The sequence below is a fragment of the Chitinophaga ginsengisoli genome (genome assembly GCF_003014595.1).
In the GTDB taxonomy this organism is placed as follows: Bacteria; Bacteroidota; Bacteroidia; order Chitinophagales; family Chitinophagaceae; genus Chitinophaga; species Chitinophaga ginsengisoli.
This window is the reverse complement of the sequence record NZ_PYGK01000003.1, coordinates 461,372-519,042: the sequence shown is the minus strand read 5'-3', so window position 1 is coordinate 519,042 and position 57,671 is coordinate 461,372. Positions and strand designations below refer to the sequence as shown.

Genomic DNA, 57,671 nt, shown 5'->3' with positions numbered 1-57,671 from the left:
AGGTCTCAATAAAACCTAATAAGATATGTGTAGCAGTCATGAGTTAACAGGTAAAGAATATCAACCTATTGCCACATCTTCCTCCTATATGGAGCGCATAAAAGGAATGCGTTTTTTTGATCCTCATGTACATATGACATCCCGTACAACGGATGACTATCAGGCAATGGCGGATGCAGGAGTGGTAGCGATCATAGAACCGGCCTTCTGGCTGGGACAGCCGCGTACCGGGGTGGATACTTTCCGTGATTATTTTAACAGCCTGATAGGCTGGGAAAGGTTCCGGTCCTCGCAATTTGGCATTAAACATTATTGTACGATTGGCCTCAATTCCAAGGAAGCCAATAATGAAAGGCTGGCAGAAGCCGTAATGGAGATACTGCCATCATTTGTATATAAAGAGGGCGTGGTAGGCGTTGGGGAGATCGGTTTTGACGATCAGACTGCCGCTGAGGAAAAATACTACCGCGCACAGCTTGAACTCGCTAAAGAAGCAGGGCTCCCTGTTCAGATACATACCCCACACCGGGACAAGAAAAAAGGTACTCAACGTAGTATGGACATCGCACTGGAGCACGGTCTGGCCCCCCATATGGTCATTGTCGATCACAACAATGAGGAAACGGTGAAGGAAGTACTGGACCGTGGTTTCTGGGCAGCGTTCACTATTTATCCCTTTACTAAAATGGGTAATGAACGTATGGTAGAAATCGTCAAACAGTATGGTAGTGAACGCATAATGGTAAATTCTGCGGCAGATTGGGGCATCAGTGACCCCCTGGCTGTACCGAAAACCGCGGCGCTCATGCACGAAAGTGGTATTGACTTGAATGATATTCATTTGGTAACTTTCCGCAATGCTATAACTGCTTTCGCTCAAAGTGGTCAGATGGACGAAGCGGATTTTGACACAGTCAAAGATGTGGATCAAAGTCTGAAATTTAATGGAAGCACCGTACTGCGCGGTGGCCAACAGCCAAGAATAGATAAACAATCTAATATTATTAGATAAATCGTTACAAGTCTGTACTACGGATGTCTCTTGCTATGTAGGTGAATGCAGTAACATTGCTGTGTTTCATACATAAGCGGACCATTCGTGTTGCCTACTTGGAGAAAACCCGAGCCCGGTGAATTATATTGTAAGCAAGTTGTTAGGATATTTACGTTTAATGCGGCCCGCCAACATAGTAACTGCTGTGGCAGATATATTGGCGGGGGTCGCTATTTCCGGCTTCCTGGGTTCTGAAGTGTCAAGTTACCTGGACCATCTGCTGCCTGTGATTTGTATGTGCCTGGCAACGATGGGGCTTTATGGCGGCGGAGTGGTATTTAATGATGTGATGGATGCTGAACTCGATAAGAAGGAGCGTCCGGAACGTCCGATACCTAGTGGAGTGATATCTCTCACAGAAGCCATAGTGCTGGGAAGTTATCTTTTACTGGTAGGAGTACTGGCGGCTTTTACTGTGGGGCGTATTACCGGTTATTTTGCATTGGGTATTGCCGTTTCTGCACTGGTGTATGATAAATGGGGGAAACATTTATCATGGGGACCTGTTAATATGGGGTTATGCCGTGGATTAAACCTGCTGATGGGCATCAGTATGGTTGAATCTGCCTTGAACCAGTATTGGTGGATCGGCCTGATCCCGGTGGTGTATATCGCTGCGGTGACAGCCATCAGCAGGGGGGAAGTGCATGGAGGGAATAAACGCATACTGAATATTTCTGCCTTTTGTTATGCGCTGGTATATGGTACCATATTGGTACTGGCCGCGATAAACGGGCATATGTTAATAGCCGCACCATTTGTCATTCTGTTTGCTTTCATGATCAATCTGCCTCTGGTCAGGGCCATGAAAGAGCCCTCCGGTTCTAACATCGGAAAGGCCGTAAAAGGAGGCATTATTGCGCTGGTAGCGATGAATGCCGCCTGGGTAGCTGCTTTTTCCACCCTGCCTCATGCATTACTGGTATTGATCTTATTGCCATTGTCCTTACTATTGGCCAGAGCGTTTGCCGTTACCTGATTTCCTGCCCGTTATTGGTAATTCGTCATAGCAATTAAATTTTGTACTTTAACAGTCTGTTTGACGATTCATTAAACCAAAGAAACATTAGAGCGATTATCCATGCAGAGTATTCAACAGACTTTTAGAGTAGATTATTCATATAAGGTCTTTTTTACGCGGTCCCTTTTTAATCCATCTAATCCGGAATTCCGGAATTATCTGGCATCCCAGGTTACACAGGGACTGACCAAGAAGCTACTTTTCATTCTTGATGATGGCGTAGCGAAAGCCCATCCGGCGCTTACAACAGCAATAACAGCTTATTTACAACAAATAGAAGGTTTTAAAATTGCAGGAGATGTGATCCTTGTACCCGGTGGCGAAGCCTGCAAAAATGACCAGGAACTTTTTTATAGTCTGATAGATCAGATAGATGGGCAAGGCATAGATCGACATTCTTTTGTAGTAGCTATCGGCGGTGGTGCGGTACTTGATCTGGTGGGAATGGTGGCTGCTGTATCACACAGAGGCGTTCGTCATATTCGTATACCGACCACCGTATTGTCGCAGAATGATTCAGGTGTAGGCGTTAAGAATGGAGTTAACTACCGGGGGAAAAAGAACTTCCTTGGTACGTTTGCGCCGCCGGCCGCAGTGTTTAATGATGCCGAATTCCTGACTACCCTGGAGGAAAGAGATTGGCGCTCAGGTATATCAGAAGCAGTGAAAGTAGCGTTAATAAAAGATGCTGCTTTTTTTGAGTGGCTGGAGGCCAATGCGCAGGCACTGGTGAAGAATGATTTACCCGTTATGCAGGAGCTGGTGTACAGATGCGCTGCTTTGCATATGGCACATATCGGAGGAAGCGGTGATCCCTTTGAAAGCGGTTCTTCCCGTCCGCTGGACTTCGGACACTGGAGTGCTCATAAGCTGGAACAGCTGACAGACTTTACCTTGCGTCATGGAGAAGCTGTTTCGATAGGGATAGCTGTTGACAGCGTATATTCCTCTTTGTTAGGATGGATCGATGCGGCTGCGGCAGAGCGGATTGTCCGTTTGCTGATAAACCTGCAACTGCCTGTTTATCATTCCCTGCTGGACACGCAGAACGGTGTTTCGTCGGCTGTTATCAAAGGCTTACAGGAGTTCCGGGAACACCTTGGCGGACGTCTCACTATCTGTCTGTTGAAAGCAATAGGACAGGGTGCAGAGGTACATGTAATAGATGAAGTGTTACTGAATAAAGCTATAGCGCATTTAAAAGTGAACTATGAGAGTATCTGACCATTCTCATTTAACCTATTGCACGAATATCCATCCCGGAGAGAACTGGAATGCTCATTTCCAGCAACTCAAACAATTTATCCCGGCTGTAAAGCAGGAAGTATCTCCTGATAAACCATTTGGCATAGGATTACGCTTATCCAATACGGCCAGTCTGGAACTGAGCAAAGAGGAGGCATTGCTTGAATTTAAGCAGTGGCTGCAGGAGCACAATTGTTATGTATTTACCATGAATGGATTCCCCTATGGCGGTTTCCATCATACAATAGTAAAAGACCAGGTGCATACCCCAGACTGGACAACAGCTGAAAGGGTTGCTTATACCATCCGCCTGTTCCGCCTGTTGGCAGCCCTGTTACCTGAAGGCATGGAGGGCGGTATTTCTACATCACCGCTTACCTATAAATTGTGGCATGTACGTTGTGATACAGAAAGAGAGGCCGTTATGGAAAACGCTACCCTCAAAGTATTACTTGTAGTAGAACAGTTGGTACGAACCCGGCGCGGTGGTGGGCCCCTGATGCACCTTGATATTGAGCCCGAGCCCGATGGATTAATGGAAAATTCGCAGGAATATCTTCACTGGTATCTGAATTACCTGTTGCCATATGGTGTGCCTTTTCTGCAGGATAAATTTGGCATGAATGAAGAAGAAGCAACAGCCAGTATAAAAGCACATGTACAGCTATGTTATGATGTATGTCATTTCGCATTGGTATACGAATCGGCAGAAAGTGTATTGAAGAAATTGCATGAACATGGACTAAAAGTAGGTAAGATACAGATCAGTGCCGCAGTAAAAGCCCTGCTGCCAGCAGAGATGGCAGCAAGAAAGCCGTTGATCGATGCCTTCCGGGAGTTTAATGAAACGACCTATCTGCACCAGGTGGTAGCACGCAAGGCAGACGGGTATATACATTATCCGGATCTTCCGCAGGCATTGGAAGATGCCGCCAACCCGGCGGTAGAAGAATGGCGCTCTCATTTCCATGTGCCTGTATTTATCGATAGTTACGGAGTATTATCATCTACTCGTTCCGATATAGAGAAAGTATTAGCATTACAACGGAAACAACCATTTACACAACACATGGAAGTCGAGACTTATACCTGGGATGTATTGCCGGCTGATCTAAAGTTACCTATGGACAGGTCCATTTCAAGGGAGCTGCACTGGGTGTTGCAACAGCTGGACCAATAATTCTTAAATCTAGTTTTGACCCACATATCCTAACGGCGCCGCACTCATGAAAAAGACAGTAGTAATTGATGTAGTAGGTCTCTCTTCCTCTCTGATAGGTGCTCACACACCTTTCCTGCAGGCATACGTCAGCCGGCAGCATTTGTCAACCATTAAGCCCATGGTGCCAGCTGTGACTACGGCTGTGCAGAGTACCTATGTCACGGGGCAATGGCCTTCAGAAACGGGCATTGTCGGTAATGGCTGGTACGACAGACAAGACAGTGAAATAAAATTCTGGAAGCAGTCCAATAAACTGGTAGAAGCTCCAAAAATATGGGACAGGGCTAAACGCCTGGATCCTTCTTTTACCTGCTCAAAAATGTTCTGGTGGTACAATATGTATTCTACCGCCGATTATTCGGTGACTCCCCGTCCGCAATACCTTGCTGACGGCCGAAAGGCACCGGATTGCTATTCTCATCCAGCCTCCCTGCGTGACCATCTGCAGAAAGAACTGGGTACGTTCCCGTTATTTCAGTTCTGGGGGCCCGGTGCCAATATCAAATCCACACAATGGATTGCAGATGCATCTATGCTGACAGATGACTTATATGATCCGACACTAACGCTGATCTATCTGCCTCACCTGGACTACTGCCTGCAGAAATTCGGGCAGGACTTCAGCCGCATCAGCAAAGAGCTGGGAGAAGTTGACGCAGTATGTAAACAGCTGGTTGAGTTCTACGAGAAGAAAGGTTGCGAAGTGATCATTTTATCTGAATATGGTATTACCAATGTCAATCACCCTATCCACCTGAACCGCCGCTTCCGCGAGGAAGGCCTGTTGCAGATCAGGGAAGAAAGGGGACTGGAGCTGTTGGACCCCGGTGCATCAAAGGCATTTGTGGTAGCAGACCACCAGATTGCACATGTGTATGTAAATGATCCTGCTGTTTATAAGAAAGTCCGCAGTATTGTAGAAAACACTCCCGGAGTAGAACTGGTGCTTGACAGGGAAGGTAAACGCCAGCATCATCTGCACCACTCACGGAGTGGCGAGCTGGTACTTGTAGCAGATGCCAATAGCTGGTTCACTTACTATTACTGGCTGGATGATGCGAAAGCACCCGATTTTGCCCGCACGGTTGAGATCCACAAGAAACCCGGATATGACCCTGTAGAGATGTTCATGAATCCTGCAGATCCCCTGGTCAAACTGAAGGCAGGCTTTAAACTGCTGAAGAAAAAACTGGGCTTCCGTTATCTCATGAATGTGATACCATTGGATGCGACGCTGATAAAAGGCTCTCACGGGCGTATTTCTGAGGATAAGGTCAATCACCCTGTACTTATATCAGGCCGGGTGCCTGAAGGGCAGGAACTGGTTCCTACGGACGTTTATGGTGTGATCTGGAACGCATTGACAAGATGATCTTAAAGAAAAAGGGATCAGGAATTGAAAGACCGGGAAGGTATTTCAATTCCTGATCCCTTTTTCTTTCGTATATATCGAAAAACACTACCCCATGAAACAACTCTTTCTGTTTGCATGTATGCTGCTGTTTGCATGCATATCTTCTGCGCAGGACAATTCCTTTCTTTACCAATACAACAAACAACGGATCAATAGCACCAAAACAGCCATGCTTGTACTGGGCGGCTGGGGAGTAGCAAACGTTACAGCAGGACTGATCGGTAACGGTACTGCCGGGGGTGAAGCAAAGTATTTTCATCAGATGAATGCTGTCTGGGGAGTTGTCAACCTGGGCATTGCCACGGCGAGCTATTTTGGCAACAGAAGGCTGGATCCGGGAAAATACAACTGGCAGGGAAGTGTGCAGGAACAACATAAAATAGAAAAGATCTTTCTGATCAATGGGGCGCTGGACCTGGCTTATATAGCCAGTGGATTGTTTCTGCGGGAGCATGGTAAGTCAAAGCTTACCGGAACGGCCCATGACCGCTGGAAAGGATATGGCAACTCTTTCATCCTGCAGGGCGCTTTTCTGCTGCTCTTTGACGGCGTGAACTTTACGGTGCATCATGCGCACGGTAAGGGGTTATTTCAGCGGTTTAATGATCTGCAATTAAGTGTTGCACCCGGTGGAGTTGGACTGGTGTACAGTTGGTAATATTCGGCCATATTTGCTGTTTTTGCCTTTTTATAGTGAACTTATTCAAATCATAGATTTAGTAGGCTAGATAGGTTATACACGGGTCTAAGCCGCTGCTGTCAGAATTATTACCTAAAGTTATCTCCAATAACTTTTAGTAATAGTGACACGCTACCCTGAATTTTGTTGAACCCGCATCAGTGCTGTAGCTTTGAACTGTCCTTCCACTAAAACATCGATGTATAGCTGTATAGGATACCTGTAATTCACACATACCAACCATCAAATAAATAAGTAGCGGAGGCTTAGCACCAGGCCTATTTGCTGAAGGAAGTATTTTATGATCACATTATTGCAACAGACCGATTATCTGGTCGTTTTAGTTATCGGCGTTATTGTCGGTTATCTGTCCGGTTTACTGGGCAAAGGAGGGAGTGCAGTCAGTACGCCCGCGCTACAGATCTTTGCAGGGGTAAATCCATTTTATGCATTGGCTTCACCATTACCGGCAGCTATTACCAGTACTATTTCCGCAACCACGGTATATAGCAGGCAGAAGTTGTTCAACAGGCAGGTCATCATTACCGGCGCATTGTTTGGTATACCAGCTACGCTGGCCGGTGCATGGATGAGTAAGTTTCTGCCGGGAAAGACACTAATGATCCTGACTGCTTTGTTCATTGTGTCAATAGGGGGCTCTTTACTGTTTTCTTTTTTGCGTAAGAAAGATCATGTTGGAGAGGACCATCCGGTAGACGCCGCGGAAGGGCATCATATGCTGATTGTGATGGCTTCTCTGGGTATCGGACTATTGTCAGGATTGCTGGCAAATGCCGGCGGTGTATTGTTCAGTTCCTTCTTCATTAAAAAACTGCATATGCCTATTAAGCAGGCGTTGGCCTGCTCTATTGTATTATCGGCGTTATTATCGGTGCCGGGAGCGCTGGCGCATTGGTGGCTGGGGCATATTGACTGGAATATTGCATTGTTGTTGTCGCTGACGGCGATTCCATCTTCTTATCTGGGGGCCAAAACGGCTGTAAAAATGAAGTCTCCTATCCTGGAGAAGCTGTTTGCCTGTACATTGATCATATTCGGGTTATATGATATCATTTACACACTTTGGAAATAATTAACAGGGGGACATGGGAGATATGCTAGAAGTAGAGAAAACACAAATGGCTCGCATTGCGAGCCATTCTTATTAATATGCTAAGCGCTGCCAGGCGCTATACGCTGAAACTTCCTCTTGCATCAATAGCACCAATGCATTACTCTGTTATACTCTTTCTTTCCGGATCTGAGCCCTTTCTTCCGGAGGTAATGTACTTACCACAAGATCATACGCATTTTGAAGAAGCGACTGTAATTCAGGCACGGGCAAAGTATCCAAAGATCTTATCTGTACCCAGTGGTAACGTGCCAGGTATGGAGCCGGCACAATGCCTGGTTGTGAAATAAGACGATGAAAATCTTCCAGACGGCATTTCAAGGATACGCGATGTGGCTCGTTTTTGGAGATCATGCAGAATAATTTTTCTCCTACGGAGAACCGCAGATCTTCATCCCATTTTTCTTCCTGTGTTACGGCAGGAAATGCGAGACAGTAATTAAGGGTCATGTCAAACATAATACTGGCAGCTTAAAATGTTAAAAAATCGTTGAGTGGAAAGTATAAAAGCTCAATCAGAAAAAATGAAACAACAAGTAATGGTAAAAGGTTTGTTGATTGTCTTCATTTTCCAGTTTTTGTCAGACATGAGGGTCTGTTCCGGATATGTTATTTTCTTTGTGTTATAGCTGATGGACAACTAACCTAAAACCTTAGGGGATCCTGACTCTATTCCCACTATAAATTTAAGCATCTTTTCCCAAAGCCAGATGTATATTTTTCGTTAACAACTGATACAGACAAGTCTATAAACAGGTAGTCCATAGGCAATGATCACCACATCTGTTATAGTTTAAAAAAATACTATAAGTTAGTGACTATCACCTATGGACTACTATGGCTTATGGATGAGTTACTTAAATCGTCTTGCCATTTTTTCTTCCAGCACGCTTAGCGGAACACAACCATCTTTTAACAATTCATCATGAAAGTTTTTGATGCTGAATCCAGTGGATTGAGTGTATTTATTCCGCAGTTCCCGGATCTTCAGTTCCCCGATCTTATAAGACAACGCCTGACCGGGTATGGCCATATACCGTTCTATTTCAGACACCGCTTCGTGTTCACTCACAGGCTCGTTGTCCATCATATATTTGATAGCCTGCTCCCTGGTCCATCCTTTGGCATGCATACCTACATCCACCACCAGGCGGATGGCACGATGGATCTCGTCTGACAGGTGACCGAAATAGCTGTAGGGATTGGTATACAGTCCCAGGTCTCTACCGAGGCTTTCACAGTATAATGCGTACCCTTCACCGTAGGAACCGATCCAGTTGAAACGGCGGAACTTGGGAAGAGAATCATTTTCCTGCTGGATGGAGGTCTGGAAATGATGCCCTGGAATAGCCTCATGCAGGAACAGGCATTCCATTCCTGTATAGTTGAAAGTAGTAGCATCCAGGATAGGCACATAAAAGACACCGGGGCGGGAACCGTCGGGACTGCCCGGCATATATTCGGCACTAGCGGACGCAGCACGGAAAGCTTCTGTCTGACGGATTTCAAACTTTGTTTTGGGTAGATGTCCGTATAACTCTTTTACAGCAGGCATGATCTTTTGCTCGATGGCCCTGAAAGAATCCAGTACCTGTGAGGGGGTCGTAAATATCCTGAACTGTTTGTCTGTACGAATGAAGTTAAAGAATGCCGGCAGGTCGCCTGTAAAACCGGTGCTGTTCTTGACAGAATCCATCTCTCTTCTGATGCGTGCCACTTCCTTTTCGCCGGTAGCGTATATCTGATCAGGTGTCAGGTCGGTGGTTGTCCAGAATCTGATCAGGTATGTATACCATTCCTTTCCGTTTGGCAGGCCGTCAATGCCTGTGCTGGTCCGGGTTTTAGGTAGGTACTCATTGACAATGAAGTCATGGAGTTTCGCATAGGAGGGAAGCACATACTGTTCGATGGCTGCTTTATAGGCAGTACGGAGTTCATTCCTGCCCGTGCTGTCAATATCGGCGGGGAGGAGTCGTAAAGGAGTATAGAATACATTGTTGCTGTCTTTCTTTGCCAGGTCGGCAAGTTGAGGGATGACTTTCAATGCAAGTGCTTTCGGTAATACATATCCGGTAGACATACCTCGCCGCATGTTTGCAATAGCTGTATCGCTCCATTCCGCAAAGCTTTTCATTCTCTGAATGAACTTTTCATAATCTGCTTTGTTCTTAAACGGCTGGGCGCTTGTACCCGAACCAAATTGGGGGAGCGTAAGGGTGAGGCCCCAGAATTGCTGAATAGGCATCAGGTGATCGGGAAAGCGGAGGCCTGCCTTACCTATAGATACTTCCCTTTGTAGCATGGAATAGCTAATCAGGTCATTATCATTAAGTACTGTAGTGTCAATTCCCTGTAATGCTGCCTGATAGCGGGTATAAAAGCTATCAAGTTTTAACCGGAAACGATCGCTGATATCGATCTGCAGCAGTCCGTCGTACTGATGTTCTCCATTCATGGTAGCATCCAGCGGAAAGAATTCCATCTTCTCATCATAATAATGTTGAACAAGGTGATGCAAGGAATCCGGAGCGTTATTTCCAGCCGGTTTACCTGGTCCTGAGCAGGAGGCTGAAAAGATCGTCACTGCCAGCAAAAGGGCGTAGTTAGTCTTTAGCATATGTTGCGATTAGATGAAGGTGATATATTTCTATACGTTAATAGCTTCCGGAAAGTATAAACATAAAAAAAAAACACTCCGAAGAATCGGAATGTTTTATATAGAACAGTGAACAATGAAAACTCTTTCATTAGTTGATAAAGCCATTATTATAAATTTATAGTAAAGGCAAGTAATTGATTCCGTGCTACTTTATCCCACAAACCTGCACAAACGGAGCTTACTTTTATCAACCCGCCTGTCCGGACAAGCCAGCAGGCGAATGCAAAATTAGTTTAATTAACAAACCGAACTTGTTAACCTATTTTAAATTTTTGATTTTTATGCTACGGAATGACACTGTATTGCCGTGGTCCTGCAATAAAATGTGTCCTTCGGGCCACAATCCAAAGTTATTCCAATTTTTATACTTGCTGATCGCTACCAGGTCTTTAAATTCTTTGGAACCTCTGTCGTACTCAACCATTTTGAAACCATTCAACCAATGTTCCACATGATTGTTGGGATACACAATTATACGCCCTTTATTCCATTCTCCAATCTTCTTTATTGCGGCTTTATTCAGATCAGTATTTTTCCGGGGAATCAGGTCATACAGGGAAGACAGGGTTCTGTTGCCATCGCGGCCCAGTTTCGCATCCGGATGACGCTCGTCGTCCAGCACCTGGTATTCCAATCCTATAGCTGATTTACCTTTCGTGTCGTAACTTTCTTTTACATTATATTTTACGCCACTGTTGGCGCCTTCAGTTAGCTTGAAGTCAAACTCCAGTTCAAAAGCACCGTATTCTTTCGTGGTTACGATATCGCCGCCGGAGCCCATTTCATCACCGTTTGACTGGTGGATGGACAATTCGCCGTTTTCCATCGTCCAGCCGGCAGTCGGAAACTTGTCCTGGTTCACTCTGCGCCAGCCATTGCTGGTTTTACCGTCCCAGAGTAACTGATATCCATTCTTCTTTTCCTGTTCGGAAACGTTATTCGGAATATCATTTACTACATATATTTTATCATATGGAGAATATTGCGAAGGAGCCGGATTTTCCATGATGCGGATATTGCGCCAGTGGATCTGTTTTCCCTTATCATCTTCTTTATAGATCTGGTGTACCTGCAACGCGATGAATCCTTTGAGGGTCATATCGTCGATCAGGTGAGCGGTAGGAACGCCATTTACCCAGGTACGGATCTCGGAACCACGGCATTCTATACGGTATTTGTTCCAGTCCTGTTTTTTGAATGCAGATTTGGCAGCAGGATTCAGTTCCAGCGGATAGAGCCATCCACGGCGGGCTTCATCATAGATACCACCACTCCAGGCACGGTCGCTGGGATCGACTTCCATCTGATACCCATGCACACGACCGTTGTTGTACTCTGGTGTACTTTCACTGCGGAACTGTATGCCATAATTCATAGGAGCATCCAGCTTCAGTTCAAGTTCAAGTATAAAATCGCCGTATTCTTTTTCTGTAGCGAGGAAGGAATTCGGGCTGCCGGCTACAGAAGTTCCATTGATCATCCCGTCTTTCGCATCATAAAGTGCTGTCCCATTTACTTCTTTCCAGCCATTCAGTGTCTTGCCATCAAACAGGTTTTTCCATTCTGCTTTCTTTTGCTGTGCGACAGAGAAGCTGCTTATAAGTATGGCGCTGCATACCAATAACGTGTTTTTCATAACCATAACCAAAAGTACTCTTAAAAGTAAATAATGATAAGAATTTATTCAACCGATTGCACAAATTTTTTGATAAGCGGTATTATTTCAGGTTGATTTTATGCAATCGTTTGCAATTTATGACTAATCTACTTAACTTGTACTACCCCATTCTCTGAAAAATACATTAGAAAAACCTGATCGAACTTATAAGTAATTGCTTTTCAGAGGTGTGTATTCTGTTTATTAATTAAAATTCTACGTATGAAGAACACGTTATCGAAGACGCGAGCGCTCCTATTGTGTCTACTATTGTATGGGACATTTGTCAGCGCCCAATCCATCCCTATCAAAGGGAAAGTTACCGGGCCGGACGGCAATCCTATTATCGGTGCTTCAGTATCCATCAAAGGACAAAAGAATGGAACAGTGACCGATATTACCGGATCCTACAAACTACAGGCACCAAAAGATGCTGTACTGACTTTCTCCTTTATTGGCTTCCTCCCTCAGGAAGTGCCTGTGAACGGCCGGTCAGACATTGCAATCAAACTGGCGGAAGACCAGAAGAAACTCGACGAAGTTGTCGTAGTCGGTTATGGTCAGCAAAAGAAAAAGGATGTGACAGGAGCCATATCCTCTATTAACAGTAAAACCATCATGGAAGTTCCAGTAACCAACGCACAACAGGCGCTCCAGGGCAGAACACCGGGGATTGATGTATTAAATAATAGTAACAAACCGGGCGACGAGCCACAGGTAAGGGTAAGGGGAACACGTTCTTTATCTGCAGGTAATGACCCGCTCTATGTTGTAGACGGAATTCCCTTTGCCGGTAATCTCAATGACATCAACCCTCAGGACATCTCTTCCATGGACGTGCTGAAGGATGCTTCTGCTACCGCTATCTACGGTTCACGTGGTGCGAATGGTGTTGTACTGGTAAGTACCCGCAAGGGAAAGATCGGTAAACCACAGGTGAACTACAGTGGCATGTACGGTGTCGTTAACTCGCTTGGCAGAACTGATATGATGAACAGTCAGCAGTACCTTGCTATGAAAAGAGAAGCAAACCGTGCTGCAGGGCTTTATGACGATAATAATCCTGATGCTTCAGATGCGAAGATATTTACTGCTGTGGAGCTGGCGAATATTAAAAGAGGGGTGAACACCGACTGGCAATCCCTCTTAATAGACCAGGGCTGGCAAACCCGCCATTCACTGGGTGTAAGCGGTGGTAATGAAACCACCAAATACGCAGTGACCGGCGGTTATTTCAAAGATCAGGGCGTACTTAAATTACAAAGTTATGAACGCTATAATCTACATGTGGCTGTTGACCAGATGATAGGCAAACGCATACAGGTGGGCGTCTCTTCATTGGCTACTTACAGTATGCGTAAAGGCAGCACTTATAATGGTATGAGTGCTTCGCTCAAAATGCTGCCTATCGCTGATCCATATGACGCTTCAGGTAAACTGATCACCTATCCGACAGCAGATAACCAACAGCCTAATGCTTTGCTGGATTATCAGGATGGTAATCGCGTAGAGAGACTGAGTCATATCCGTTTCTTCAACAGCTTATATGGCGAGGTAACGATCCTCGATGGATTGAAATACCGCCTCAATGTCGGTACAGATGTTTTCCAGAATAACTATGGCCTCTTTCAGGGGAAAAAGAATACAGACCTGCTCATAGGTGGTGGTGACGCTACTGCAACTAAACAGGGGCAGCTGGTGTGGGCATATACAGTAGAGAACCTGCTGACCTACAACAAGACTATTAAAAAGCACAACCTCAACCTGACTGCATTATACAGTGTGCAGCGTCAGCGTGAAGACTCGTCTTCTGCTTCTGTAAGAGGTATTCCGGTGGAATGGCAGGAGTATTATAACCTCGGACAGGCAGCCAACGTAACAGCCATCGGCAGCCAGCTTGGTACCTGGACGATCCTGTCTTATATGGGCCGTTTAAACTATGGTTATGATGACCGTTATCTGTTAACGTTGACCTTACGTGCAGACGGTTCTTCCCGTTTTGCGCCGGGACATAAATGGGGCTATTTCCCTTCAGTAGCGGTAGGATGGAACATGACCAGTGAAGACTTCATGAAGAACGTATCCTGGATTGAAAACCTGAAACTGCGCGCCAGCTATGGCCGTATCGGTAATACCGGTATTCCTCCGTATGCTACGCAGGGGCTGTTGGGACGTATGCCTTATTCCTTCGGTAATAAAGGTGTGACGGGCTTTTCTCCGATCCTGCTGCGTAATCCCAACCTTACCTGGGAAACCACCGCCTCCTTTAACTATGGTGTTGACTTCAGTTTCTTCAAGGGAAGACTGACCGGTAGTATCGATCAATACAAGCAGAAAACCACCGACCTGCTGTTACAAAGATTCCTGCCTTACAGCAATGGTGTAAACTATGTACTGGAGAATACAGGTGTTACACAAAATACAGGTTGGGAATTAGGCTTGTCTGCCGTCATTCTTAGTTCAAAAGGCGGCTTCAACTGGTCAATGGATGTGAACTGGTTCAGGAACCGTGAGAAGATCCTTGCACTGGGCGAAGGCAAAACACAGGATGTGGGTAACGGCTGGTTTGTAGGCCAACCTACTTATGTGTATTATGACTACAAAAAAGTAGGCATCTGGCAGGATGAAGCGGCTGCACAGGTTTATAAGCAGCACCAGGGCGAAATACAGCTGGCAGATCTCAACGGGGATAAAAAACTGGATGACAAGGATCGTACTATTCTTGGTGCACCACAGCCTAAATGGTCAGGTGGTATGACGCAGCGTTTCTCCTACAAAGGTTTCGACCTATCTGTTGTTGCGTTTGCCCGTATGGGTAGCATGGTGAAGAGTGACTTCTATTCTTCGTTCAATACGCTCTTCGGTCGTTACAATAACCTGGATGTAGATTACTGGACGCCAAAAAATCATACCAACGCTTTCCCTCGTCCAAATGCTAACCAGGAGCGTCCTAACAACTACAATACACTGAGTTACTTCGATGGTGATTTTATCAAGATCAGGAATATCACACTTGGATACTCCATGCCTTCCCGTGTGATGAAACGCTGGCAGATGGAGTCGCTAAGATTCTCTGTTGATGTAAAACAACCGCTGATCCTCGCGCCTTACAGGCAGAAGTACAAAGGTATCGATCCTGAAGACGTGAACATTATCGGGGTGGATGCACCTGCTACCTGGATGTTACAGTTTGGTGTCAATGCTACTTTTTAATGCAACAAAAAAAATCTTTATGAGAAATATATGCTGGTACCTGTTTATATGCGCATGCATGGTAACAGGGTGTAATAAAATGCTGGATGAAGATGTGGTGTCTTCTGTAACTGATGATTTTTACAATAACGCAGCCGGTTTCCAGACTGCAGTAGCAGGGAGCTACACTGGTCTGCGTAGCTTTTACAGCACGGAGCGGGGTATGACAACGAGTGTATTCGGCACAGATACTTATACGAATGGTTCTGATGGCGATTTCAAATTTACGAATCAGTATACATCGCAGCTGGATCCCCGTTATGCTCATCTGCGTGAAATTTGGAATGCTTTTTACCAGGCTATCAATACCTGTAATGTTGTTATTGGAAGGGCAGACCAGATACCTGATCTGGATAGTACTGTAAAGCGCTTAGGCGTGGCACAGGCTCGTTTCTGCCGGGCGAACTATTATTTCATTCTCGTGCAGATGTTTGGCGCTGTTCCGCTGAGATTAACAGAGAACAAGGAAATCGTTACTGAAGCGCATCGCGATCCCGTTCCTGATATCTATAATGCCATCCTGGCCGATCTGCTATATGCAGCGCAAACATTACCTGTTACACAAGCAGAATGGGGAAGGGCTACCAAACCGGCAGCAGAGCATCTGATGGCAAGGGTATATCTGACGAGGGCCACTTCTGCCGCCAAAGGCGCTACTGATTACGATAGTGCTGCCACATATGCCACACGTGTGATCTCTGGTTACGGTCTGCAGCTGTTACCGGATGTAGGTCAGGTGTGGGCGCAGGGTAAAGAGAATAACGCAGAGACTGTTTTTGCCGTGCAGTTCACTACAGATGCCTTGTATAATGCGACGGACAATAACGCCTGCCGTTTCTTCCTCATGCAGTATGATGTACTCGGTGGCATGAAACGTGATCTGGCGAATGGTACGCCGTGGAAGCGTTTCCGCCCTACAAAATTCCTGTTGGATACTTTGTTTGCTGATCGTGTGCACGATACCCGCTATGAGAAATTCTTCACTACCGTATGGTTTGCCAATGCTGGTAGTGCCAAACTGAAAGTAGGAGATACCGCTGTCTATATGCCGGGCTATAATGTGACGGACGAGCAGATCGCCAGCAAGAATTACCAGTTGGTGCCTCCGCGTAACTATACAGAACGTTTGTATCCTTCACTGAACAAATTTGCAGATGCTTTGCGTCCTGACAACCAGGCTTCCGGTGTACGTCCTTTTATTGCGTACCGTCTGGCGGAAGATTACCTGATAGCTGCGGAAGCATTGATGTATAAAGGTGATAAAACAGGTGCAGTAGGTTATCTGAACACGCTGCGTATGCGTGCAGCGCGTGTAGGCGCTACAGAAGCTGAAACCAGTGCACACCGTGATGCGATGAAGATCTCAGAAGCACAGCTGAATATAGATTTCATCCTGGATGAACGTGGCCGCGAACTGGTAGGAGAACAGCAACAGTGGTTTGACCTGGTACGTACCAACAAATTGCTGGAGCGTGTACGCCTCCATAATCCGCAGGGAGGTCCTAATATTGAACAAAAACATATGCTGCGCCCTATTCCGCAGGATCAAATAGATAGAACCAGCAATACGTTTCCGCAAAACCCTGACTATTGATCTGGCAGGAAGAAGGCTCTTTCATCGTGTACAGTTGCCTGAATGGCTTGTTTAAGTAGTCAGGAAGCGAGCGTATACGAATCATATTTCCCTCATGAAAACCCCTGTGGCTCCGGTAGTATAGACTTAATACTACCGGAGCCTTTTTTTCATTAACTTTAGAGACACCCAAAAAATCCCCTACTCATGTCACAACAAAAGATCCTTTTTCTTATAGGCGATTATGCAGAAGATTATGAAACAATGGTGCCCTTTCAGATGATGCAAATGGTCGGACATACCATTCACGCCGTTTGTCCGGATAAATCAGCAGGAGATAAGATCATCACGGCTATCCACGATTTTGAGGGAGATCAGACCTATAGTGAGAAGCGGGGCCATTATTTTGTACTGAACGCCTCTTTTGCAGATGTGCAGGTATCATCTTATGATGCACTAATGATTGCCGGAGGAAGGGCGCCAGAATACCTGCGCCTGAATGCAAAAGTGATCGATATTGTAAAACAGTTTGTGGCTGCCGGTAAGCCTATTGCGGCTATTTGTCATGGTATACAGATCCTGACGGCAGCGGATGTGGTGAGAGGCCGTACATTGACGGCCTATCCTGCTGTTGCACCTGAGGTGACACTGGCAGGCGGAACTTATGCGTCTGTAAACATCGATGAGGCAGTAACAGATGGCAACCTGGTGACCGCCCCGGCATGGCCTGCTCATCCGCAGTGGGTGGCGGCTTTCCTGAAGGTATTAGGCACGACGATCGAATTATAGCATTCTTATTATTGACCTGTTTGTCAGCTGTTATTAAGTTATTACATATTTATTATATTCGAATGCCTCTTTTTTTACTATTTTTGGTAGTATAATACCTACCTATGAAAAAGAGTCCTATTCTCCTGTCCCTGCTGTTCCCGGCAATTATGGGGTATTCCCAGACATTAACCGCCGGTAAAACAGAAGGAGATTCCCTTCTCCTGGTAAAGATCGAAAAAGCCGGCAAGTATGGATTTACCGATACCTCGGGCAAGGTGGTTATTGCACCGGTATACGATGCTATAGCGCCCTTCCACAACGGATTGGCAGCTGTGAAAAAGAATAAGAAATACGGTTTTCTGCTGGTTGACGGTAAAACATCTTCCCTGAAATATGACTCTGCCTGGATGAAAGAGGGGCGTTACCCTATGGTAAAGCTTAATGGCAAGACAGGTATGCTGGATAACAAGGGTAAGGAGCTGGTGTCTCCCAAATACGATGATGTGGCCGGCCTGAGAGATGGCTATGTGTCCGTATTCCTGGATGGTAAATATGGCGTAGTCAATTCCAAAGGGAAAATGATCTTACAACCTGAATATGAACATCTTGGTTTCGTAACCAATGGCAGTATGCTGGTATATATTGGCGGGAAATGTGGCCGTGCAGACCTTGAAAAAGGGAAGGTTGTAATGACCCCCTACGAGAAAGTAGGTCCTTTCCGGGATGGTATGGCCTGGGTGAGGCAGGAGAAGAAATTCGGTTTTATCAATATAAAAGGCGAACTGGTTATTCCACTGGTATACGACTGGGTAGGCAATTTCAACGAAGGCATGGTGGCTGTAGCGACCGACAGGAAATACGGTTTCATCAACAAGGCGAACCAGGTAGTGATCGCCCAGAAATATGATAAGGCATATACTTACTCCAAAGGCAGAGGGCTGATCCGGCTAAACGGCCGTATCGGTTATGTGGATAAGGATGGGAATGAATCCTGGCCTGAAGCAGCGGCCGCGTTGCCCCAGGAACCTGCAGAAGGAACGCTGAATAAATAAATCGTAATCGGTTATCGCGAAGGTATTACATAACGTATTCAACAAAACGCAATAGGCTCCTTTAGGAGCCTTATTGTTTGTAGCCCGGGGGGCAATCCCCGGGGGACGAATGGGCCGGGTGTAACCCCGGGAACGGAACCGGCGCCCCGGGGGGATCGATAACATCCAGTTTCTCCCACCCCCGGATATGTTTTATGATACATGTTCAATTAGACATGTTTTTTATTACCTTTGCAGCCAAATTGAAAAGCCCCAACGGGCCTTATTATCATTCAAAATAAAGTAATACATAAAACATTATGTCCGGTCAGCTTAAAGAAGTTCGCAACCGTATAAAGTCAACACAGTCTAACCTGCAGATCACCAAAGCCATGAAAATGGTAAGTGCTGCCAAGCTGCGTCGTGCACAGGATGCTATCTTGCTGATGCGCCCTTATGCGCTGAAACTGCAGGAAATGTTGAAAAACATCGTTTCCAACAGTGAAGGTAGTATCGATCTGGCACTGGCTGCACAGCGCCAGGTAGAAAAGGTGCTGCTGATAGTGATCACTTCTGACAGGGGATTATGTGGCGCTTATAACTCTAACCTGATCAAGCTGACCAAACAGGTGATCCGCGAGAAATACGAGGAGCAGTTTGCCAAAGGCCATGTAGAAATACTGCCTATCGGTAAAAAAGGGTACGAGCACTTTGTAAAGAATGGTTATAAACTGAACGATGCTTTCTGGCACCTGTTCGCCCACCTGGATTTCGAACACGTAAAACAGGCGGCTGCTTTTGCAATGGAAGGTTTTGTTGCTGGTAACTACGATGCCGTAGAGATTATCTATAGTGAGTTTAAGAACGCCGCTACTCAACGCTATGTATCTGAGCAGTTCCTGCCAGTAGCTCGTGTGGAGAATACAGACCAGAGCGCCGGCCGTGCAGATTTCATTTTCGAACCGGAGAAGAAAGCCCTGATTGCTGAGCTGATGCCTAAGATCCTGAACACCCAGCTGTACAAGGCAATGCTGGATGCCAATGCTTCTGAGCATGGCGCCCGTATGACTGCGATGGATAAAGCGACTGAAAATGCGAACGAACTGCTGCGTAGCTATAAGATCTCTTACAACCGTGCACGTCAGGCGGCTATCACAACGGAACTGACTGAGATTGTGAGTGGTGCAGCAGCTTTGGAAGGCTGATCATAGCAACTTATACACATCGAATTAACATCAGAATATTTTGATTTCTTCATAAGGGTCAAAGGCCGTACTTTCGGCCTTTGACTTTTTTCTTTTACAGGTGTGGTCATGGCCTTGTCTTTCCGCATCTGAATCCTGAAAAACCGGGTAATGGAACTTTCACAAATCATACCGCACATAGAGTCCCTGATATTTGCAGCAGACCGGCCTTTACCGCTGCTGGAGGTACTCGATCTGTTAAACAATGCGCTGGCCTTCCTGGAAGACCGTGCCTCGCTGGAACAGGTAGAGACCGCACTGGATGCTATCAAGGAGAAATACAGCTCTGAATTCTATCCTTTCGAGGTAAGGGAAAGCGGTGGCGGGTACCAGTTCCTGACTAAAAAAGAATATTACCAGACGGTTGCTCAGCTGAATGGGGAGAAATTCCTGAAACGTCTCTCTACAGCGGCGCTGGAAACGCTGGCAATCGTTGCTTACAAACAGCCGATCTCCAAAGGTGAAATAGAACATATCCGTGGAGTAAGTACTGATTACTCCATCCAGAAACTCCTTGAAAAAGAATTAATCGTGATTTCCGGCCGTAGTGAAACGCTGCCTGGTAAACCGCTTTTATATGCTACTTCTAAGGCCTTCATGGATTATTTTGGTCTGAACTCTCCTAAAGATCTGCCGAAACTGAAGGAAGTATTTGAAGATGAAAGCATCCAGCCGACACTTATAGGACTGGAGGGTAATACCGAATCCTCAGAGGAAGAGGACCTGAATATGGAGGTGTCCGAAACAGGAGAACTTGTTGAACGTGATCTCTCCCACCCTAACGGCGCCGACGACGGACTCAATGGTCATCATGTAGATGTGCAGGAGGAAATTCCGGTAGCAGATGAGGACCTCCCGGTGAAAGATCCGGAAGATACGGAGGAAAATGATCTCTCAGCCAGCGGGATCATACCAGTAGTCGTGGAAGATATCCCTGTACTGGATGAAGCGCATCCGGAGACTGCGGAAGATGAGGGGGATGCTGATGACACGGATGAAGATAACACGGCTGTTGCTGACGACGATAACGTAGTTGCGACAGACGATGATATAGCCGCTTTCCTTGATGCGGCTGCAGACCTGGGGCCCAAAGATGATGATGAGGAAGATGAAGAAGATGAGGATGAAGACTTCGAAGACGATGAAGATAGTGATGAAGATGAAGATGGTGATGAAGAGGACGACGACGATGATGATGACCTTGAGGAAGATGAAGACGATGAAGATAGTGATGAAGATGAGGAAGACGAGGATGATGATTTTGATGATGATGACGAGGAGGGAGATGATGACGAGGACCTTGAGCTAGAGGATGATGAAGAGGGCGGCAAAGAAGAGGATGTAGATGATGAAGGTTTCTATAAGGATGGAGACTTCGGTGATGATGATGACGATGAAGAGGATGATGACGACGACAAAAAATAAATCCTGAATATAAAAAAGGCGGTCATTGCGTAATAGCAATGATCGCCTTTTTTATTACATAGAAAGTCATTCTGCTTTTAATGTCTTCACCGGGTTGGTTAAAGCTGCCTTTGCTGCCTGTGAGCTTACCGTCAGCAAAGCAATGAAAACGGCCAGAATGCCGACCGCAATGAATGTTAACCAGCTTATTTGTATATGGAAAGCAAACTCGCTTAGCCATTTATCCATAGCATACCAGGCCAGGGGAGATGCGATCACAAAAGCAATCAGTACCAGCTGGATGAAATCCTTCGAAAGCAGTACAACCACATTCCTGACAGAAGCGCCCAGTACTTTTCGTATACCTATTTCCCTTTTTCTTTGTTCTGCGGAGAATATCGCCAAACCGAATAGTCCCAGGCAGGCAATAAAGATGGCAATAATCGTAAAGTAGGATATGATCAAAAAAGCACGTTGCTCCTTCTCATAATTACGTTGAAAGTCCTGGTCAAGAAATGAATATTCAAAGGGAACAGTTGGGAACAACTTCTTCCAGACCTGGCCGATCTTCTGTAGTAAGTCAGAATAGTTATCCGTAGCGGCGTTGATAATAACATAAGTATATTGGTTGCCAAAAGTGTTGGTGGTAAAGGCATATGGCTGGATAGGATTGTGAAGACTTGCAAAATTGAAATCTTTTACAACGCCTACGATCGTTCTGTTATCGCGGAATTGACCGAAGTCATAGTATATTTTCCTGCCAACAGCATTGGCAGCTGTATATCCCAAAGCCTTCACGGCAGTTTCATTGAGGATGATGCTGGCGGAATCGGCAGGGAAGTCTTTAGAGAAGGTTCTGCCGTTCAACACCTGAAAACCCAATGTTTCTATATAGTCCTTTTCTACTGTAGCCAGATATATGTCTACAATATCGCTTTTTGATCCACCTTTCGGAAAGAACAACATGTCGCTCATGTTTGTAGTGCCAGGGTAGGCAGAACCGCTGGATATGGCCTTTATTTGCGGGTAACCTGTCAATTCATTCTTTAACGAGGTATAGTAGTTCTCACTGTTCAGAAATGCCCGCCCGAGCGGCAGAATTAATTGCTGTTCCTGACGGAAACCAAGCGATTGATTTTTGAGATAATGAAGCTGTTGCCTGATGACGATGGCTGCAAAAATAAGACAGATCGAAATGGTGAACTGAAATACTACTAATCCTCTGCGGATGGCTACTGCAGAGAAATTGTTCAGGATCTTACCCTTCAGTACTGATATAGGATTAAACGCAGATAAATAGAAAGCAGGATATGCTCCTGCAAGTAATCCCGCAGCAATGGTAAGCGCAATGATCCATAACAACAGGTAAGGATTATCGAATAAACTGATCTCTTTTTGTGCAAGTATATTGAAGTACGGCAACAGCGCAAGAACAAGTGCGAAGGCAAGTATCAGCGCCATCAGGCTCATAAGGAAGGACTCCCCGATAAATTGCCTCACCAGCGCACCCTTTCCGGCGCCTAATACTTTTCTCAGGCCAACTTCCCTTGCTCTTTTCTCAGCAGATGCAGTAGAGAGGTTCATGAAATTGACGCAGGCAATGACAAGTATAAATGCAGCAATGGAGCCCAGTATGTATAAGTAAATAATATTACCATTCGTCCCAATCTCATTAGGAGCGGAGGAGTGAAGATAGATGTCAGGAACCGGCTGTATGTACAGGCGTTGGGAGAATCCGGCTGCTTTCATATCAGCTGCAGTTCTCTCGTTAAAGAACGACTGTAGTTTTGCTTCAAAACGTTTTGCGTCTGTTCCTTTTTTCAATTTTACATAGGTATAGAAAATATTATTGCCAAGCCAACTGGTTTGCTGTTTCGTCCAGTTCCACATATCATTATTACGCATGGAAAGGAAATACCGGGCAGGTATATGTGACCGGGTAGTCTTGCCATTAAAAACGCCTGTTACGGTGTAATTGAACGGTCCGAATGCGGTATTGATAGTGAGTTGTTTCCCTACAGGATTTACAGGTCCGAAGAATTTGCGGGCTATGTCGTCACAAATAACCAGGCTATTAGGAGTATTCAGTGCTGTCAGTGCATTGCCATAAATAAAGTTGTAGCTAAATATCTGAAAGAAAGTGGAATCAACATAATAACCATTTGATTCAAATAGCTGCTTCTGTTCTGTTCCTTCCTTATACTGAAACAACATCCTGGAAATATCGGAAAACGTCAACAGTCTGGCTACCTGCTCCACTTCCGGCAGTGCGTCTTTTACACTAAATGCGAGTGGTGCAGACGAGGCCACCCAATTTTCTCCTTTATTGTTAACAGCGGCAATACGATAACTCCTGTCACCATATTCCTGATGCTTATCATAACGATGTTCATCAAGAATATATAACATGATCAGCAGGCAGGTGGCCAGCCCGATAGAGAAACCGGCAATATTGATAAAAGAGAATATCTTATTGCGTGTGATATGCCGTAATGCAATCCTGAGAAAGTTTTTGAGCATGGGACAAATATTTGAAGCCTGACTACAGCGGCGCTAAGAAAATGCCAGGCTATAATACAGAATTGATCAGTGGGATAGATATGTTAATATGTTCTAACCTGTCCGGTTTTAATACATCATTGTCCGGGTTTGGGACATCAGTACGGAGTAAACAAACAAGAGGCTGCTCAATACTTTGAGTGGCCCCAAAAGTGTCTAACTTTTTTGGGGCACTTCAGTTTGAGCAGCCTCTTTTTAGTCGTGTACCCGATGGAATCAGTTAGTCATTCAAGCTATTCTGAAGACGTCCATTTATTTGATACATCCTACACTATTATCAATAACAGTTATTTATAATTTGCCCACCACCGCTGCAAAGATCTCACTCAGCTTCTTATCTGCAGTACCCGCCACGGCGATGATCTCCTCAATAGACACCGGGTGCAGGTTGTCAGGATCGCATTCATCTGTGATAACTGAAACTGTTGCACAAGGTATTTGCAGCTGGTTGGCCACGATCACTTCAGGCACAGTACTCATTCCGACAATGTCAGCACCAATGGTACGCAGATAACGGTATTCTGCCCTGGTCTCAAGATTGGGCCCTGTAACGGCAGCGTATACCCCATTCGTATGCATCTTATATCCCAGGGAGGCAGCAGCAGTTAGTAAAGCCTCGCCCAGTACCGGATCATAAGGACGGCTCATATCAGGGAAACGTGGGCCGAAATCGGGTGAATTGAGACCACGGAGAGGATTATCAGTCTGAAGGTTGATATGATCGTCCAGAAGTACCATATCGCCTTTGGAATAAGCTTTATTGATACCACCGGCCGCATTGCTGAGCAGCAGGTATTGAATGCCGAGGGCTTTCATAACACGCACGGGGAAAGTGATCTGCTGCATAGTATATCCCTCGTAGTAGTGGAACCTGCCCTGCATGGCAATAACCGGCGTATCTCCGATATGGCCATAGATCAGTTGTCCCTTGTGCGATTCTACGGTAGATTCCGGGAAATGAGGGATCTGGTGGTAGGGGATGCTTTGCTGGATCTTAATATGGTTGACCAGTTGACCAAGTCCTGTTCCCAGTACGATGCCTACACGGGCAGGCTGGAGGTCTTTCAGAAAGGCGGCTGCGTCTTTTATTTGCTGTTGAAGCATGGTTTTATCAGTTACGAATTATCAATTTACGATTAGACAGCAGCGAAGGTAGCAGGTAATTCTTGATTGAGGATTGATATTCGTCAAATAGCAGAGGTGACATAACTCCTGTCGGAGGATCGAAGTCGTTTACAAATATCCGCAGTAAATAAAAACTGCGGTGAAACACCCCCTGAAGAGTGCTTCACCGCAGTCTGTAAGTTATTTTTCTAGTCGAGATTCGTAATTGAAATATTCTTCCATCTTACCTTGATGCCTCCGCCGGCATGGATCTGAAGTGCAATCTGTCCATTGGCATCGCCAATTTTATCGTCTGTGAGCTGTATCATTTCATGGCCATTCAGGAAGGTGGTGACATTGTTGCCTTTGACGATCACCTTCATGGTGTTCCATTCTCCTTCTTTCAGGTACTGCTCTTTATCGGCTGTTGGCTGGATCAGCCATCCGCGGCCATAAGATTCGTATATGCCACCGGTATGTTTGCCTTTGGGCGCTACTTCCGCCTGCCAGCCGGTGATCTTTGTTCCTTCAATGGAAGAGTGGAAGAACACACCACTATTACCATCGGCTTCCTGTTTGAATTGCAGGGTCAGTTCAAAGTTCTTGAACGACTGGTTGGTGCCCAGGTAGCCATATTCCTTATCGGGGCCACTTTCACAAACCAGGGTGCCGTTTTCCACGTACCATTTTTCGGTGCCGTAGATCTTCCAGCCTTCAAGGTCCTTGCCGTTGAAGAGGGACTGTTTCTGTGCGAAGATGAGTGGACTGCCCGTGAACAGGATAGCAGCCAGCAAGAGGAGTTTTTTCATTTTTCAGAACGGTTTAATAAGCTATAAGAATACGTGGAACTTAAATGTAAGAAACTAAAAATAAAAAAGGCGCCCTGTTTTCAGGACGCCTTTTAAAATAGGTTTTATACAGTTGCCGGTTTAGCGTGCTACGTTTACAGCACGTTTCTCACGGATCACGGTTACTTTGATCTGACCTGGGTACTGCATTTCAGTCTGGATCTTGTTAGCGATCTCGAAAGACAGACGGTCAGCGTCATTATCAGTTACTTTATCACTTTCAACGATCACGCGCAGTTCGCGGCCGGCCTGGATAGCGTAAGCCTTTTCCACACCGTCATGGGCGAGGGCCAGGTTTTCCAGGTCTTTGATACGTTGCAGGTAGCTCTGCATGATCTCACGACGGGCACCAGGACGGGCGCCGCTGATGGCGTCACAAGCCTGTACGATAGGGGAGATCACGTATTGCATTTCCATTTCATCGTGGTGGGCGCCGATAGCGTTCACTACCGCAGCATGCTCACCATATTTCTCAGCCAGTTTCGCACCCAGCAGGGCGTGGCTCAGTTCAGTTTCTTCATCAGGTACTTTACCGATATCATGCAGCAAGCCGGCACGTTTTGCCAGTTTAGGGTTCAGGCCCAGTTCAGCTGCCATGATTGCACAAAGGTTAGCAGTTTCTTTGGAGTGCATCAGCAGGTTCTGACCGTAGGAGGAGCGGAAACGCATTTTACCTACGAGGCGAACCAGTTCTTTATGTAAGCCATGGATACCCAGTTCGATCACGGTTCTTTCTCCGATCTCCATCACCTGCTCTTCCAGCTGTTTCTTGGTCTTTTCTACTACCTCTTCGATACGTGCAGGGTGGATACGTCCGTCCTGTACCAGGCGTTGCAGGGACAAACGGGCGATCTCACGGCGTAATGGATCGAAGGAAGACAGTACGATAGCCTCAGGGGTATCATCTACGATCAGGTCCACACCGGTAGCGGCTTCAATCGCACGGATGTTACGGCCCTCACGACCAATGATCTGACCCTTGATCTCGTCACTTTCCAGGTTGAACACGGTGATGGTGTTCTCGATGGTCTGCTCGGCAGCAGTACGCTGGATGGACTGTATGATAATCTTTTTAGCTTCTTTGTTTGCCTTCAGTTTGGCATCTTCGATAATCTCCTGAATGTGAGCCAGCGCCTGTGAGCGGGCTTCTTCTTTCAGGCTTTCAATGAGTTGGTGGCGTGCTTCTTCAGCAGTCAGGGCCGCTACTTTTTCCAGGCGGCGGATGTGCTCTTCCTGATGTTTCTCCAGTTCAGTACGTTTGATCGCAACCAGTTCCATCTGGCGGGTGAGGTTTTCCTTGATCGCCTCATTCTCCTGCATCTGTTTCTGTAAGCTCTCTGTCTTCTGGTTCAGCGTCTGCTCTTTCTGTTTGATGCGGTTCTCTGAATCTGCTATCTTCTGGTTACGTTGTAAAACTTCTTTTTCGTGCTCACTTTTCAGCTGGAGGAATTTCTCTTTTGCTTCGAGCAACCTGTCCTTCTTGAGGTTTTCTGAGGTAAGCTGTGCTTCTGAAACTATTTTCTGTGCCTGTAATTCTGCCTCCTGTATTTTATGTTGTGTGTTCTTGGCAAAAATCACCTTACCTAACAAAATACCTATGATCAATGCCACCACTGCAGCTATTGTCGACATTAAAGTAACTTCCATACAAAAATTTTAATACTTGATTTATGTTGCATTCCTGGCCATATCCCATTCCGTGGAAAGGTAGAGGGTTTAGAACTTGATTCGCGAAAATACAAAAAAGAACGTGCGAAATGACGGGATAATGAGCTGATATGCAGATGTGTGGGAGCTTACAGGAAATTCCTGTACTTAATAAGTGGATAAAGCGTTGATTATGTTAGTAGTATGTTGTAATATAATTGCAATACGTTACTAGCTGCTAATCTACTTTTTCAAAATATTCTAGTGCCTCACAGATCTGTGTCAATCAATCTCTTGCTCCTTTCTGGTTTCGTTATTTCAGCGAGCTGTCCAGCAGCGCTTCGAGGTGCTGTAACTTCTCTTCCAGGAATGGCGCAAGACCCGCCTGTATCTTTCCCCCGCTTGTCACCGGATGGGTGGCGTACATGATAAGGACCATGGCAATATAATCCTGCAGGTCTTTACCAGCGTACGCTGTTTTGAATTCAATGATCTTTTCGTTCACTTCCTTCATGGTACGGCGTACTTCCTCTTCCTCCTCCGGTCTTATCTTAATACGGTAAGACCTGTCGGCCACCACAATATTAATGGGAATCAGCTGTTCCATGTCGGTAGATTTGGTTTTAACTAGCTGTTTAACAGTGCGATACAGCGATCGATCTCTTTTATATAATCGTTGATCTTTGTTCGCATTTCCTTTCTGAATTCTTCATCGTCTTCCCGGCTGGACGGTGTACCCTGGGTGGCCACGGCCATTTTGGCCAGGTGGAGCTTATTTTCCAGTGCCTCGATCGTTTCATCCCGGGCTGCCAGTGTTTCTTCCTGTGCCTGCAATTGCTCTTTCAGCAATACATTTTCAGCCTGCACCTGCTGCAGTTTTTTCAACAACAAATGGAGCTTATCGTCTATCCTTTGTATGTACTGCTCTAAAGCCATAAAATTCAATTCATTATTAAGAATTAAGAAGCGGATCCTTCCTCTTCTTAATTCCTAATCCCTGGATTATTTTCTGATTTCTGCCTGTAACTGTCCTTCAAATGCTTTTACCAGTTTATCCATTACCGCATCTATCTCTTTGTCGGTAAGGGTCTTCTGGGCATCCTGGAAGGTGAAGCTAACGGCATATGACTTTTTATTAGCGCCCAGTTTCTCACTCTCAAAAACGTCAAACAGGTTCAGTTCCTGTAGCAGGGAAGATTTAACCGTTTTGGCGGCAGCTTCCACAGCAGCAAATTTCACCTGCTTGTCCAGTACGAGCGCGAGGTCGCGGCGAACAGCCGGGAACTTTGGTATTTCCTTATAAAAGTTATCGCTTTTTTGCAGTAATCCCAATACAATCTTCCAATTGAAGTCGGCAAACCACACCGGTTGCTTAATATCAAACTGTTTCAGTTTCTGTGCGTTAACAGCGCCGAGTACTACAACAGGCTTATTCTTCACACTGATCTGCCAGCCATTCTGCAGTGCGTCGCCTTCAGCTTCCGCCCACTGCAGGCCATTGATACCCAACTGCCTGAAGAGGTTCTGTACATAGCCCTTCAGGAAGTAGAAATCCACCGGCTCGGCTTTATGCATCCAGCTTTCCGTTCTTTTCTGACCGGTCAGGTAGAGGCTCAGGTGCGCAGTTTCTTCGTATTTACCCTGTTCAATAAGCGCATATGTGTTACCGAATTCGAAGAACAGCAGGTTGTCATTGCGGCGGTTCAGGTTGTGTGCCACGCTTTCCAGGCCGGTTTCCAGCATAGAAGGGCGCATTACATCCAGGTCGGCGCTGAGACTGTTGATCATCTTTACGGTACGCTGCAGCACTTCAGCTGTAAAATACTTACTATTTGTGATAGAGTTGGTAAAAATCTCATTAAACCCGTTGGATGCCAGGTAATTAGCTGCCTTTTCACGCACTTTCTCCCTGTCCGGTTTCGGATTGGCGGCAGGAGTGATCAGTACCTGCGAAGGAATCTCGATATTATCCAGGCCGTCAATACGCATCACTTCCTCCACGATGTCTGCCGGGATGCTGATGTCAGGTTTGCTGTAAGGCACGCTCACACGCAATCTTTCTCCATCTTTTTTAAGTATACCGAAGCCGAGACTGCTTAGGATGTTTACGATTTTATCTTCAGGATAAGCTTTTCCGCTCAGTTTACGGATATAGCTCCAGCTGGTTTCCACTTCTGTTTGTGCCTTCGGATGAGGATATACATCCACTATTTCCGATGCCGCCTGCCCGCCTGCCAGTTCACAGATCAGTGCAGCAGCGCGTTGTAATACGAAGGCGGTCGCTGAAATATCAGTTCCCTTTTCGAACCGGGCTGCCGCATCAGTACGGAGGCCGTGACGGAAGGAGGTAGGACGGATGCTGGCCGGGCTGAAACATGCGCTTTCGAGGAAGATATTCGTCGTAGCATCCTTCACACCGGAACGTAGACCTCCGAAAACACCCGCAATACACATTGGCTCACTCTTGCCATTACAGATCATCAGGTCTGCGGCGTCCAGTTTACGCTCTTTTTCATCCAGGGTTACAAAAACCGTGTTCTGCGGCAGGTTCTTTACGATTACCTGACGGCCGTCAATGGCGTCTGCATCAAAAGCATGGAGCGGCTGACCGGTTTCATGCAGGATGAAGTTGGTGATATCTACTATATTATTAATAGGTCTTACACCGATGGCCAGCAGTTTATTCTTCAGCCAGTCGGGGGAAGGCGCGATTTTCACACCAGTGATGGAAATACCGCTATACCGTGGACAAGCGTCCGTATTTTCTATAGTAACACCGATCTCGTATGGAGTCGCTGCTTTGGGCAGGGTGGATAGTTCAGGTATTAATGCCTTATATGTCAGTGTGTTTTCACTATTGTTCAGGTAAGCGCACACATCTCTGGCCACACCCAGGTGGCTCATAGCGTCCATCCTGTTGGGCGTCAGGCCTATCTCATAGATCCAGTCCTGAACGGGTTTAAACACCTCTCTGGCGGGGGTACCAGGTTGCAGGGACGGATCGAGCACCATAATACCGGCATGGCTTTCGCCAATACCGATCTCATCTTCCGCACAGATCATTCCATGGCTCTCTTCTCCACGGATCTTCGCTTTTTTCATGGTCAGCGGTTCTCCGCTGGCAGGGTAGATAGTGGCTCCGATGGGTGCTATTACTACTTTTTGTCCGACAGCTACATTGGGAGCGCCGCAAACAATGTGCAGCGGTTCCCCGCCACCTGTATTTACTGTTGTTAATCTCAGTTTATCGGCATTTGGATGAGGTGCTACGGTCAATACCTCTCCGATCACCAGTCCCTCGAGACTGCCCTTTACGGACTCGAATTGTTCCAGGCTTTCCACCTCAAGGCCTATACGCGTCAGAATAACAGATAGTTCCTCCGGTGTGGGTTTAACCGGCAAATAGTCACACAGCCAATTGTACGAAATAGTCATTTGTAAATTATATAAGTCCGTAAAGTTAGTGTAAATCACGAATAGTCCCTATATAGAGGACGGAATAGCGCCCGGTTCTGTGTACCTGCCGGTAAAATCCCGGGTGTACGTGGCCTTCCTTTGGCAGAGAGTACGCATCGAACAAGCATCGAACAAGCATCGAACAAGCGTCGAACAAGGGGGATGGCCCTGTCCCATTTCTGGCCCGCGCCCAACAATCGCACCAGATTATACCGGTTACATAAATACGAAATAGCTCACGGGAAACAATGTGCAAATCCGCAAACCCTATGTGTGAAACTTTTTTACACATTGTTTGTGAATATCCAGACCTTTGTGTGGGGATATTGTGTTGATTTGGTGGATAAAGGATCGATAGTCAGTGTATAACTGTCATTTTGCGGGTGCATAACATGTGCATGTCAGCTTATAAATTATATACCCAGGCAAACTTTAGAAACTCGAAAAATGCGGTTACCTTAGTCGGTACGGCCCAAAAAAGTTTACAATTTAATAAAACGGGAGTTGCTCAGCGGGTACAACAAAATTGTAAAGAGAACTAAGGAAGCCACGACACAATAACTTTTTGATTAACAGATTAATCACGAACAAATAGAGATGGATCTCAATCTAAAGAAAGACCGCAACGTGCGTCGTAAGTCGTCCGTTGACGTATCTACCATGATGTACGGCAAGATTCCTCCGCAGGCAAAGGAGATGGAAGAGGCTGTATTGGGAGCCATTATGCTGGAGAAAGGAGCATTTGACACGGTGGTAGAGATATTGAAAGGTGAATGTTTTTACGTAGAAGCACATCAGAAGATATTTACGGCTATGACCCGGCTGGCAGGTAAATCCATGCCGGTGGACATTCTGACCGTTGTGGAGGAACTCCGTTCAATGGGCGAACTGGAAATAGTGGGCGGCCCATATTATATTACCCGGTTGACCAACACCGTGGTTTCTTCTGCCAATATTGAAGCGCATGCCCGTATCATCCTGCAGAAATTCATTCAGCGGGAACTGATCCGCATATCCGGAGAGATCCTGAGTGAATCTTATGAGGACACGGCCGACGTATTCGACCTGCTGGACTCCGCGGAAAGTAAACTTTTCGAGGTGACCAACAACCACCTTCGTAAGAACTACGACAGTATCGACAGGGTATTGGTGAACACCATGAAGCGTATTGAAGACCTGCGTAACCGTGGGGATGATATTACCGGGGTACCTTCCGGATTCCCTTCACTGGACAAAGTAACCTATGGCTGGCAGTCGACGGATCTTATCATCATCGCGGCACGTCCTGCGGTGGGTAAGACGGCTTTCGCACTGAACCTGGCCAGAAACGCCGCCCTTCACCCAAGATTCCCGAAAGGAGCAGCGGTGTTCTCTTTAGAAATGTCCTCCGGACAGATCGTACAACGTATCCTGTCAGCGGAGTCGGAAATAAAACTGGAAAAGATCACCAGGGGTAAACTGGAAGAGTATGAAATGAAGAAGCTGATGACCCATGGTATTGAACGCCTGGCAAAAGCACCTATCTTCATCGACGATACCCCGGCACTGAACATCTTTGAGTTGCGCGCCAAGGCCAGAAGGCTGGTACACAACCACGGGGTAGGGGTGATCATCATCGACTACCTGCAGCTGATGAGTGGTAGTGCCGATGGAAAGGGCACTAACCGTGAGCAGGAGATCAGTAAGATCTCCAGGGACCTGAAAGGGCTGGCAAAAGAGTTGCACGTGCCGATCCTGGCCCTCTCCCAGTTGAGCCGTGACGTGGAAAAGCGTAAAGATGGTAACAAGATGCCACAGTTGAGTGACCTCCGTGAATCCGGAGCGATCGAGCAGGATGCTGACATGGTAATGTTCCTGTACCGTCCTGAATACTATGAGATCAACACCAACGAGATGGGCGAATCCAACAAAGGGGAGACCCACGTGCGTATAGCTAAACACCGTAACGGTCAGCTGGATACCATCAAGTTGCGTGCGGTACTCGAATTCCAGCGTTTTGAAGATGATGGAAGTCTGGAAAACCCCGGTGGTGGCAGCAGTAATTCATTCGCAGGAATGCGCGGTGGTAATGACGGCGGTGGCAACGATGAAGCGAAGCTGTATATCCAGAAGGGTTCCAAGATGAACGACATGAATTTCGATGAAGGATTTGAAGATGCTCCTTTTTAAGTAAACAGATTAGTAATAATACTAAAGGCGCTCCTTCACTACGGAGCGCCTTTTTTAATTTCCCCCTATTAAGATTATGTGGACTAAATATCGTCTGTACTACAAAGACAATTTCCGGTTAGCATACCCTGTTGTTATTTCCCAGTTAGGGCACGTTCTGGTGGCCTTTTCCGACACGATCATCATTGGTCATACCGGTGATGTACCCCTGGCTGCAGTAGCGCTGGGAAGCAGTTTGTTTTCCATATTCATGGTCGTAGGCATCGGGATGTCCTATGGCCTCACCCCGCTGATTGCCCAGGAACATGGTCGTAAGAACATTGCGCAATGCGGCTTCCTGCTGCGCCATAGTCTTGTCATTAATATTGTGCTTGGATTGTTGTTGTCAACAGCCATCATCGCCGGCAGTAATTACCTGCACCTGCTGGGACAGGAAGAGGATGTACGTGTACTGGCCAAACCTTTTCTGCAGCTGCTGGGCATTTCCTACTTTCCGCTGATGATCTTCCTGACGTTTAAACAGTTTGCGGAGGGACTGGGATTCACCCGACAGGCCATGAACATCAGTATCATTGGGAATGTATTGAATATAGCGATCGGTATCACATTGGTATATGGACTGTTTGGTGCGCCAAAGCTGGGTGTGATCGGTGTGGGTATTGGTACACTGACAGACAGGTTCCTGATGGCGGTCGCTATGACCTGGTATGTGCTGTCTTCTCCACGTTTCAAGGCTTACCTGGTAAACTTCCGGCAACGTTATTTGTCTATGGCTGCCATCAAACAGATACTGGGTATCGGTACGCCTGTAGCCCTGCAATATATCTTTGAAGTGAGTGCATTCAGTAGTGCTATCGTGATGGCAGGCTGGATAGGAGCCAGAGAACAGGCGGCGCATCAGATAGCCATCAATCTCGCGTCTATTACTTACATGATGGCCAGTGGTATCTCTGCTGCTGCAGGTATCAAAAGCGGGAATCACTTTGGTGCAGGACAGTGGCGGGAGCTGCGTTCTTCCGCCATAGCCAGTTATCATATGGTACTGGTGATGATGGGAATGGCAGCCCTGATCTTTATGTTGGGTTGCAGGCTGCTGCCATTGATGTATATCAATGATCCTGCCGTTATTGATATTGCCGCTAATCTGCTCATCATTGCTGCGTTCTTCCAGTTGTTTGATGGTACACAGGTGGTAGGGCTGGGCATTCTTCGTGGATTAGGAGATGTACGGATACCAACTGTGATCACATTGCTGGCGTATTGGGTGTTAGGATTGCCTGTAGGTTACTTCCTGGGGATCTATCTTGGGTACGGTGTACAGGGCATCTGGTGGGGATTGTTGATTGGATTGCTGGTGGCGTCGGTATTGTTGTTTTTCAGGTTTCAACATAAGACGAGGGCGGTGGTAGCGGATGTGTAAATAGAATCACTTTTTTCGGTAGATTTGTAATGATGGATAATCTCGAATCATATAGAAAAAAGCTTGTAATTAGTGAAATGCTTTTAGCTTTCGTGCTCTTTAGCGAAAAGGGAATTGAAGCTGTGGAGAAGATGTATCCGAACCAGATAGAATTTGTTCTGGAAAACAAGCATAAAAGTATTACGGAGGTTAAACAACAGTTATTGCATTTGCCACATGTTTAACATCGGAATTTCAGCTTCAAAGGATATATTCTTGCTCCGCAGATAACGTGTTAGATAATACAGACAATTTCCTTTGCCGTTAAGGTAGAATTCGCCAATCCATGTATATCCATATTTTTTCCATAATTCGCGACCGTCCCTGGTTAATAATAATTCCTGTAAAGAACTTTCACTCCGCTCAAATTCCTTTATCCATTCTTGAAACTCCATTTGTTCGTCCGGAAGCATTTTATATCCAACCCTTCCCCAAAAATAATATCCTAGCCATGCTGTGTCTTCATATTGGCTAGGAGCAAACGCTGTAGTTTTAAGTTTTATAAACCGTCTTTTAATAGCGGCTTTTACCTGTTTAAAAATAATCGGGTGCCTATGTTTTCACCTTTTTTATACACAAGCATAAAATGATTGTCGATCAGGCCGTACTCAAAGTCAATTGAACGTACCACTTCGTATAAATCAGTAAATACCTTTATGTGCACAATGTCTTTGGTGCCTGTAATAATTTCAATTCTGCACTCAGTAATTTCTCTGGATGGAATGCCACCACAAAGATTAATTAGATCATTAATGGTCAGGTTGTGTTCACTCATGAGACCATAACTATCACTGACTTTACAAACTGGGGTTACTATATTATCATCTACATAATTCAGTTTATCAGCCACAATGGATATTTAGCAATCAATATAGCTTTTTTTATGCTATCCGATTGCCATCTGAATAAGTATTAAGATGAAATTTTTTAACGACTCAAATTTTGTTATTCTTTAAGTTTCATCAAGAGAAAAAAGTAGTCAACATAATAAGATAGTAAATGTATCTATACAACGTTTTCTCATTATTTGCTAGTCTTAAAGTACCCTCCTAACTTAGAAAAAAATACACTATGAGGAATGAACATTTGGTCATTATTCTGAATGTCCGGAAAGGACTTTCTAACATAGCAGAGTTAATCAGGGGAATCATAGATGATATTGAAAAGAATTTCAACAGTTATACATCAGAAATGGCCAAAGACATAGTGACCGGTATTTTTCCGATTTTCAAAGGAGCTGAGAAAAGCACTACATTAATTATAGATGCAGACTTAAAGAACGAAGCCAGCACACAGTTAGAAATGTTTAACAATGAGATAAATGATCTGCGTGAGATCACTAACGATCTTTCACGTTATAAGGTAGGCAGCGTTGAAGATTATAACACATTATTCAACGATTAATCCCAAATGTAGTATCTATTTTTTTATATATTCTCTTCGAAGTGATTTGTCTCATTAAAGCCGGTATCTCCATCTATCTAGCATATGAGTTGCATATGACTAGCATATTCCTCCGTTCTTCCTCCGTTTTTAAACGGAGGAATATGCTAGTCATATGCAATTCATATGCTCCCCATATCCACCAAGTAACCGATATTTGCAAAAATTTCAACAGGCAATATGTTTTACGCGAAAGACATCACCTCCGGCACCAGTCATTACACAATGGACGAACCTACCTCCAAATATTGCATTCAGGTGCTGCGCCATGAGGCCGGTGATGAAGTGCTGCTGGCCGACGGTCGTGGTGGCAGGTATACCGCCGTTATCACGGACGACAACCGTAAAAAGTGTGTGGTGCAGGTGAAAAACTATGAGTTGATGCCGCCTGTAAAAGCGCCTGTCCGCATTGCCATTTCCTTTACTAAAAATACCTCCCGTATAGAATGGTTCCTGGAGAAAGCCACTGAAATCGGTATACAGGCCATCATCCCCCTGGTAAGCCAGCGTACCGAAAAGGAAAAGTTCCGTGCGGACCGTTTTGAGAGCATCCTCGTCTCCGCCATGCTGCAATCACAGCAATTTTACCTCCCCGAGCTCACTGCTCCCGCTACCTTTGAGACACTGGTGCAGCAGCCACCTGCGGACCAGCTGTTTATCGCGCATTGCCTGCCGGAACAGAAGCAACACCTGTGGCAAGCCATGCAGCCGGGTAAGGACAGCCTGTTGCTGATCGGGCCAGAAGGCGACTTCACGCCGGAAGAGATCAAACTGGCCCTGGAAAAAGGATTCCAGCCCGTTTCATTGGGAGACACCCGCCTGCGTACTGAAACTGCCGGAATAGTAGGTTGTACTATGATGAATGCCGTCAACGCCACTGCCTTATAATCCCACAACACATAAAGAAAAAATATCAGGCCAGTATTTCCTGATAGGTAATCCCATATTGGAAAAGTGAAGATTTAATTGTAGATTACACACTTATAAGGGCTTTATACTTTTCACGTGAAGAACGCGCACATTCATCCGGATTCCACTTACACGGATAATTACCTGTGGGATATGATCAGGGCTGATTCCGTTGACGCTTTTAATGAAGTGTACAACCGGTATTGGGACCTGTTATTCCATGTCACCATGAAGCGCCTCCACGTCAAAGAGATCGCAGAAGAGATCGTACAGGATACCTTCATTATTCTATGGGAGAAAAGACATGACATAGAGATCTCCGCCCTGAAACCTTACCTCTTCGCCATCACCCGTTACGCTGTATTTCATTACCTGGCCAGCAGGCAGACCATTGCCGCCAGAATGAAGACTTTATCCGATATGGCGGAAGCCTCCGGCAACAAAGAAACCGACGTGGAATCCCTGGTAAATGACAGGCTCCTCTTACAACTAATAGAAACCGTTGCCAGTGAATTGCCGGAAAAGAGCCGGCAGGTGTTCTATTATAATAAACTACTCGACTACTCTATCGGCCAGGCGGCTGAAACCTTCAATATATCTCAAAAAACAGCCGAAGGGCACCTCACCAAAGCCTTGAAAATATTACGCCTGAAACTAAGCGCACTACATACACTTCTCTTCTGAAAAAAAATCTTTCTTAAAAGCAAGGGTAAATTGTCAGTTATACACTCTTAATTAGTATAACTAGGAAATAATGCCTGATGATTACATCCACGAACTTGCCCGCAAATGGCTGGCAGGCACCGCTACAGAGGAAGAGATCAACATCCTGATGCAATGGTACGGAAAGGAAGAAATGGATATAGTCAGGGATGAAGACAGGCCCCGGAGGCGGCATTTGTCCACAGTATGGTGGATGGCTGCAGCGGTTATCATAGCCGTGGGCATCTGGGCTTTATATCCGAAGCAGGTAGAAAAGAAACTTATCGTATATGTACCAAAGCAACAACAGAACAGGATTGTACTGCCCGACAGCAGCATTGTATGGTTGAATGCCGACAGCAAACTTCAATACACTGACGGGCCGCAGCGCAGGGAAGTAACACTCAGCGGCGAAGCATTTTTTGATGTGAAAAAGGCCGATAAGCCATTTGTCGTAAAAGCGGGAGGCAGCACTACAACTGTACTGGGCACCAGTTTCAATATTAAAGCCTACAACGGCGAGCCAACTGCTATCACCGTCGCCTCCGGAAAGATACGGGTGGAAGACGAACGAAAACATATTACAATACTGACAGCCAATAAACAGATCACGCTGAAGGAAGTAACAGACAGCACAGCCGAAAGAACAGTCAACGCAACCGTTTACCACGCCTGGATAAAAGGCGGGTTTGAAGTGAACAATGAAACATTTGAATCCATTGCAAACATGTTAAGCAGGAAGTACGACGTAGCTTTCCATTTTGAGAATGACGCACTGAAGAAGTGTACATTCATTGCCAGCTTTGATGAACACACGTCTATGGAGAGAATACTGGAGCTATTATGTAAGATCAACAATTCCACATTCCGCATTAGTCAGGACAAAAAAGAAGTATATATCAGCGGAGAAGGGTGCCAATAATATTTCACAAAAATCAAGCAATCCCGTTATGAAAAAAACAACAGCATTTCCCGGTAATACCACATAAAAAATCCTTTCCTATCAGGAAAGGAAAACATAGCGCCGTCTGCATAAGAGTCTGCAAACCATACATGCAACGCAGCGCTACGGCTTTGTATTCTATTACATCATACAAAATGCAATTAAAGATATGAAATACTACGGTATTTTGACAGGGAGGCCTATGGGCATTACCCACCATTATTTACCAGACCTTTTGTTTAAGCTAATGCGAACAGTGATCATGATCATGATAGTGCTGTGTACAACAACGTTGTTGCTCATTGCCCGTAATACCAGCGGACAGGACCTGAACACCGTGATGTTGCAACTGAATATCAGGGAAGGAAAACTTGATAAAGTATTAAAACGTATCGAAACGCAGGCGCCTTTCCTCTTTGTAGTAGACGGTGCGCTGGCCGGCAATACGCCCGTACCCGCACTGGAAAACAAGGAACGCTCATTAAAAGAGGTACTGGACGCCTTGCTGCTGCCCCACGACCTGTTCTATGTGCAGGAGGGGAAATATATCATTATCAAAAGAATGCCCATGTCTGCCGCCATGCAGGCGGTAGCAAAAGGACTGCCGGTACCCGAGGGTATGGACAAGGTGATCACCGGGATGGTGACCGACGAAAAAGGTCAGCCACTGCCCGGGGTGAGCATTGTGGTGAAATCGTCAAGGGCCGGTACCATCACTAATGAGAAAGGCGTGTTCTCTCTCGAAGCCAGGAATGAGGCCGATACACTGCTGATCAGTTATATCGGTTACCGCACACAGGAAATAGTTGTCAAAGGCCGTAGTCAGCTGAATATCCAAATGGCCCTGAGCGATAACTCCCTGGCGGATGTTGTGGTGATCGGCTATGGTAGCCTGCGCAAAGGAGACCTGACCAGCGCTGTCGCTACAGTAAAATCAGAAAACTTCGTAAAGGGAAATGTACTGGATGCCGGTCAGCTGTTACAAGGTAAAGTAGCCGGACTTTCCATTGGTACACCCAGTGGCGATCCTACCAGCGGCTCACAGATCCTGTTGCGTGGTAATACTACCCTGCTGGGCGCTAATGCGGATCCCTTAGTCCTGATAGACGGTATCCCCGGCGATCTGAAGACCGTAGCGCCTGAGGACATAGAATCTGTGGATGTATTAAAGGATGGTTCTGCTGCCGCGATTTATGGTACCCGTGGTACGAATGGTGTGATCATCATTACTACCCGGAGGGCCAGTGGAACGTATAGCAATTCAGTGGAATATAGCGGGTATGTCAGCACACAAAGTATTGCCCGCAAACCGGAAATGCTGACAGCTGCAGACTACCGGCAACAGATCAAGGACGGCACCAGGGATGCTTCCTGGGACCAGGGCGCTAATACCGACTGGCTCAAGGAAATATCACAGACGCCATTCACGCATGTACATAACCTTACCATGAGAGGTGGTAATGCCAAAACCAATTATCTCGCGAATGCGAACTACCGCTCGCTGGAAGGTGTCATGAAGAAATCGGATAACAGGACCTTCACCGGCCGTATCGATATCAACCACAGTATGCTGGATGATAAACTGCGTATCAACCTGGGTATGCTGAGCGCCAACAACAGGTACACCACTACCGGCGATGGCTTTAGTTTTAATGGTTATACCTACAGGCAGGCACTCATCCGTAATCCTACCTCTCCGTTGCGTGATTCAACGGGAAACTGGTATGAACAGACTGGCTTGTTTAACTACGAAAACCCGGTGTCAAGGCTCATGGAAAGCGATGGCCGGAATACTTCACAGAATACACGTCTGAATGGTACATTGACGCTGTTGCCTGTACAAGGACTGAAACTGTCCGCCTTATTCTCTTACACCCACTACAACGAAGACAGAGGCTACTCAGAAACTAAAAAGCATATCTCCAATCTGAGGGACAGCAGGAACGGTTATGCATCGGTAGGTTCTTCACAAAGCATGGATAGGTTGATGGAACTGACAGCACAGTACACTGCCAATGTCAGAAGACATAAATTCACAGCCCTGGCAGGTTACAGCTACCAGGAGCGGGAGTATAACAGTCACTGGATGCAGAACTGGGACTTCCCGACAGATCGTTTTACTTATAACAACATCGGTATAGGACAGGCGCTGAAAGAAGGACTGGCACCGGAATACAGTGATAAACTGGAAACAAACCTCATTGGTTTCTTTGGCAGGGCTACCTATAGTTATGATGACCGTTACCTGTTGATGGCCAGCTTACGTCATGAAGCTGCCAGCCAGCTGTATGGCACCAAACAACCCTGGGGTACCTTCCCTGCCATCTCTGCCGGATGGCGTATCAGCAATGAGGCGTTTATGAAAAGACAAACATTGTTCGATGATCTGAAATTACGTGTAGGTTATGGCGTTACAGGTACGCAGCCTACGGATCTCTTCCTCGGTGTAGCTATCCTGAACTACAGCAGCTATGTATATGTAAATGGCGTATGGATACAGACACTGGGCCCTTCACAGAACCCCAATGCTGACCTGCGCTGGGAGGAAAAACATGAGGCGAATGCAGGGTTGGATTTCTCTATGCACAGTGGCAGGATCAGTGGTAGTGTGGATTACTACATCCGCCGCATCAATGGACTATTGTATGACTACCAGGTGCCAAGTCCTCCGAACCTCTATCCATCCACCCGTGCAAACGTAGGCAAGATGGAAAATAAAGGACTGGAAGTACTGGTAAACTTCATCCCGGTGAAGACAAAGAATTTCGAATGGAGCTCCAGCGTGAACTTCTCTACCAACACCAATAAACTTGTAAGTCTGTCTAACAATCTTTACAAGACTACTAACAACTACTTCACCACAGGTGGTACCGGTGAGCCGATCCAGACCTTTACACACATTGTTAACATCGGTGATAAAATCGGCGATTTCTATGGCTTCAAAGTAGTAGACATTTCTCAGGATGGTAAATGGATCTATGAAGGCCGTGATGGAAAGCCTGTTCCTTATGACAGCTACCAGCATGCTTTCGAAGACAAACGTGTACTGGGAAATGGTCTTCCGAAATATTATGGCGGATGGAACAATACGTTCCGTTATAAACAGTTTGATCTGAATATTACCATGCGCGGTGCTTTCGATTATCAGATCCTGAACTTTCAGCGCATGTATTATGAGAACACAGGCCTGCAGCAGTACAACCGTTTGAAATCTGCTTATGATAAAGTGTTCGGTAAGGCAGTGCTGAGTAAAGACATGCCGCTGGAGTTTAACAGCTACTATGTAGAGAATGGTGATTTCTGGAAAGTGGATAATATCACATTGGGTTACAGTTTCAGGAACCTGAAGTCAAAATACATCCATTCTGCACGTATGTATGTCTCTACACTGAATACATTTATCATCACTGGTTATAAGGGTATTGATCCTGAGGTGAACAGGCTGGGACTGGCGCCTGGCAATGATGACAGGGATAAATATCCTTCTGTGAGGACATTTACTGTGGGTGTAAACATGAATTTCTGATCCGTTAATTTCTGCTGTTATGAAACAATCTATCAAGACTATATTACTGGCAACGCTGTTACTGGTGTCTGCCTGCACCAAATTAAAAGATACAAGCTATAACCAGATCATCGCCGGACAATTTGATCCTTCTACAGAAGATCTGGCTTCACTGGTGGGCGCTGCTTATGTGAACTGGCGTCTTGTGCTGAATGACTGGAATGGTTATGCCCGCATACAGGAAGCTACGTCTGATGAAGCGGTGATTCCTGCACGTCCCAATGGCTGGGTGGATGGCGGTATCTATCGCCGTTTGCATGAGCATAAGTGGACGGCTGATGATGATGTGACCATCAATACCTGGAACCGTACTTATGCCGGTATTACCAATTGCAACCGTGTGATCTATCAGCTTGAATCGGGAAGCATTCCTGTCAGCAATGGTAAAGAGGAAACACTGGCAGAGCTGAAAGTATTACGTGCCTCTTATTATTATGTGCTGTGCGATGTATATGGCAATGTGCCTATCGTGACAAAGTTTGACGTGCCTGATGGATTCCTGCCGAAACAGAGCACGCGTAAAGAAGTATATGAATTCATCGTCAAGGAAATAAAGGATAATCTCCCATTACTGAGTGATAAGAATGATAAGACAACCTATGGCAAGTTCAATCAGTGGGCAGCCTATGCACTACTGGCAAAGATGTACCTGAACGCAGAGGTATACAGCGGCACTTCTGCATGGGATGAATGTATTACTGCCTGTGATGCCATCATCAATTCGGGAAAGGGATTTATACTGGAACCTGTACAACGTAGCGTATTTGTAACAGATAACGAGAATTCCAAAGAGATCATCTTCGCACTGCCATTTGATGAAACATATGTAACGAACTGGAATGCCTTTGATATTCATATGCAGACATTACAGCCTGCCTGCCAGGCTACTTATAATCTCAAGTCTACTCCATGGGGAGGTATCTGCGCTGTTCCCCAGTTCATCAATACATTTGATCTGGACGATGCACGCTATCGCGATAACTGGATCAAAGGACAGCAGTACAGCGCTGCTGGTGCTGAACTGAAATGTACAATGGGCGCTTACACCGGTAAACCACTGGCCTTTGTCAACGAAGTACCGGGTATTGATCAATCAGAAGAAATACATGGTTTCCGTTTAGGTAAATTTGAGATCAAGCAGAAAGCCAATGTACAGCTGAGCAATGACTGGCCTTTATTCCGCTATGCAGACATTCTGATGATGAAAGCGGAAAGCCTGTTAAGGAACAATAAGGCAGATGAGGCAGCTGCGCTGGTAACACAGGTAAGACAACGGAATTTTACAGAGCATCCGGAGAAAGCCCTTGTCACAGGTGCTGATCTGCTGAAGGGAAGTGTGTATGACTACGGTTTGCGCGATCACCTGAATCAGACGAAGGAAGGAGGTGCTGATATCCAGTATGGCCGTTTCCTGGATGAACTGGGCTGGGAATTTACACAGGAAGACCGTCGCCGGCAGGACCTGATCCGCTTTAAGGTGTTTACCAAAAAGTCATGGTTCTCGCATACACCTAATGGCGACTACCGGGAACTGTTTCCTATTCCCCGTACGGAGATCAATAAGAACGGCAATCTTCAACAGAATCATGGTTATTAATTTATATAGGGTTATGAAAAAACAATTGTTATCGCTCGCATTACTGTATGCAATGCCACTTTGCGCACAGCAGGCGGACTATCCAGTGAGGCCCGTGAATTTCACCGCCGTACAGCTGACCGACAGTTTCTGGCTGCCGCGTGTACGTACGAATCATCATGTGACGATTCCTGCCTCCTTTGCAAGATGTGAAAGTACTGGCCGTGTGAAGAACTTTGAAATGGCCGCAGCGAAAGAAGGAAAATTCTGTACGAAGTTCCCGTTCGATGATACGGATATCTACAAGACCATCGAAGGGGCTTCTTACTCTATGGCTGTTACGCCCGATAAGAAGATGGACGCCTATGTAGATTTGCTGATCGCAATTGTTGGCAAAGCGCAGGAACCGGATGGATACCTGTATACGGCGAGAACAATTGACCCATTGCATCCACACGACTGGTCAGGACCAGAACGATGGGTGAAAGAGCATGATGGGAGTCATGAACTATATAATTCCGGGCATATGTTTGAAGCAGCCTGCGCACATTATCTGGCTACCGGCAAACGCAATTTCCTGGATATCGCCCTGAAGAATGCAGATCTGCTGGTACAGACTTTTGGCCCTGGCAAACGTGGTGTAGCACCCGGACATGAAATAGTGGAGATGGGACTGGTACGTTTATACCGCGTTACCGGGAAGAAAGAATACCTGCAGCTGGCAAAATTCTTCATCGATGAAAGAGGTAAGCGGCAGTATAATACCAAAAGCCGGAATCCATGGGAGAATGGTAAATACTGGCAGGACGAGGAGCCGGTAATAAAGCAATCCGAAGCAGTAGGACATGCTGTGAGAGCGATGTACCTGTATTCAGCAATGGCTGATATTGCCACACTGGAAGGCGATACGGCGTATCTGGATGCTATTGACAGGATATGGAATAATATGACTACCAAAAAGATCTATGTGCAGGGGGGAATAGGTGCCATCCCTGATGGTGAGCGCTTCGGTGAGAACTATGACCTGCCCAATGCGACCGCTTATAATGAGACTTGTGCGGCTATCGGTAACGTCTATTGGAATCAGCGCATGTTCCAGTTGCATGGCGATGCAAAGTATGTGGATCTGCTGGAGAAGGTGCTGTACAATGGACTGATATCTGGTGTAGGACTGGACGGTAAATCTTTCTTCTATACCAATGCCATGCAGGTGCGTAAAGGCATGCATTATCATAGTTTGGAGGAAACACGCTCAGGATGGTTTGAATGTTCCTGCTGTCCTACAAATATGGCGCGCTTCCTGCCTTCGCTGCCAGGTTACATCTATGCGCAGAAGGGACGTGAAGTGTATGTCAACCTGTTTATGAACAACACGGCATCATTGCAGGTAGAAAAGCAAAAGGTAAAGATTGTGCAGTCGAACAACTATCCTTGGGAGGGCGACCTGCGTTTCAATATCGATCCATCTGCCGCCACTGAATTCACCTTAAAGGTGCGTATACCCGGCTGGGCCAGGCAGGAGGCTATTCCCGGAGGGATCTATTATTTCAAGGGCGGCAAGGCAGATAGTGTGTTGATCAAAGTGAATGGCCAGCCGGTAAGTTATCAGCTGGAGCAGGGATATGCAGTGATCAACAGGAAGTGGAACAAAAAAGATGTAGTGGAAGTACAACTGCCGATGGAGACACATGAAGTATTGGCCGACCAGCAGGTGAAGGACGATAATGGTAAGGTGGCTATCCAGCGTGGACCATTGATGTATTGTGCAGAATGGAAGGATAATGATGGCCGTACCAGCAATCTCTTATTGCCTGATGTATTTCAGCCTGAAGTAAGAAAGGAGCTGCTGAATGGTGTGGTGGTACTGAAAGGGGAAGGCAAAAGCATCAATGTGAATGAACAGCAACAACAGGTAAGTACGGTGGCGAAGCAGGTAACGCTGATCCCGTATTATGCCTGGGCAAACAGGGGAGAAGGGGAAATGAATGTGTGGTTTCCTGAGAAAATAGTGGATGTGGAAATATTGGCCAGGTAATCCATCAGCAACACTCCAATTTTAATACTACAGGCGTCACGTGTACACCGTACATATGACGCCTGTAGTGTTTATAGTATGATTATTTTAATCCTTCACAGATCTTCTTTACAATCGTCGGTCCTTCGTATACAAAGCCTGTATACACCTGTACCAGCGACGCCCCTGCATCCAGTTTCTCCTGTGCATCGGCAGCGGTGAAGATACCTCCTACGGCAATGATAGGCACAGCGCCATTGGTGTGTTTGTGTATATACCGGATCACTTCTGTCGCTTTCTCCTTCACCGGCAGGCCACTGAGACCTCCTGAGCCGATAGCGGCTACTTCTTCTGCAGGTGTTTGTAAGTTCTCCCTGTCGATCGTTGTATTGGTAGCAACAATACCGGCCAGTTTGGTTTCCTGTACGATCTCGATAATATCGTCCAGCTGACTGGTAGTCAGGTCAGGCGCTATTTTCAGCAGAATAGGTTTGGGTTTCGGCTTTTGTGCATTCAGCATCTGTAAATGATGCAGCAGCTGTTTTAAAGGCTCTTTCTCCTGCAATGCACGCAGATTAGGCGTATTGGGAGAGCTGACGTTCACAACGAAATAATCCACCACATCAAACAGTGTATGGAAACATTTCTCATAATCGTTGATGGCCTGTTCATTCGGCGTGATCTTGTTCTTACCGATATTACCCCCGATGATAATATCTGATTTCCTTTTCTGCAGGCGTTTGGCAGCAGCCATGGCGCCTCCGTTATTGAAGCCCATCCGGTTGATGAGAGCCTGGTCGGCAGGAAGACGGAACAGGCGGGGTTGATCATTGCCGGGTTGTGCCACCGGGGTGACGGTGCCGATTTCCACAAATCCGAATCCCAGGCTGGCCAGTTCGTCTGTGAAGCGGGCGTCTTTATCAAAGCCGGCTGCCAGTCCTACGGGGTTCTTAAAGGTCAGTCCCCATAATTGCCTTTCCAGGTCCTTGCGTGTCGGCTGACAGAAAGAACGTACGATATTTTTGCCCAGGGGGATATTATGCATCACCTTGAGGCCTTTCATCACCTTGTAGTGAATGCTCTCCGGCGGGAAGCGGAAGAGTATATTTTTGATAAGATTATACATGCGGGCACAAAGATAAATAAGTTAGGCAATAGTCATTCCTCCCGGTTTGAATACACGGAAAGAATGATAGTCAGGAGATAACACAATAAAACCCGGTATATATTATATCTTTATGGCGCCTTACATACCAATGCTGGACCGTCGTACATTTGAAAATACCTTTAGAGACCATCATGCCGCTTGTCTGGCATTTGCGGTGCATTACACCGGCGACCTCCACGAGGCCGAGGAAGTAGTGCAGCAGGTGTTCCTGCGGTTGTGGGAGAAACGGGAAACCATTGATGTTACGGGGGCTATGAGATCTTACCTGTTTGCTGCCATCCGGAATACCGCTATCAGTAACTGGCGGAAGGAAACGGTGAGGCAGGAAAAGGAGCAGGTAGCCGGCGATCTGCATGCGGCCGGTGGGCAGGCACAGTCGCCCGCCTGGGAGCTGGAACGGATGTATCACCGGGCATTGGAAGTGCTGCCCGATCGTTGCCGTGAAGTATTTATACTCAGTCGGCAGCAACAATTAAAATACGCCGAAATAGCAGATGTGATGAATATCTCCGTGAAAACCGTGGAAAATCAGATGGGAAAGGCATTGAAAATCATGCATAAAGAGCTGAAGGAATACCTCCACGTGCTGTTGTTATGATCTGTGCGGAATGATTTTACCCCTTCGGGGAAGATCTGAGCCGGTTACTGCTGTTGACACTGCATACATGTGTGTTGAAAATAATAGGCTACTGATACTATTTTGACCAAAAAAACGGGAGAGAACAAGCAGAGAAGAAGCAGAGACTTAGCAGAGAAGAGGCAGAGAACAAGCGATGATGTCACTTTTGTATAACAATCATCAGGGATGCCGGGGCCGGGGTATCATTGGGAGCCTCATGGGGGCAAGGGGATTGCTGGCGGAGTACCAATGCGTTTTGTTTCCCGGAATTATCTTTTATAATTTTTGCGAATATTTGCATACCCGATAGGGGAAACCTGCTATAGCCTGCGTCTGTTACCGTAAGAAAGCCTTGTTGTGCTTTTGCCTGCTTTCATCTGTTTTAAATACTACAAACTGTTCGATGACTAAACTGTATGCTGATGAGGCGTTATACGCCTTGCTATGTAAATATCTGCTGGATGAAGCTGATACAGCTGAACGCCAGTGGGTGGACGACTGGCTGAAAAGTGATCCTGATCACCCCGGGCTGTTGTCAGCACTTGAAAAGTTGCTGGAGGAACAGCCCCATATAGTAGTGACACCTGCTGACACGGAACGTGCCTGGCAATCCCTGAACGCCAGGATGGGCGGAAAGGTGGTCACCTACAGATGGCGTAAGTGGTGGGCGGCAGCAGCCGTGATACTATTTGCTGCGGGAGCGGGACTCTTATGGCTGACGGCCCGTAACAGTCGCACACAACGGTTTACAGGACCGGTACTGGCGCAACTGAAAGACGGTACCACTGTTCAACTGGAAGAGAAGGCTCAGCTGCTGGTAATGACGGGCTTCGGCAGCAGGCAGCGGGAAGTGTCTCTGGAAGGAAAAGCCATCTTTGATGTAACGCCGGATGCCACTCGCCCGTTTATAATAAAACTGGGAGAGAGGACCATAAAAGTGTTAGGCACCCGTTTTATGGTGGATGTAGCAACCGGTAAAAAAGGCGCGTTGCGCATACATGTGGATACGGGACAGATCATGGTGACAGACAGAAGCAGCAAGGATAGTGTGATACTGTCGGCAGGTATGCTGCTGGAACAACAGGAAGAAAAGGTTCCTTTCAGGATCGCAGCACATGTGGCAGATGCCACGAAACAGCAGCTGGTATTTGCAGATACCCCCTTATCGGAAGTATTGCAGACCATTGAAATAATTTATCATGTAAATGTTAGCGCAGATGCTGCCTTGCTGCAATTGCCGGTAACAGCTACTTTTACAGGCGAAACGGCAGAGAATGTGCTGGCGTCTATCGCTTTCATGACCAATGCAGAGATAGGGAAAAAAGACACCGTCATAATATTAAAGAAGCATGAAGAATAATTTTTACAACATTAAAAAGAATGATGTCGCTGTTTGGTAGGATGTTATTAGGAACATTGCTGATCTGTATTCCTGTACATGCATCCTCCGGGTGGGATTGGCGTACCAGGGTCAGTGTGGCAGTAAAGGACCAGCCGCTTGAAACAATATGTATAATACTGGAGAAACAATATGGCATCCATTTCTCTTACAGCAAAAACGTTGTTGACCTGTCTCCGCTGGTAACGGTGAATGTACAGAACAAGCCCCTGAAGAAAGCCCTGGAAGACATTTTTAAACCCTTCGATATCCAATTTGCCCGTATCGGCGATCAGATTGTACTCACTTTTAAGAAGCAGCCTACACAGACGATCAGTGGATATGTGCAGGATAACGCCACTGGTGAAAAACTGATCGGGGCAACTGTTTATTCCCCGATACAACGTGTTGGCACCACCACCAACCAGTTTGGCTTTTTTAGTCTCACATTACCCCGGGATACGGTTAGTTTACAGGTCAGCTACATCGGGTATAAACCTGGTAAATTACCGGTGAGGAAATCTCAGAGCGAACCCGTGATTGTGCCATTGCAGTCGCAAAACAGCCTGCCCGAAGTAGTGGTAGTGACAGATACGCTCCGTCAGCATGACCAGGTGCCCCTGAGTAAATTAAGCCTGTCGCCGGCGGAGATGAAATCGATGCCTCGTCTGCTGGGTGAAGCAGATATGATGCGTGCTATCGGAGCGCTGCCGGGTGTATCGGGAGGCATAGATGGTGGCGGAGGATTGAATGTAAGAGGTGGAAGTCCGGATCAGAACCTGGTACTGCTGGATGGTACACCCATCTTCAGCGTGTCACATTTATTCGGGATCTTCTCTGTGTTCAACCCTGATATTGTGAAGAGCGCGGAGTTCTATAAAGGAGCCTTCCCCGCCCGTTATGGAGGCCGGTTATCGTCTATCATAGACATCTCACTGAAAGACGGCGACATGCAGCAGTTTCATGGAGAAGCCGCTATCGGGCTGATTGCGGCAAAGGCGATGGTGGAAGGCCCGATTAAAAAAGGTAAGACCTCCTTTGTGGTGTCTGGCCGCCGTTCACATACCGACATGCTGTTGAATGATCTGGTACAGACCAAGGACACTGAGGGACCGGAAAGTAAAGGATATGTGTATTTCTACGATGCTAATCTGAAGGTGAACCATATCTTTTCCGAAAAAGACCGTTTGTACCTGAGTGCTTACATAGGGCAGGACAAGCTGAATTTAACATGGAAAGAACGGCCGCTGGATACGATCAATCCCAGTGCTTATTTGGGCAATAGCCACTCTAAGTTCTTATGGGGTAATTACACCGGTACCCTGCGCTGGAACCATGTTTTCAGTCCGAAACTGTTTGGCAACCTGACCACCAATTATTCGCAGTACTATTTTTCTACGGAATATAATTATAACTATAAGCCTATAAATACTGCAGACACGAGCAGATTGTACGGAAAATATTATTCCAGCATACAGGATGTTGTTGTAAAGGCTGATTTTGAATACAGGCCGCAACCCAATCATACTATCAAGTTTGGGATGGGTGCTATTACGCACATTTTTAACCCGGGCGTATCACTGTTTGAAGATGAAGGTGGCGAACAGCCATCATTGGATACGACTTACGATAACGGCGCTTCCGTCGGACAGGAGATCTTGTTGTATGCAGAAGATGAATGGAGCGCAACACAGGCACTCCGGATCAATGCTGGTATACATGCTTCCGGCTTCCTGGTGGATGGGCGTTTCTATCATTCAATACAGCCAAGATTGGGGCTCAGATATCAGTTGCCACACAGATGGACTGTCAAGGCATCATATACACATATGACCCAGTACCTGCACCTGCTTTCCAATAGCAATGCCAGTCTGCCGACAGATCTCTGGGTACCGTCTACAAGAAAGGTGCAACCAATGTTCTCCCGTCAGGGATCAATAGGTATTGTAAAGAGCAGCCGCCACCGGATGTATACCATGTCTGCAGAAGTGTATTATAAGACCATGGATCATGTAATAGAATACAGCGAGTATGTATCACCATTTGATGGTGCGGGTAAAAACTGGGATGATGAGGTAGCTGTTGGTAAGGGGCGTAGTTATGGAGGAGAGATCATGCTGGAAAAGAAAAAAGGGACAACAAGAGGATGGATCGGTTATACCCTGTCCTGGTCTGACAGGAAATTTCCCTCTGTGAATGGAGGCAAGTCTTTCCCTTATAAATATGACCGCAGGCATGATATTGAAATAGTGTTTACACAACGGCTGAGTAAACGCTGGGAACTGTCTGCCAACTGGGAATATACTACAGGACTACCATTGACCTTGCCAACAGCAAGTTATGAGGGGACAGGAGATGCGTCTCCTTATGATCCACCACAGAGGGATCCTATCCTGGATCATATTGGCAACAGGAATCAATACCGTACTTCATCCATGCATAGGTTGGATCTCAGCGCGACCTACAGTAAAAAGAAAAAGCTGTGGACAAAGAGCTGGACATTCAGTCTGTATAATGCGTATAATCAGCCGAATCCGTTTTCCTATTATATCGTTACTGATACAAAAAAGCAGGAACGTTACCTGGCACAGATCAGCATTTTGCCTATTCTGCCAAGCGTAACCTATGCAATTAAATTTTAAATGAAACGTATGCGTCCATTTTCATTTTATGCAATATTGCTGGTCATTGTAATGACGGCCTGTGAGAAAGAATCACGGATCCCGATTCCTTATGATGGGGATAAGGTGGTGCTGAACAGCCTGATACAGCCGGACAGTCTCATATATATACGCGTGACCAAAAGTAAGCCGGTAAAGGAATACGGTAATCTGCGGTTCCCGGAATTACAGGGCGCAGCTGTGGTGCTACAGGAAAACGGGAAGACACTGCCTGCACCGGAATGGAGGGTGATCAACGGAAGGGGATATTACGTATCGCAAGGCGTGGCGGGAGTTGGCAAAGAATATACGGTGAGTGTGAGTTATAGCGGCCTTGCCAGTGTTGCAGCAACAGATAGCACGCCACCTGCGGCAGATGTCAGGGATGGCTCTGCACAAAAGGCCTCCAACAGGGTAAAGTTCTCTCTGAAAGATAATATCGCAGAAAAGAATTATTACAGGATCCGCGTATATAATGCGGATGTTGTAAATGGAGAGATCGTGCCCCTGAAACATGATACGGTAAAGTTCCGCCTGGACCCGTCATTCAACAATAACTTCATTGACATCATCGGTAATGAATATTACAGCGAAGTGCTGCTGACGGATGAACGTATCAATGGAAAGGAGGTGCTCTTTGTGTTGCAGACAAGCAAAGAAATAACAGCTTCTCACATGATAGTGGAAGTCAGCGGGTTGACCAGAGGAGCCTACAAGTACCTTGATGGAACGTATTCACAACGATTGGAGGAGCGGATTGATTTCTCAACGGATCCTGTGAATGTCTATTCCAATGTGAAAAACGGGTATGGCATTCTTGGAGGGGTGAATGCCAGAAGGCTTTCGTTCGCAATAGAATAGTACAGTGGCTATTTTTCTATCTGGTACTTCAGTATAATATCGTTCAGCTTACACGACAGTTTCACACATTCTGAAATAATGGTGTTTTCAAGTTCTGTGTATCCGGCCGATTCAAGATGATAGATCTGCGGGTAAACGGATGACATCAGTTCTCTGGCAGCTGATATGAGCCCGTCCTGCAGATTGACAAGTTGTTGTTGTTCCTGCATCGCACTCTGATAGTATGGCGATAGTGGATTCAGTATTTCATCCCAATCCATGGGTTTAAATTTTTCCGGTGATAGGTAATGTATATTTAACAATAGCACAAAGCATTTAGTTTAACCCCATCGCGAACTTCCTCCCATGAAATATTGAAAGACGTAGATATTTCCTTTTGCGTAAAGATTGTCATAAAATTTTCCCGATCCGATTAGTTCGTTACATTTCTATGACATAGATTTGCATCACTCAATTACTCCGCCGCACCTGTCAGTCCGTTTCTGATATATCCCTATATATCATATCAAGGCTGATAGTGATACTTTTTAAAATTTAATTACTGGTAACCTGTACCGGATCACTGTGAAGTTCCGTAATGGCCTTTAGTCTGTCCATACCTGACTTCCCGGCATCCTGTATGCGAAACTTATGTAGGTTCTTGCCGGAGCATGGCGGAGTAAAATGCTCATGGTAAGCGATGGTTGGCCCAAACCCCGGGTAGGGTCAACCATTCATTTCTCTTATCAACATTATTATTGTCATTCTTACTTTAATCAGATTATGATGAATCATATACGGATACGATCATTGATCGTGTCATTGGCTGTCTGCCTGTTGGCAGCGACGAATGTTAGCGCGCAGGGTTTTAAGCGTATCGTATCCCTGAACGGCGCGGTTACCGAGATTGTATGTGCACTGGGGTTTGAAAGTGCCCTGGTAGGTGTGGACGTAACGAGCACTTATCCTGCCAGCATGAAGCAAGTAGCAAAGGTGGGACATAACCGGAATATTTCTGCCGAACCGGTACTGGCACTACAGCCCGATCTGATCCTGGCTACTGATAATTTTATTCAACCGGCAGTGATTGAACAGTTTAAAAATGTAGGTGTAAAAACGGTGCTGCTGAAGCAGGAGTTCTCAGTAGCGGGCACTAAAAAACTGATCACAGAAGTTGCAGCTGCCCTGAAAGTGCCGGAAAAAGGCGCTGTACTGGTAAAACAGCTGGATAAAGAGCAGCAGGCATTACATGTTAAATCTCAACCTAAAAAAGTATTGTTCATCTATGCCCGTGGCGCCGGTACGATGATGGTAGCAGGTAAAGAAACACCTCTCGATAAGATCATCGCATTGGCCGGTGCACAGAACGCAGCTACTGGGTTCAATGATTTCAAACCACTGACTCCTGAAGCATTGGTGACTGCTAATCCGGATGTGATCCTCATGTTTGATGATGGATTAAAAAGCATGGGTGGTGTGGATGGCCTGTTGAAAGTACAGGGCATCGCAGCAACAACAGCAGGTAAACAAAAGAAAGTAATTGTAATGGATGGTCAGTTGCTGACAGGTTTCGGACCGCGTGTAATACAGGCTGTGCAGGAACTTGCAGGAAAGTTGAACTCATGAGAACCACATTTGACTCCGTAAGAGATGAATGCATGTTTATAACAAAAGTGATTATTCTCCGTCAATCGACTCTGTAGGAGTCGCCTGTTTGTAGCCCCGGGTTGCAAACCCGGGGGGACATGTTTCGTGAATAAATAATAATGAATATAACAAACATAAAACGCGTCAGCAGCATCACTATACTGAGTGTATTGCTCATCATGGTGATACTGCTGGCAACCGGTACTGGCGCCATGCATATATCAGGTATGCAGGTACTTGCCATCCTGTTGAATAAGGCAGGCATTCATCTGCCTGTTGCCTATGAGGAGAACATGCCCGGCGTATTGTGGATGATCCGTCTGCCGAGGGTGATACTAGGCGTATTAATAGGCGCCGGATTAGGAGTGGCAGGCGCCTCGCTGCAGGGACTGTTTCGGAATCCACTGGCAGATCCGGGTCTGATAGGTATCAGTTCAGGCGCTTCTATGGCAGCTGTGGTGATGATCATTGTACAAAGCGCGCTACCTGTTTTTCAGCATGTGCCGGTATTGAATTTTTATGTATTGAACCTGGCTGCATTTGCAGGAGCGGTCATCACTACTTTATTCATTTTCCGCATTGCCCGTACCGGCGGACAAGCAGCTATTTCCACCATGCTGCTGGCCGGTATTGCGGTGAGAGCATTATGTGAATCTGTTACCGGTTTAATGACCTACCTGGCCAGCAACGAGCAGCTACGCAGTATTACTTTCTGGTCGCTGGGCAGCCTGGGAGGCGCCAGCTGGCAGACGGTAGCAGGGGTAGCTCCCTTTGTTATCATTCCGCTGATCATGCTACCCCGCCTGGCACCTGCGCTGAACCTGCTGGCGTTGGGTGAACGGGAAGCGATGCACAGTGGCGTGAAAGTGCCAAGGCTCAAATCGCTGCTCGTCATCTTTGCAACGATGGCGGTAGCAGCGGGCGTAGCGGTAGCAGGTATCATCGGATTTATAGGACTGATCGTACCACATATCGTACGGCAGTTCACGGGGCCCGACTACAGGATACTGATACCAGGGGCTGCTTTGTCCGGCGCAGTCCTGCTGACAGTGGCCGACCTGTTATGCCGTACCATTGTAGCCCCTGCGGAATTGCCGGTAGGAATTATTACCGCTGTAATAGGCGCACCATTCTTCCTCTGGCTTATTATCAAGGAAAAAAGGACTATACCTGCATGATGTTGTGTGTAAAAGATATATCGCTCTCACTCGGTAAAATAAAGATCCTGCAGGGCGTCAGCCTGGAAGCAGCAGCCGGAGAGCTGTACGTGGTCATGGGCGCCAATGGTGCAGGGAAATCTACGCTGCTGAAAGTAATAGCGGGAGAATATATGCAATACCAGGGTAGTGTAATGATAGGGGGAAAGGAATTAAAGTCATTACCCATAGCAGCGCAAGCCCACACCAGGGCAGTGTTGTCACAGCAGCTGACATTAAACCAGCCATTCACTGTGGAAGAGGTGGTGAGTATGGGCCGTTATATCTATAACGCCCATCTTTCCGCCACAGACAAAGAGATCATTACCTATGCCTTAAAGATAATGCAGATACAAAGCCTGCGTGACAGGACATATCCTACATTATCCGGCGGACAAAAACAACGCGTACAGATGGCGCGTGTATTGGCGCAATTGCTGGAAGCGCCCGACTTACAAGCCACCGACTATACCGGCAGGAAAATGTTACTGCTGGATGAACCGGTAACCGGGATGGACATCCTTCATCAGCAATTGTCACTGCAACTGGCTGCTACACTGGCTGCCAGCGGCGTACTGGTGGTAGCTGTGCTGCACGACTTTCAGCTGGCTGCTGCTTATGCCAGCAAGCTGCTACTGCTGAAAGATGGTCGTGTATATGCACAGGGAACCGTGGAGGAGATCCTCACATCTGCTCATATCAAAAACTGTTTCGGTGTGGATGTAGCCGTACTGGAACATCCGCACTGTCATTATCCGCTGGTGGTTACCGCCGCTACCGGTGGCTTATTTCAATCACCTGCCCTAAAGGCATTAAAAGTATTGTAACACATGAACACAACTCTGACTACATTAAAAGAACAATGGCAGGCTTTTCGTGAACAACATCCGAAAACAAGGATCCGTGATGCTGCCAGCCAGTTACAAGTCAGTGAAGGCGAGCTGGTAGCTGCCTGCACCGGTGGTACTGTAAGACACCTGAAGAATGAATTCCCTGCACTGATACAGGCTATGCCTGCGCTGGGAAAAGTAATGGTGCTGACACGCAATGAAAACTGTGTGATAGAACGCAAAGGTATTTTTGAGATAGTAGATACAGGGAATAAACACGTGGGCACTGTGTTAGGAAAAGACATTGATCTACGTATGTTCTTCTCCCGCTGGAAATATGGTTTTGCTATAGAAACGGACGATATTATTGGCTTCAAAAAGTCACTTCAGATATTTGATGCGCAGGGTGTTGCTATCATGAAGATCTATGCTGTAGAACAAACCAACCTAACCGCCTGGGATGCATTAGTAGCAAACTTCACTGCTGCGGAACAACCGACTGTTATTACGATAGCACCTCCGCCGCCTGCTCCCGTATATAACGATAAAGATGCAGATAAGAACGCCTTCCTGCAGGGCTGGGCGGCATTACAGGATACGCATGATTTCTTCCCTTTGCTGATGAAACATAAACTTTCCAGGGTCCGTGCGTTGGAATTAGCAGAAGGTAAGTTTGCACGCCGCGTGAATAATGATTGTGTGAAAACGCTATTGGAAAGTGCTGCTGCCACCGGACTGGAGATCATGGTGTTTGTCGGTAATCCGGGCAATATTGAAATTCATACAGGTCCTGTACAGAAGATCGTTGCCATTCCGAACTGGATCAATGTCATGGATGAAGATTTTAATCTGCACCTTAGAACAGATGTTATCACACAATGCTGGGTTGTTGAGAAACCTTCCGTTGATGGTATTGTAACATCACTGGAAGTATTTGATGCAACAGGAGAAATGATTGCACAGTTCTTCGGTAAACGTAAACCAGGTAACCCTGAACTGGAAGAATGGCGTATGCTGGCAGCGGAGCTGTAGTATGCAGTCATACATTTAACAAAACGTCGATAGGCTCCGTCAGGAGCCTTTTTGTTTGTAGCGCGGGGTGTAACCCCGGAGATAGGGTGATAATCCTGGAACGTAATATACGCCGTGATGCATCCATCCCGTTCCGATATTTTCCCTAATAGACAAATCGTTTTCCTCATTCGAGCATCCTTCCTTCATACTACTTCCTATTTTTGAATTGCGTAAAGAGTGATTGATTGATATATAATGCTGCGAACATCCATTGTTTGTCAGCTCCCAAGTTTTTTACTATCCTAAGAAAACGGCTCAGTGAAAGCAGCCGCTGCCGGCGCAGGTATGCGGCGCTTACTGAGACATACCCAAACATTTTTAATGAGACACAATACTCCGCCAGGAGCTCCGTGTTTGTAACTAAAACATTATGTGCGATATCAGAACATTGTGCAAGAAGGATCAAGCCCACATCAGCCATTGTGCGAATTGCCAGACAGTATACATCTGGCATAATAACCTGGTCCTTAATTTCACACCACAGGATTTCCAGCTATTCTATGAAAC

44 protein-coding genes (1 of these 44 cut by a window edge) are annotated in these 57,671 nt (G+C 46.2%); 31 read left to right on the top strand and 13 right to left on the bottom strand.

Going from position 1 to position 57,671, the window contains the following annotated elements:
* The first annotated feature begins 25 nt into the window (after nucleotides 1–25).
* The 7 genes from CLV42_RS10040 (at nucleotide 26) to CLV42_RS10010 (ending at nucleotide 7,728) form a co-directional block, all read left to right on the top strand.
* A complete protein-coding gene (locus CLV42_RS10040) occupies nucleotides 26–1,012 on the top strand; it encodes a TatD family hydrolase (protein WP_106601768.1) in 987 nt (328 codons plus the stop codon).
* A gap of 160 nt (nucleotides 1,013–1,172) precedes the next feature.
* Complete coding sequence (gene eboC, locus CLV42_RS10035) at nucleotides 1,173–2,033, top strand: UbiA-like protein EboC (protein WP_106601767.1); 861 nt, start codon at nucleotides 1,173–1,175, stop codon at nucleotides 2,031–2,033.
* 102 nt (nucleotides 2,034–2,135) lie between these two features.
* Nucleotides 2,136–3,299 carry a 3-dehydroquinate synthase gene (locus CLV42_RS10030; RefSeq protein WP_106601766.1) on the top strand — a complete coding sequence of 388 codons (1,164 nt, stop codon included), beginning with the start codon at nucleotides 2,136–2,138 and terminating at the stop codon, nucleotides 3,297–3,299.
* Nucleotides 3,286–4,500: a metabolite traffic protein EboE gene (gene eboE / locus CLV42_RS10025; RefSeq protein ID WP_106601765.1), complete on the top strand. Its 1,215-nt coding sequence runs from the start codon at nucleotides 3,286–3,288 to the stop codon at nucleotides 4,498–4,500. The genes CLV42_RS10030 and eboE overlap by 14 nt, the downstream gene beginning before the upstream one ends.
* Before the next feature lie 46 nt (nucleotides 4,501–4,546).
* Nucleotides 4,547–5,914, top strand: a complete 1,368-nt coding sequence (locus CLV42_RS10020; RefSeq protein ID WP_106601764.1) for an alkaline phosphatase family protein — start codon at nucleotides 4,547–4,549, stop codon at nucleotides 5,912–5,914.
* A gap of 94 nt (nucleotides 5,915–6,008) precedes the next feature.
* The gene (locus tag CLV42_RS10015; protein ID WP_106601763.1) at nucleotides 6,009–6,614 is read left to right on the top strand and encodes a DUF6992 family protein; all 606 of its coding nucleotides are present in this window, start codon (nucleotides 6,009–6,011) and stop codon (nucleotides 6,612–6,614) included.
* A 322-nt stretch (nucleotides 6,615–6,936) separates the two neighbouring features.
* On the top strand, nucleotides 6,937–7,728 hold the full coding sequence (locus tag CLV42_RS10010) for a sulfite exporter TauE/SafE family protein (protein WP_106601762.1): 792 nt from the start codon (nucleotides 6,937–6,939) through the stop codon (nucleotides 7,726–7,728).
* 147 nt (nucleotides 7,729–7,875) lie between these two features.
* Here the strand turns inward: CLV42_RS10010 and CLV42_RS10005 are convergent, their stop codons facing one another.
* From CLV42_RS10005 to CLV42_RS09995, 3 genes are all read right to left on the bottom strand, one after another.
* Nucleotides 7,876–8,217 carry an MmcQ/YjbR family DNA-binding protein gene (locus tag CLV42_RS10005; RefSeq protein ID WP_211303424.1) on the bottom strand — a complete coding sequence of 114 codons (342 nt, stop codon included), beginning with the start codon at nucleotides 8,215–8,217 and terminating at the stop codon, nucleotides 7,876–7,878.
* Between the two features lie 403 nt (nucleotides 8,218–8,620).
* Nucleotides 8,621–10,384: a DUF885 domain-containing protein gene (locus CLV42_RS10000; protein ID WP_106601760.1), complete on the bottom strand. Its 1,764-nt coding sequence runs from the start codon at nucleotides 10,382–10,384 to the stop codon at nucleotides 8,621–8,623.
* Between the two features lie 301 nt (nucleotides 10,385–10,685).
* The gene (locus tag CLV42_RS09995) at nucleotides 10,686–12,062 is read right to left on the bottom strand and encodes a 3-keto-disaccharide hydrolase (RefSeq protein ID WP_106601941.1); all 1,377 of its coding nucleotides are present in this window, start codon (nucleotides 12,060–12,062) and stop codon (nucleotides 10,686–10,688) included.
* A 243-nt stretch (nucleotides 12,063–12,305) separates the two neighbouring features.
* On the opposite strand from CLV42_RS09995, the gene CLV42_RS09990 reads away from it, so the two are divergent.
* The 6 genes from CLV42_RS09990 (at nucleotide 12,306) to scpB (ending at nucleotide 21,379) form a co-directional block, all read left to right on the top strand.
* Nucleotides 12,306–15,296: a SusC/RagA family TonB-linked outer membrane protein gene (locus CLV42_RS09990; RefSeq protein ID WP_106601759.1), complete on the top strand. Its 2,991-nt coding sequence runs from the start codon at nucleotides 12,306–12,308 to the stop codon at nucleotides 15,294–15,296.
* A gap of 19 nt (nucleotides 15,297–15,315) precedes the next feature.
* Nucleotides 15,316–16,929 carry a RagB/SusD family nutrient uptake outer membrane protein gene (locus CLV42_RS09985; RefSeq protein WP_106601758.1) on the top strand — a complete coding sequence of 538 codons (1,614 nt, stop codon included), beginning with the start codon at nucleotides 15,316–15,318 and terminating at the stop codon, nucleotides 16,927–16,929.
* A gap of 186 nt (nucleotides 16,930–17,115) precedes the next feature.
* Nucleotides 17,116–17,697 (top strand): DJ-1/PfpI family protein, encoded by a 582-nt coding sequence (locus tag CLV42_RS09980; protein WP_106601757.1) that lies wholly within the window; start codon nucleotides 17,116–17,118, stop codon nucleotides 17,695–17,697.
* A gap of 104 nt (nucleotides 17,698–17,801) precedes the next feature.
* The gene (locus CLV42_RS09975; protein WP_106601756.1) at nucleotides 17,802–18,731 is read left to right on the top strand and encodes a WG repeat-containing protein; all 930 of its coding nucleotides are present in this window, start codon (nucleotides 17,802–17,804) and stop codon (nucleotides 18,729–18,731) included.
* 299 nt (nucleotides 18,732–19,030) lie between these two features.
* On the top strand, nucleotides 19,031–19,915 hold the full coding sequence (atpG, locus tag CLV42_RS09970; RefSeq protein ID WP_106601755.1) for an ATP synthase F1 subunit gamma: 885 nt from the start codon (nucleotides 19,031–19,033) through the stop codon (nucleotides 19,913–19,915).
* Nucleotides 19,916–20,065: 150 nt separating this feature from the next.
* Nucleotides 20,066–21,379 (top strand): SMC-Scp complex subunit ScpB, encoded by a 1,314-nt coding sequence (gene scpB / locus CLV42_RS09965; RefSeq protein ID WP_106601754.1) that lies wholly within the window; start codon nucleotides 20,066–20,068, stop codon nucleotides 21,377–21,379.
* Nucleotides 21,380–21,445: 66 nt separating this feature from the next.
* Here the strand turns inward: scpB and CLV42_RS09960 are convergent, their stop codons facing one another.
* The 7 genes from CLV42_RS09960 to pheT all read right to left on the bottom strand — a co-directional run bounded on the left by CLV42_RS09960 (nucleotide 21,446) and on the right by pheT (nucleotide 30,951).
* Nucleotides 21,446–23,878, bottom strand: coding sequence for an ABC transporter permease (locus CLV42_RS09960; RefSeq protein ID WP_106601753.1), 2,433 nt, complete (start codon nucleotides 23,876–23,878; stop codon nucleotides 21,446–21,448).
* Nucleotides 23,879–24,208: 330 nt separating this feature from the next.
* The gene (locus CLV42_RS09955; RefSeq protein WP_106601752.1) at nucleotides 24,209–25,021 is read right to left on the bottom strand and encodes a purine-nucleoside phosphorylase; all 813 of its coding nucleotides are present in this window, start codon (nucleotides 25,019–25,021) and stop codon (nucleotides 24,209–24,211) included.
* A gap of 209 nt (nucleotides 25,022–25,230) precedes the next feature.
* Nucleotides 25,231–25,830, bottom strand: a complete 600-nt coding sequence (locus CLV42_RS09950; protein WP_106601751.1) for a 3-keto-disaccharide hydrolase — start codon at nucleotides 25,828–25,830, stop codon at nucleotides 25,231–25,233.
* Nucleotides 25,831–25,950: 120 nt separating this feature from the next.
* Nucleotides 25,951–27,516, bottom strand: a complete 1,566-nt coding sequence (gene rny, locus CLV42_RS09945; RefSeq protein WP_211303423.1) for a ribonuclease Y — start codon at nucleotides 27,514–27,516, stop codon at nucleotides 25,951–25,953.
* Between the two features lie 313 nt (nucleotides 27,517–27,829).
* On the bottom strand, nucleotides 27,830–28,123 hold the full coding sequence (locus CLV42_RS09940; protein ID WP_089828561.1) for a cell division protein ZapA: 294 nt from the start codon (nucleotides 28,121–28,123) through the stop codon (nucleotides 27,830–27,832).
* A gap of 20 nt (nucleotides 28,124–28,143) precedes the next feature.
* Nucleotides 28,144–28,452 (bottom strand): hypothetical protein, encoded by a 309-nt coding sequence (locus tag CLV42_RS09935; RefSeq protein ID WP_106601749.1) that lies wholly within the window; start codon nucleotides 28,450–28,452, stop codon nucleotides 28,144–28,146.
* Between the two features lie 66 nt (nucleotides 28,453–28,518).
* Nucleotides 28,519–30,951, bottom strand: a complete 2,433-nt coding sequence (pheT, locus tag CLV42_RS09930; RefSeq protein WP_106601748.1) for a phenylalanine--tRNA ligase subunit beta — start codon at nucleotides 30,949–30,951, stop codon at nucleotides 28,519–28,521.
* 618 nt (nucleotides 30,952–31,569) lie between these two features.
* On the opposite strand from pheT, the gene dnaB reads away from it, so the two are divergent.
* Nucleotides 31,570–33,141, top strand: a complete 1,572-nt coding sequence (dnaB, locus tag CLV42_RS09925) for a replicative DNA helicase (protein ID WP_106601747.1) — start codon at nucleotides 31,570–31,572, stop codon at nucleotides 33,139–33,141.
* A 76-nt stretch (nucleotides 33,142–33,217) separates the two neighbouring features.
* Nucleotides 33,218–34,561 carry an MATE family efflux transporter gene (locus CLV42_RS09920; RefSeq protein ID WP_106601746.1) on the top strand — a complete coding sequence of 448 codons (1,344 nt, stop codon included), beginning with the start codon at nucleotides 33,218–33,220 and terminating at the stop codon, nucleotides 34,559–34,561.
* A 565-nt stretch (nucleotides 34,562–35,126) separates the two neighbouring features.
* Here the strand turns inward: CLV42_RS09920 and CLV42_RS09905 are convergent.
* Nucleotides 35,127–35,450: a hypothetical protein gene (locus CLV42_RS09905; RefSeq protein WP_106601743.1), complete on the bottom strand. Its 324-nt coding sequence runs from the start codon at nucleotides 35,448–35,450 to the stop codon at nucleotides 35,127–35,129.
* A gap of 221 nt (nucleotides 35,451–35,671) precedes the next feature.
* On the opposite strand from CLV42_RS09905, the gene CLV42_RS09900 reads away from it, so the two are divergent.
* The 7 genes from CLV42_RS09900 to CLV42_RS09870 all read left to right on the top strand — a co-directional run bounded on the left by CLV42_RS09900 (nucleotide 35,672) and on the right by CLV42_RS09870 (nucleotide 45,773).
* The gene (locus tag CLV42_RS09900; protein ID WP_106601742.1) at nucleotides 35,672–36,004 is read left to right on the top strand and encodes a hypothetical protein; all 333 of its coding nucleotides are present in this window, start codon (nucleotides 35,672–35,674) and stop codon (nucleotides 36,002–36,004) included.
* A gap of 219 nt (nucleotides 36,005–36,223) precedes the next feature.
* Entirely contained in the window at nucleotides 36,224–36,931 is a 708-nt protein-coding gene (locus tag CLV42_RS09895) for an RsmE family RNA methyltransferase (RefSeq protein ID WP_106601741.1), read from the top strand.
* Between the two features lie 117 nt (nucleotides 36,932–37,048).
* Nucleotides 37,049–37,636, top strand: coding sequence for a sigma-70 family RNA polymerase sigma factor (locus CLV42_RS09890; RefSeq protein WP_106601740.1), 588 nt, complete (start codon nucleotides 37,049–37,051; stop codon nucleotides 37,634–37,636).
* Nucleotides 37,637–37,706: 70 nt separating this feature from the next.
* On the top strand, nucleotides 37,707–38,576 hold the full coding sequence (locus CLV42_RS09885) for a FecR family protein (protein WP_106601739.1): 870 nt from the start codon (nucleotides 37,707–37,709) through the stop codon (nucleotides 38,574–38,576).
* A gap of 268 nt (nucleotides 38,577–38,844) precedes the next feature.
* Nucleotides 38,845–42,123, top strand: a complete 3,279-nt coding sequence (locus tag CLV42_RS09880; RefSeq protein WP_245901580.1) for a SusC/RagA family TonB-linked outer membrane protein — start codon at nucleotides 38,845–38,847, stop codon at nucleotides 42,121–42,123.
* 19 nt (nucleotides 42,124–42,142) lie between these two features.
* Nucleotides 42,143–43,759 (top strand): RagB/SusD family nutrient uptake outer membrane protein, encoded by a 1,617-nt coding sequence (locus CLV42_RS09875; protein ID WP_106601738.1) that lies wholly within the window; start codon nucleotides 42,143–42,145, stop codon nucleotides 43,757–43,759.
* Between the two features lie 13 nt (nucleotides 43,760–43,772).
* The gene (locus CLV42_RS09870) at nucleotides 43,773–45,773 is read left to right on the top strand and encodes a glycoside hydrolase family 127 protein (RefSeq protein ID WP_106601737.1); all 2,001 of its coding nucleotides are present in this window, start codon (nucleotides 43,773–43,775) and stop codon (nucleotides 45,771–45,773) included.
* Nucleotides 45,774–45,855: 82 nt separating this feature from the next.
* Here CLV42_RS09870 and CLV42_RS09865 read toward each other — a convergent pair whose 3' ends face one another.
* Entirely contained in the window at nucleotides 45,856–46,878 is a 1,023-nt protein-coding gene (locus tag CLV42_RS09865) for a quinone-dependent dihydroorotate dehydrogenase (RefSeq protein ID WP_106601736.1), read from the bottom strand.
* Between the two features lie 112 nt (nucleotides 46,879–46,990).
* Between CLV42_RS09865 and CLV42_RS09860 the strand changes: the two genes are divergently transcribed.
* From CLV42_RS09860 to CLV42_RS09845, 4 genes are all read left to right on the top strand, one after another.
* Nucleotides 46,991–47,518 (top strand): RNA polymerase sigma-70 factor, encoded by a 528-nt coding sequence (locus CLV42_RS09860; RefSeq protein WP_106601735.1) that lies wholly within the window; start codon nucleotides 46,991–46,993, stop codon nucleotides 47,516–47,518.
* Nucleotides 47,519–47,942: 424 nt separating this feature from the next.
* A complete protein-coding gene (locus CLV42_RS09855) occupies nucleotides 47,943–48,899 on the top strand; it encodes a FecR family protein (RefSeq protein WP_106601734.1) in 957 nt (318 codons plus the stop codon).
* Between the two features lie 20 nt (nucleotides 48,900–48,919).
* On the top strand, nucleotides 48,920–51,559 hold the full coding sequence (locus tag CLV42_RS09850; protein ID WP_106601733.1) for a TonB-dependent receptor: 2,640 nt from the start codon (nucleotides 48,920–48,922) through the stop codon (nucleotides 51,557–51,559).
* A 9-nt stretch (nucleotides 51,560–51,568) separates the two neighbouring features.
* Nucleotides 51,569–52,438 carry a DUF4249 domain-containing protein gene (locus CLV42_RS09845; RefSeq protein WP_170117453.1) on the top strand — a complete coding sequence of 290 codons (870 nt, stop codon included), beginning with the start codon at nucleotides 51,569–51,571 and terminating at the stop codon, nucleotides 52,436–52,438.
* 8 nt (nucleotides 52,439–52,446) lie between these two features.
* Here the strand turns inward: CLV42_RS09845 and CLV42_RS09840 are convergent, their stop codons facing one another.
* Nucleotides 52,447–52,698: a hypothetical protein gene (locus CLV42_RS09840; RefSeq protein ID WP_089828543.1), complete on the bottom strand. Its 252-nt coding sequence runs from the start codon at nucleotides 52,696–52,698 to the stop codon at nucleotides 52,447–52,449.
* Between the two features lie 502 nt (nucleotides 52,699–53,200).
* On the opposite strand from CLV42_RS09840, the gene CLV42_RS09835 reads away from it, so the two are divergent.
* From CLV42_RS09835 to CLV42_RS09815, 5 genes are all read left to right on the top strand, one after another.
* On the top strand, nucleotides 53,201–54,043 hold the full coding sequence (locus tag CLV42_RS09835; protein WP_245901579.1) for a heme/hemin ABC transporter substrate-binding protein: 843 nt from the start codon (nucleotides 53,201–53,203) through the stop codon (nucleotides 54,041–54,043).
* Nucleotides 54,044–54,183: 140 nt separating this feature from the next.
* Entirely contained in the window at nucleotides 54,184–55,242 is a 1,059-nt protein-coding gene (locus CLV42_RS09830; protein ID WP_106601731.1) for a FecCD family ABC transporter permease, read from the top strand.
* The gene (locus CLV42_RS09825) at nucleotides 55,239–56,087 is read left to right on the top strand and encodes a heme ABC transporter ATP-binding protein (RefSeq protein ID WP_170117452.1); all 849 of its coding nucleotides are present in this window, start codon (nucleotides 55,239–55,241) and stop codon (nucleotides 56,085–56,087) included. Before CLV42_RS09830 ends, CLV42_RS09825 begins: the two co-directional genes overlap by 4 nt.
* Nucleotides 56,088–56,090: 3 nt before the next feature.
* Nucleotides 56,091–57,122: a hemin-degrading factor gene (locus CLV42_RS09820; protein ID WP_106601729.1), complete on the top strand. Its 1,032-nt coding sequence runs from the start codon at nucleotides 56,091–56,093 to the stop codon at nucleotides 57,120–57,122.
* Between the two features lie 412 nt (nucleotides 57,123–57,534).
* Nucleotides 57,535–57,671, top strand: partial view of a DUF6686 family protein gene (locus CLV42_RS09815; protein ID WP_211303421.1) — the beginning only. The gene runs 181 nt beyond the window's last position; only the first 137 of its 318 coding nucleotides appear in the window; the start codon lies at nucleotides 57,535–57,537; the stop codon falls past the right edge of the window.

Coding starts and splice junctions, on each gene's coding strand:
- CLV42_RS10040 (WP_106601768.1), top strand. CDS start 26: ATGTGTAGCAGTCATGAGTTAACAGGTAAAGAATATCAACCTATTGCC.
- eboC (WP_106601767.1), top strand. CDS start 1,173: ATGCGGCCCGCCAACATAGTAACTGCTGTGGCAGATATATTGGCGGGG.
- CLV42_RS10030 (WP_106601766.1), top strand. CDS start 2,136: ATGCAGAGTATTCAACAGACTTTTAGAGTAGATTATTCATATAAGGTC.
- eboE (WP_106601765.1), top strand. CDS start 3,286: ATGAGAGTATCTGACCATTCTCATTTAACCTATTGCACGAATATCCAT.
- CLV42_RS10020 (WP_106601764.1), top strand. CDS start 4,547: ATGAAAAAGACAGTAGTAATTGATGTAGTAGGTCTCTCTTCCTCTCTG.
- CLV42_RS10015 (WP_106601763.1), top strand. CDS start 6,009: ATGAAACAACTCTTTCTGTTTGCATGTATGCTGCTGTTTGCATGCATA.
- CLV42_RS10010 (WP_106601762.1), top strand. CDS start 6,937: ATGATCACATTATTGCAACAGACCGATTATCTGGTCGTTTTAGTTATC.
- CLV42_RS10005 (WP_211303424.1), bottom strand. CDS start 8,217: ATGACCCTTAATTACTGTCTCGCATTTCCTGCCGTAACACAGGAAGAA.
- CLV42_RS10000 (WP_106601760.1), bottom strand. CDS start 10,384: ATGCTAAAGACTAACTACGCCCTTTTGCTGGCAGTGACGATCTTTTCA.
- CLV42_RS09995 (WP_106601941.1), bottom strand. CDS start 12,062: ATGAAAAACACGTTATTGGTATGCAGCGCCATACTTATAAGCAGCTTC.
- CLV42_RS09990 (WP_106601759.1), top strand. CDS start 12,306: ATGAAGAACACGTTATCGAAGACGCGAGCGCTCCTATTGTGTCTACTA.
- CLV42_RS09985 (WP_106601758.1), top strand. CDS start 15,316: ATGAGAAATATATGCTGGTACCTGTTTATATGCGCATGCATGGTAACA.
- CLV42_RS09980 (WP_106601757.1), top strand. CDS start 17,116: ATGTCACAACAAAAGATCCTTTTTCTTATAGGCGATTATGCAGAAGAT.
- CLV42_RS09975 (WP_106601756.1), top strand. CDS start 17,802: ATGAAAAAGAGTCCTATTCTCCTGTCCCTGCTGTTCCCGGCAATTATG.
- atpG (WP_106601755.1), top strand. CDS start 19,031: ATGTCCGGTCAGCTTAAAGAAGTTCGCAACCGTATAAAGTCAACACAG.
- scpB (WP_106601754.1), top strand. CDS start 20,066: ATGGAACTTTCACAAATCATACCGCACATAGAGTCCCTGATATTTGCA.
- CLV42_RS09960 (WP_106601753.1), bottom strand. CDS start 23,878: ATGCTCAAAAACTTTCTCAGGATTGCATTACGGCATATCACACGCAAT.
- CLV42_RS09955 (WP_106601752.1), bottom strand. CDS start 25,021: ATGCTTCAACAGCAAATAAAAGACGCAGCCGCCTTTCTGAAAGACCTC.
- CLV42_RS09950 (WP_106601751.1), bottom strand. CDS start 25,830: ATGAAAAAACTCCTCTTGCTGGCTGCTATCCTGTTCACGGGCAGTCCA.
- rny (WP_211303423.1), bottom strand. CDS start 27,516: ATGGAAGTTACTTTAATGTCGACAATAGCTGCAGTGGTGGCATTGATC.
- CLV42_RS09940 (WP_089828561.1), bottom strand. CDS start 28,123: ATGGAACAGCTGATTCCCATTAATATTGTGGTGGCCGACAGGTCTTAC.
- CLV42_RS09935 (WP_106601749.1), bottom strand. CDS start 28,452: ATGGCTTTAGAGCAGTACATACAAAGGATAGACGATAAGCTCCATTTG.
- pheT (WP_106601748.1), bottom strand. CDS start 30,951: ATGACTATTTCGTACAATTGGCTGTGTGACTATTTGCCGGTTAAACCC.
- dnaB (WP_106601747.1), top strand. CDS start 31,570: ATGGATCTCAATCTAAAGAAAGACCGCAACGTGCGTCGTAAGTCGTCC.
- CLV42_RS09920 (WP_106601746.1), top strand. CDS start 33,218: ATGTGGACTAAATATCGTCTGTACTACAAAGACAATTTCCGGTTAGCA.
- CLV42_RS09900 (WP_106601742.1), top strand. CDS start 35,672: ATGAGGAATGAACATTTGGTCATTATTCTGAATGTCCGGAAAGGACTT.
- CLV42_RS09895 (WP_106601741.1), top strand. CDS start 36,224: ATGTTTTACGCGAAAGACATCACCTCCGGCACCAGTCATTACACAATG.
- CLV42_RS09885 (WP_106601739.1), top strand. CDS start 37,707: ATGCCTGATGATTACATCCACGAACTTGCCCGCAAATGGCTGGCAGGC.
- CLV42_RS09880 (WP_245901580.1), top strand. CDS start 38,845: ATGCGAACAGTGATCATGATCATGATAGTGCTGTGTACAACAACGTTG.
- CLV42_RS09875 (WP_106601738.1), top strand. CDS start 42,143: ATGAAACAATCTATCAAGACTATATTACTGGCAACGCTGTTACTGGTG.
- CLV42_RS09870 (WP_106601737.1), top strand. CDS start 43,773: ATGAAAAAACAATTGTTATCGCTCGCATTACTGTATGCAATGCCACTT.
- CLV42_RS09865 (WP_106601736.1), bottom strand. CDS start 46,878: ATGTATAATCTTATCAAAAATATACTCTTCCGCTTCCCGCCGGAGAGC.
- CLV42_RS09860 (WP_106601735.1), top strand. CDS start 46,991: ATGGCGCCTTACATACCAATGCTGGACCGTCGTACATTTGAAAATACC.
- CLV42_RS09855 (WP_106601734.1), top strand. CDS start 47,943: ATGACTAAACTGTATGCTGATGAGGCGTTATACGCCTTGCTATGTAAA.
- CLV42_RS09850 (WP_106601733.1), top strand. CDS start 48,920: ATGATGTCGCTGTTTGGTAGGATGTTATTAGGAACATTGCTGATCTGT.
- CLV42_RS09845 (WP_170117453.1), top strand. CDS start 51,569: ATGCGTCCATTTTCATTTTATGCAATATTGCTGGTCATTGTAATGACG.
- CLV42_RS09840 (WP_089828543.1), bottom strand. CDS start 52,698: ATGGATTGGGATGAAATACTGAATCCACTATCGCCATACTATCAGAGT.
- CLV42_RS09835 (WP_245901579.1), top strand. CDS start 53,201: ATGATGAATCATATACGGATACGATCATTGATCGTGTCATTGGCTGTC.
- CLV42_RS09830 (WP_106601731.1), top strand. CDS start 54,184: ATGAATATAACAAACATAAAACGCGTCAGCAGCATCACTATACTGAGT.
- CLV42_RS09825 (WP_170117452.1), top strand. CDS start 55,239: ATGATGTTGTGTGTAAAAGATATATCGCTCTCACTCGGTAAAATAAAG.
- CLV42_RS09820 (WP_106601729.1), top strand. CDS start 56,091: ATGAACACAACTCTGACTACATTAAAAGAACAATGGCAGGCTTTTCGT.